Annotated in this window: 44 protein-coding genes and 5 pseudogenes (1 of these 49 running past the window's edge); 39 read left to right on the top strand and 10 right to left on the bottom strand. The window is 41.1% G+C overall.

The window, feature by feature from the left end:
- Together J582_RS14920 and J582_RS26025 are read right to left on the bottom strand one after the other, a co-directional pair.
- Positions 1-172, bottom strand: partial view of an aromatic amino acid transaminase gene (locus tag J582_RS14920; protein ID WP_000486246.1) — the start only. It extends 1,043 nt beyond the left edge of the window; the window shows 172 of its 1,215 coding nt (coding positions 1-172); it begins with the start codon at positions 170-172; its stop codon lies off the left edge, out of view.
- A gap of 335 nt (positions 173-507) precedes the next feature.
- Complete coding sequence (locus J582_RS26025) at positions 508-642, bottom strand: hypothetical protein (RefSeq protein ID WP_081405538.1); 135 nt, start codon at positions 640-642, stop codon at positions 508-510.
- A 45-nt stretch (positions 643-687) separates the two neighbouring features.
- Here J582_RS26025 and J582_RS14915 point away from each other — a divergent pair, with 45 nt between their 5' ends.
- From J582_RS14915 to J582_RS14880, 9 genes and pseudogenes are all read left to right on the top strand, one after another.
- Complete coding sequence (locus tag J582_RS14915; RefSeq protein ID WP_001153627.1) at positions 688-1,398, top strand: GntR family transcriptional regulator; 711 nt, start codon at positions 688-690, stop codon at positions 1,396-1,398.
- Positions 1,391-2,275 (top strand): methylisocitrate lyase, encoded by an 885-nt coding sequence (gene prpB / locus J582_RS14910; RefSeq protein WP_001118924.1) that lies wholly within the window; start codon positions 1,391-1,393, stop codon positions 2,273-2,275. Before J582_RS14915 ends, prpB begins: the two co-directional genes overlap by 8 nt.
- Positions 2,276-2,534: 259 nt before the next feature.
- A complete protein-coding gene (gene prpC, locus J582_RS14905) occupies positions 2,535-3,692 on the top strand; it encodes a 2-methylcitrate synthase (protein ID WP_032048175.1) in 1,158 nt (385 codons plus the stop codon).
- Positions 3,692-6,298 (top strand): Fe/S-dependent 2-methylisocitrate dehydratase AcnD, encoded by a 2,607-nt coding sequence (acnD, locus tag J582_RS14900; RefSeq protein WP_032048174.1) that lies wholly within the window; start codon positions 3,692-3,694, stop codon positions 6,296-6,298. The genes prpC and acnD overlap by 1 nt, the downstream gene beginning before the upstream one ends.
- Before the next feature lie 77 nt (positions 6,299-6,375).
- Positions 6,376-7,716 carry an AAA family ATPase gene (locus tag J582_RS14895; RefSeq protein ID WP_032048173.1) on the top strand — a complete coding sequence of 447 codons (1,341 nt, stop codon included), beginning with the start codon at positions 6,376-6,378 and terminating at the stop codon, positions 7,714-7,716.
- Positions 7,709-8,194, top strand: a complete 486-nt coding sequence (locus J582_RS14890; RefSeq protein ID WP_032048172.1) for a hypothetical protein — start codon at positions 7,709-7,711, stop codon at positions 8,192-8,194. Before J582_RS14895 ends, J582_RS14890 begins: the two co-directional genes overlap by 8 nt.
- A 454-nt stretch (positions 8,195-8,648) precedes the next feature.
- The gene (locus tag J582_RS27085) at positions 8,649-8,783 is read left to right on the top strand and encodes a zinc ribbon-containing protein (RefSeq protein ID WP_001983336.1); all 135 of its coding nucleotides are present in this window, start codon (positions 8,649-8,651) and stop codon (positions 8,781-8,783) included.
- A gap of 122 nt (positions 8,784-8,905) precedes the next feature.
- A pseudogene (locus J582_RS14885) lies at positions 8,906-9,109 on the top strand (DUF4126 domain-containing protein); the annotation flags it as partial.
- 456 nt (positions 9,110-9,565) lie between these two features.
- A complete protein-coding gene (locus tag J582_RS14880) occupies positions 9,566-10,075 on the top strand; it encodes a GNAT family N-acetyltransferase (RefSeq protein WP_032048170.1) in 510 nt (169 codons plus the stop codon).
- A gap of 364 nt (positions 10,076-10,439) precedes the next feature.
- On the opposite strand, the gene J582_RS26015 is transcribed toward J582_RS14880, so the two are convergent.
- Positions 10,440-10,724 carry a hypothetical protein gene (locus J582_RS26015; protein WP_032048411.1) on the bottom strand — a complete coding sequence of 95 codons (285 nt, stop codon included), beginning with the start codon at positions 10,722-10,724 and terminating at the stop codon, positions 10,440-10,442.
- Between the two features lie 667 nt (positions 10,725-11,391).
- Between J582_RS26015 and J582_RS14875 the strand changes: the two genes are divergently transcribed.
- The gene (locus tag J582_RS14875) at positions 11,392-12,621 is read left to right on the top strand and encodes a beta-ketoacyl synthase N-terminal-like domain-containing protein (RefSeq protein WP_032048169.1); all 1,230 of its coding nucleotides are present in this window, start codon (positions 11,392-11,394) and stop codon (positions 12,619-12,621) included.
- A gap of 97 nt (positions 12,622-12,718) precedes the next feature.
- Here J582_RS14875 and J582_RS14870 read toward each other — a convergent pair whose 3' ends face one another.
- A complete protein-coding gene (locus J582_RS14870) occupies positions 12,719-13,420 on the bottom strand; it encodes an SDR family NAD(P)-dependent oxidoreductase (protein ID WP_032048168.1) in 702 nt (233 codons plus the stop codon).
- A 670-nt stretch (positions 13,421-14,090) separates the two neighbouring features.
- On the opposite strand from J582_RS14870, the gene J582_RS14865 reads away from it, so the two are divergent.
- The 5 genes from J582_RS14865 to J582_RS14845 all read left to right on the top strand — a co-directional run bounded on the left by J582_RS14865 (position 14,091) and on the right by J582_RS14845 (position 17,049).
- Positions 14,091-14,594 (top strand): DUF2867 domain-containing protein, encoded by a 504-nt coding sequence (locus J582_RS14865; protein WP_032048167.1) that lies wholly within the window; start codon positions 14,091-14,093, stop codon positions 14,592-14,594.
- A gap of 80 nt (positions 14,595-14,674) precedes the next feature.
- A complete protein-coding gene (locus J582_RS14860; protein WP_032048166.1) occupies positions 14,675-15,376 on the top strand; it encodes a DUF1003 domain-containing protein in 702 nt (233 codons plus the stop codon).
- A gap of 110 nt (positions 15,377-15,486) precedes the next feature.
- The gene (locus tag J582_RS14855; RefSeq protein WP_006582347.1) at positions 15,487-16,152 is read left to right on the top strand and encodes an RluA family pseudouridine synthase; all 666 of its coding nucleotides are present in this window, start codon (positions 15,487-15,489) and stop codon (positions 16,150-16,152) included.
- A 111-nt stretch (positions 16,153-16,263) separates the two neighbouring features.
- A complete protein-coding gene (locus tag J582_RS14850; RefSeq protein ID WP_032048165.1) occupies positions 16,264-16,644 on the top strand; it encodes a ribonuclease E inhibitor RraB in 381 nt (126 codons plus the stop codon).
- Positions 16,645-16,668: 24 nt separating this feature from the next.
- Positions 16,669-17,049, top strand: a complete 381-nt coding sequence (locus J582_RS14845) for a nuclear transport factor 2 family protein (RefSeq protein ID WP_002050553.1) — start codon at positions 16,669-16,671, stop codon at positions 17,047-17,049.
- Positions 17,050-17,095: 46 nt separating this feature from the next.
- On the opposite strand, the gene J582_RS14840 is transcribed toward J582_RS14845, so the two are convergent.
- The gene (locus J582_RS14840) at positions 17,096-19,186 is read right to left on the bottom strand and encodes a TonB-dependent receptor (protein WP_032048163.1); all 2,091 of its coding nucleotides are present in this window, start codon (positions 19,184-19,186) and stop codon (positions 17,096-17,098) included.
- 74 nt (positions 19,187-19,260) lie between these two features.
- Between J582_RS14840 and J582_RS14835 the strand changes: the two are divergent.
- Positions 19,261-20,406 (top strand): annotated as a pseudogene (locus tag J582_RS14835) (DUF1624 domain-containing protein).
- A 40-nt stretch (positions 20,407-20,446) separates the two neighbouring features.
- Here J582_RS14835 and J582_RS14830 read toward each other — a convergent pair.
- The gene (locus J582_RS14830; protein WP_001247568.1) at positions 20,447-20,914 is read right to left on the bottom strand and encodes an Lrp/AsnC ligand binding domain-containing protein; all 468 of its coding nucleotides are present in this window, start codon (positions 20,912-20,914) and stop codon (positions 20,447-20,449) included.
- A 136-nt stretch (positions 20,915-21,050) separates the two neighbouring features.
- Between J582_RS14830 and J582_RS14825 the strand changes: the two genes are divergently transcribed.
- The 5 genes and pseudogenes from J582_RS14825 (at position 21,051) to J582_RS14810 (ending at position 27,214) form a co-directional block, all read left to right on the top strand.
- Positions 21,051-22,316 carry a D-amino acid dehydrogenase gene (locus J582_RS14825; protein ID WP_001263980.1) on the top strand — a complete coding sequence of 422 codons (1,266 nt, stop codon included), beginning with the start codon at positions 21,051-21,053 and terminating at the stop codon, positions 22,314-22,316.
- A gap of 21 nt (positions 22,317-22,337) precedes the next feature.
- Positions 22,338-23,441: pseudogene (gene alr / locus J582_RS0104750) on the top strand (alanine racemase).
- 10 nt (positions 23,442-23,451) lie between these two features.
- The gene (locus tag J582_RS14820) at positions 23,452-23,811 is read left to right on the top strand and encodes a RidA family protein (protein ID WP_000071347.1); all 360 of its coding nucleotides are present in this window, start codon (positions 23,452-23,454) and stop codon (positions 23,809-23,811) included.
- Between the two features lie 162 nt (positions 23,812-23,973).
- Complete coding sequence (locus J582_RS14815) at positions 23,974-25,413, top strand: amino acid permease (protein WP_002050482.1); 1,440 nt, start codon at positions 23,974-23,976, stop codon at positions 25,411-25,413.
- Positions 25,414-25,783: 370 nt separating this feature from the next.
- On the top strand, positions 25,784-27,214 hold the full coding sequence (locus J582_RS14810; protein WP_004711113.1) for an amino acid permease: 1,431 nt from the start codon (positions 25,784-25,786) through the stop codon (positions 27,212-27,214).
- Positions 27,215-27,274: 60 nt separating this feature from the next.
- Here J582_RS14810 and J582_RS14805 read toward each other — a convergent pair whose 3' ends face one another.
- Positions 27,275-28,156, bottom strand: coding sequence for a LysR family transcriptional regulator (locus tag J582_RS14805; protein WP_002050510.1), 882 nt, complete (start codon positions 28,154-28,156; stop codon positions 27,275-27,277).
- Positions 28,157-28,321: 165 nt separating this feature from the next.
- Between J582_RS14805 and J582_RS14800 the strand changes: the two genes are divergently transcribed.
- The 7 genes from J582_RS14800 (at position 28,322) to J582_RS14770 (ending at position 36,913) form a co-directional block, all read left to right on the top strand.
- Positions 28,322-29,839: a CoA-acylating methylmalonate-semialdehyde dehydrogenase gene (locus J582_RS14800; protein WP_016803523.1), complete on the top strand. Its 1,518-nt coding sequence runs from the start codon at positions 28,322-28,324 to the stop codon at positions 29,837-29,839.
- A gap of 11 nt (positions 29,840-29,850) precedes the next feature.
- Positions 29,851-30,741, top strand: coding sequence for a 3-hydroxyisobutyrate dehydrogenase (gene mmsB / locus J582_RS14795; RefSeq protein ID WP_002050555.1), 891 nt, complete (start codon positions 29,851-29,853; stop codon positions 30,739-30,741).
- Between the two features lie 81 nt (positions 30,742-30,822).
- On the top strand, positions 30,823-32,472 hold the full coding sequence (locus tag J582_RS14790; RefSeq protein ID WP_032048162.1) for an AMP-binding protein: 1,650 nt from the start codon (positions 30,823-30,825) through the stop codon (positions 32,470-32,472).
- 11 nt (positions 32,473-32,483) lie between these two features.
- Positions 32,484-33,611 (top strand): acyl-CoA dehydrogenase family protein, encoded by a 1,128-nt coding sequence (locus J582_RS14785; RefSeq protein WP_032048161.1) that lies wholly within the window; start codon positions 32,484-32,486, stop codon positions 33,609-33,611.
- Positions 33,612-33,632: 21 nt separating this feature from the next.
- Positions 33,633-34,406, top strand: a complete 774-nt coding sequence (locus J582_RS14780) for an enoyl-CoA hydratase (protein ID WP_022574362.1) — start codon at positions 33,633-33,635, stop codon at positions 34,404-34,406.
- Between the two features lie 12 nt (positions 34,407-34,418).
- Positions 34,419-35,444 carry an enoyl-CoA hydratase/isomerase family protein gene (locus J582_RS14775; RefSeq protein WP_032048160.1) on the top strand — a complete coding sequence of 342 codons (1,026 nt, stop codon included), beginning with the start codon at positions 34,419-34,421 and terminating at the stop codon, positions 35,442-35,444.
- Positions 35,445-35,563: 119 nt separating this feature from the next.
- Positions 35,564-36,913, top strand: a complete 1,350-nt coding sequence (locus tag J582_RS14770; RefSeq protein WP_032048159.1) for an MFS transporter — start codon at positions 35,564-35,566, stop codon at positions 36,911-36,913.
- Positions 36,914-37,012: 99 nt separating this feature from the next.
- Here J582_RS14770 and abaI read toward each other — a convergent pair whose 3' ends face one another.
- Together abaI and J582_RS14760 are read right to left on the bottom strand one after the other, a co-directional pair.
- Entirely contained in the window at positions 37,013-37,579 is a 567-nt protein-coding gene (gene abaI, locus J582_RS14765) for an acyl-homoserine-lactone synthase AbaI (protein ID WP_081400959.1), read from the bottom strand.
- Between the two features lie 63 nt (positions 37,580-37,642).
- Positions 37,643-38,059, bottom strand: coding sequence for a DUF4902 domain-containing protein (locus J582_RS14760; RefSeq protein ID WP_032048158.1), 417 nt, complete (start codon positions 38,057-38,059; stop codon positions 37,643-37,645).
- 818 nt (positions 38,060-38,877) lie between these two features.
- On the opposite strand from J582_RS14760, the gene abaR reads away from it, so the two are divergent.
- The 9 genes from abaR to J582_RS14715 all read left to right on the top strand — a co-directional run bounded on the left by abaR (position 38,878) and on the right by J582_RS14715 (position 55,915).
- Positions 38,878-39,594, top strand: coding sequence for a LuxR family transcriptional regulator AbaR (gene abaR, locus J582_RS14755; protein ID WP_032048157.1), 717 nt, complete (start codon positions 38,878-38,880; stop codon positions 39,592-39,594).
- A 681-nt stretch (positions 39,595-40,275) separates the two neighbouring features.
- Positions 40,276-42,165, top strand: coding sequence for a fatty acyl-AMP ligase (locus tag J582_RS14750; RefSeq protein WP_031982534.1), 1,890 nt, complete (start codon positions 40,276-40,278; stop codon positions 42,163-42,165).
- Between the two features lie 50 nt (positions 42,166-42,215).
- Positions 42,216-43,991, top strand: a complete 1,776-nt coding sequence (locus J582_RS14745; RefSeq protein ID WP_081404893.1) for an acyl-CoA dehydrogenase — start codon at positions 42,216-42,218, stop codon at positions 43,989-43,991.
- A complete protein-coding gene (locus tag J582_RS14740) occupies positions 43,988-44,248 on the top strand; it encodes an acyl carrier protein (protein ID WP_002054205.1) in 261 nt (86 codons plus the stop codon). Before J582_RS14745 ends, J582_RS14740 begins: the two co-directional genes overlap by 4 nt.
- The gene (locus tag J582_RS14735; RefSeq protein ID WP_032048156.1) at positions 44,245-48,204 is read left to right on the top strand and encodes a non-ribosomal peptide synthetase; all 3,960 of its coding nucleotides are present in this window, start codon (positions 44,245-44,247) and stop codon (positions 48,202-48,204) included. The genes J582_RS14740 and J582_RS14735 overlap by 4 nt, the downstream gene beginning before the upstream one ends.
- A 24-nt stretch (positions 48,205-48,228) precedes the next feature.
- A complete protein-coding gene (locus J582_RS14730) occupies positions 48,229-51,975 on the top strand; it encodes an outer membrane lipoprotein-sorting protein (RefSeq protein ID WP_032048155.1) in 3,747 nt (1,248 codons plus the stop codon).
- Positions 51,972-53,243: a hypothetical protein gene (locus tag J582_RS14725; RefSeq protein WP_031982539.1), complete on the top strand. Its 1,272-nt coding sequence runs from the start codon at positions 51,972-51,974 to the stop codon at positions 53,241-53,243. The genes J582_RS14730 and J582_RS14725 overlap by 4 nt, the downstream gene beginning before the upstream one ends.
- 52 nt (positions 53,244-53,295) lie before the next feature.
- Positions 53,296-55,161 carry an alpha/beta fold hydrolase gene (locus J582_RS14720; protein WP_032048154.1) on the top strand — a complete coding sequence of 622 codons (1,866 nt, stop codon included), beginning with the start codon at positions 53,296-53,298 and terminating at the stop codon, positions 55,159-55,161.
- The gene (locus tag J582_RS14715; protein ID WP_031982541.1) at positions 55,154-55,915 is read left to right on the top strand and encodes a 4'-phosphopantetheinyl transferase family protein; all 762 of its coding nucleotides are present in this window, start codon (positions 55,154-55,156) and stop codon (positions 55,913-55,915) included. Before J582_RS14720 ends, J582_RS14715 begins: the two co-directional genes overlap by 8 nt.
- Before the next feature lie 458 nt (positions 55,916-56,373).
- Here J582_RS14715 and J582_RS26000 read toward each other — a convergent pair.
- Positions 56,374-56,502: pseudogene (locus J582_RS26000) on the bottom strand (VF530 family DNA-binding protein); the annotation flags it as partial.
- A gap of 59 nt (positions 56,503-56,561) precedes the next feature.
- Between J582_RS26000 and J582_RS14710 the strand changes: the two are divergent.
- Both J582_RS14710 and J582_RS25995 read left to right on the top strand, forming a co-directional pair.
- Entirely contained in the window at positions 56,562-57,581 is a 1,020-nt protein-coding gene (locus J582_RS14710; protein ID WP_050674840.1) for an IS481 family transposase, read from the top strand.
- Positions 57,508-57,671: pseudogene (locus tag J582_RS25995) on the top strand (integrase core domain-containing protein); the annotation flags it as partial. The gene J582_RS14710 and the pseudogene J582_RS25995, both read left to right, overlap by 74 nt.

Genomic DNA, 57,671 nt, shown 5'->3' with positions numbered 1-57,671 from the left:
GCTCAATACGCTTTTGCGCCTCGATAATGGTTTCTAACTGAGGAACAATGCTGTCTTCGTTATAATAAAGACCAATACTCAAGTTTACTTTTTCAGAACGAGTATCAGCATTGAACTGTTCCATTAAAGAGAGAATTGGATCGCCTGCGTATGGGGGGATATGTTGAAACATCAAAAAAGTCCTTTCATTCAACAATATGCATAGTGCTGGGTTTTTTCTGTCTCGAAAAATACGCCACAACTATGTCGATGCTCAATAATGTATCAATAAAGCTACCGTGAAGCACCTGATAATTTCACTAATATCGATATTTTCTGGATGAAAATGATAAAAAGATTTAAAAGAAATTACGGTAAATAGAAACTAATTTCTAACTCATGCTTTCATTCAAGCAGATTGTCTACAATCTTACTGTAATACATTGGTTGTAGACTAAAGTTTGAAACAAAAGATTAGCGGTCGAAAAGCAACTAAAAAAGTATCATAAATCTATAGGTAAAATAATATTAAATATATGTTTTATAAAGACTAATTTGTAAGTGGTTTAATGGTTTAAATATAAGGTGAGGTAACAGGCCGAACGATAAAAATTGACCTGATGCGTTCTGAAAAGTGTCAACAATCACCTTGATTTTTTTCATTCATCCCGCTATAAAACTCATAATTGATTAAAAATTGTCGACAATATGCAAGATTTGACCTTCGCACCAGAGCCACTACAAAGTCAGGGAAGAACACTGACCGAGAATGTATTTAAGCAAATACAGACGGCGATTGTTTTAGGTCAAATTCCGGCAGGTAGCAAAATTTCTGAGCCTGAACTGGCGCGCACTTACGGCATTAGCCGTGGGCCTTTGCGTGAAGCAATTCATCGCCTTGAAGGGCAACGTTTAGTTGAGCGTACTGCACATGTGGGCGCGCGCGTGGTTTCGCTCTCACTGCAACAGTTTAAAGAGCTTTACCAGATTCGAGCGTCTTTAGAGGGTTTGGCCTGCAAACTTGCGGCACAGCATATTGATAAAAAGCAAATTTTGGCGCTACGTGATGTATTACGTATGCATGCTGAAGATGAAAATTTTAAAGCAGGTAAAGGATATTACTTGCAAGAAGGGCAGGACGATTTTCACTACTGCATTATCAAAAGTAGTGGCAATAAAACCCTAGAAAAAATGCTATGTGATGAGCTTTATCATCTCATCCGTATGTACCGAATTCAGTTTTCAAACACACCCGATCGACCAAGCAAAGCTTGGGACGAACATATCCGTATTTTAGATGCAATTGCAGAAGGCGATGGTGAACTTGCCGAGCTGCTCATGCATCGACATATCAATGCTTCTTACAAAATTATTGAGCAAACACTGCTACAAGCACAAGGAGAACATAACAATGGCTAAACAATCCGCAGGTCAGCTATTTCGCGATGCCGTAGCCCAAGAAAAGCCATTACAAGTGGTTGGAACCATCAATGCCAATCATGCACTTTTGGCAAAACGTGCAGGTTATAAAGCGATTTACTTATCAGGTGGTGGTGTAGCAGCTGGTTCTTTAGGTTTACCTGATTTGGGAATCAGTAACCTTGATGATGTGTTGACCGACGTACGCCGTATTACTGATGTATGTGATCTTCCATTATTGGTCGATGCGGACACAGGCTTTGGTGCTTCTGCATTTAACATTGCACGTACTACAAAATCACTGATCAAGTTTGGTGCTGCGGCAATGCACATTGAAGACCAAGTGGGCGCAAAACGTTGCGGTCACCGTCCGAACAAAGCCATTGTGACTCAAGAAGAAATGGTTGACCGTATTAAAGCAGCAGTTGATGCGCGTGGTGATGACAGCTTCGTGATTATGGCGCGTACCGATGCGTTAGCGGTTGAAGGCTTACAAGCTGCAATTGACCGTGCGGGTGCCTACATTGAGGCAGGTGCAGACATGTTGTTCCCTGAAGCAATTACCGAGCTTGATATGTACAAGCAATTTGCTCAGAAGACAGGCGTACCAATTTTGGCAAACATTACCGAGTTTGGTTCTACACCACTGTTTACCACTGAAGAGTTGGCATCTGCCGATGTAAGTCTTGCGCTTTATCCGCTTTCTGCTTTCCGTGCCATGAACAAGGCAGCCGAAACTGTGTATGAAACCTTACGTAAGGAAGGTACACAAAAGAACGTGGTTGATATTATGCAAACGCGTAAAGAGTTATATGAACGCATTAACTACTACGCGTTTGAAGACTACTTAGACAACGCATTTGCTAAAAAGAAATAAATAAGCCCTCTTTTAAAAGAAGGGGAAGCGATGGTCTTGGCTATCGTGAGGGCGGCATGGATGCCGCTACGTTGGATTGCGATATAGGGATATATCGTCAGGCCAACAAGGATTTTTGCTTACTTTTCATCCGTGAAAAGTAAGGCGAACGGCAGGTTAAACCAAAAATTGGATGAGAACTCGGCAAGACGCTGTCGCGTTTTCATCCAAGTAAAAATTGAACAAACAACAAATTCTGGTTGATATAAAGGATGATTCTATGAGCTCAAATGAAACAACAACAGGCTTCAAACCAAAAAAATCAGTTGCACTTAGCGGACAAGTTGCAGGCAACACAGCACTTTGTACCGTAGGACGTAGTGGTAACGACTTGCACTATCGTGGCTATGACATTCTTGACCTTGCAGCGGGTAGCGAGTTTGAAGAAGTTGCTCACTTGCTCGTACATGGCAAATTACCAAACAAAGCTGAACTCAAAGCATATAAAGCAAAATTAAAAGCACTTCGTGGCTTACCGGCAGCACTTAAAACTGCACTTGAGCAATTACCACCATCTGCACACCCAATGGACGTGATGCGTACTGGTGTTTCAGTACTAGGTTGCTTAACGCCAGAACATGAAGACCACAACGAAGCGGGCGCAAAAGAGATTGCTGATAAATTAATGGCAAGCTTGGGTTCAATGCTGCTCTATTGGTATCACTTCAGCAACAACGGTCGTCGCATTGAAGTTGAAACAGATGATGACTCAATTGCAGCGCATTTCTTACATTTACTTCATGGCGAAAAACCATGTGAAGAGTGGATTCAAGCGATGCATACATCACTTATTTTGTATGCTGAGCATGAGTTCAACGCATCTACATTTACGTCACGCGTGGTTGCAGGTACAGGTTCTGACATGTACTCGGCAATTACAGGCGGTATTGGTGCACTTCGCGGACCTAAGCACGGTGGTGCAAACGAAGTTGCATTCGTGATTCAACAACGTTACGACAACGCAGACGAAGCAGAAGCTGACATCCGTAAACGTGTTGAAAATAAAGAAGTCGTAATCGGATTTGGTCACCCTGTATATACAGTTTCTGACCCACGTAACGAAGTGATCAAGAAAGTGGCGCATGACTTAGCAGAAGCGCAAGAGAACACCAAAATGTACCTCATCGCTGAGCGTTTAGAAGCAGTAATGAAAGAAGTGAAAAACATGTTCCCGAACCTCGACTGGTTCAGTGCGGTGAGTTATCACTTAATGGGTGTTCCAACTGCAATGTTCACACCGTTATTCGTAATTGCGCGTACAGCAGGTTGGTCAGCACACGTAATTGAACAACGCCAAGACGGCAAAATTATTCGTCCAAGCGCGAACTACACAGGCCCTGAAAACCTCGAATTTAAACCATTGGCGGAGCGTGGTTAATGAACACAAAATACCGTAAACCGCTGGCAGGTACCCAGCTTGAATATTACGACGTGCGTCAAGCCGTTGAAGATATTCAGCCAGGCGCATACGAAAAACTGCCTTACACCTCTAAAGTACTTGCAGAGCAATTGGTACGCCGTGCCGATGCCGAGAACTTAACTGCTTATTTAACGCAGTTGATTGAACGCCGTCAGGACTTGGACTTTCCTTGGTATCCTGCGCGTGTGGTGTGTCATGATATTTTGGGTCAAACTGCTTTGGTTGACCTTGCAGGTTTGCGTGATGCGATTGCCGACAAAGGCGGTGACCCATCTAAAGTTAACCCAGTTGTGCCAACACAACTGATTGTTGACCACTCTTTAGCAGTGGAATACGGTGGTGCTGACCCAGACGCTTTTGCAAAAAACCGTGCTGTTGAAGACCGTCGTAACGAAGACCGTTTCCACTTTATTGAGTGGACTAAAACCGCATTTAAAAATGTCGATGTGATCCCTGCTGGGAACGGCATTATGCACCAGATTAACCTAGAGAAAATGTCTCCGGTCATTCAGGCGCGTGATGGCGTAGCATTCCCAGACACATGTGTCGGTACAGACTCACATACACCACATACAGACGCTTTGGGCGTAATTTCTGTGGGTGTTGGTGGTTTAGAAGCTGAAAACGTAATGTTGGGCCGTGCATCTTGGATGCGTCTGCCAGACATTATTGGTGTTGAATTGGTTGGTCAACGTCAGGCAGGCATTACTGCAACAGATATCGTGTTGGCTCTAACTGAATTCTTGCGTAAAGAGCGTGTGGTTGGTGCTTACCTTGAGTTCTTTGGTGAAGGCGCTGACAGCATGTCTGTGGGCGACCGTGCAACCATTTCGAACATGACACCAGAATATGGCGCTACGGCTGCGATGTTCTACATTGACCAAAACACAATCGACTACTTACGCCTAACAGGCCGTGAAGATGCTCAAGTGGCATTGGTTGAACAGTACGCAAAAGAAATCGGCCTTTGGGCATCTGAAATGACCAAAGCAGAGTACCCTCGTGTACTACGTTTTGATCTGTCGACAGTAACACGTAACATTGCTGGCCCATCAAACCCACATGCACGTGTTTCAACTGCGGACCTTAAAGAAAAAGGCATTGCAGGTGTAGTTGAAAACCGTTCTGATGGCTTAATGCCAGATGGCGCGATTATTATTGCTGCCATTACTTCGTGTACTAACACCTCTAACCCACGTAACACCGTGGCGGCAGGTTTGTTGGCACGTAAGGCAAATGAACTTGGCTTAACACGTAAACCGTGGGTGAAATCATCATTTGCACCAGGTTCAAAAGCGGCTGCACTTTACCTTGAAGAAGCAGGTGTTCTAAAAGACTTAGAGAAACTTGGTTTTGGTATTGTGGCTTACGCTTGTACAACGTGTAACGGTATGTCGGGTGCGTTAGATCCAGCTATCCAGCAAGAAATTATTGACCGTGACTTGTACGCAACCGCAGTACTCTCTGGTAATCGTAACTTCGATGGCCGTATCCATCCATATGCAAAACAAGCATTCTTGGCATCTCCACCGCTTGTTGTGGCATATGCAATTGCGGGTACGATCCGTTTTGACATCGAAAAAGATGCGTTAGGTCATGACAAAGAAGGTAACCCGATTTACCTCAAAGACATTTGGCCATCTGACGCTGAAATTGATGCCTTAGTTAAAGAAGCCGTGAAGCCTGAACAGTTCCGTAAAGTCTACATTCCAATGTTTGACTTGGGCGAAGTTGAACAAGCGAAAAGCCCACTTTACGACTGGCGTCCACAAAGTACTTACATCCGCCGTCCACCATATTGGGAAGGGGCGTTGGCTGCACCACGTACTTTGGCAAACATGCGTCCGCTTGCGATTTTGGGCGACAACATCACCACCGACCACTTGTCGCCTTCAAACGCGATTTTGATGGACTCGGCTGCGGGTGAATACCTTCACAAAATGGGCGTACCAGAAGAAGACTTTAACTCATACGCAACGCACCGTGGTGACCACTTGACTGCACAACGTGCAACATTTGCCAACCCGAAACTTTATAACGAAATGGTTCGCCGTTCAGACGGTACCATTAAGCAGGGTTCAAAAGCGCGTGTAGAGCCAGAAGGCGAAGTGATGCGCATGTGGGAAGCGATTGAAACCTACATGAACCGTAAGCAACCGTTAATCATTATTGCGGGTGCTGACTACGGTCAGGGTTCAAGCCGTGACTGGGCTGCAAAAGGTGTACGCCTTGCAGGTGTTGAAGCAATTGTGGCAGAAGGTTTTGAGCGTATTCACCGTACTAACTTGGTGGGTATGGGCGTGTTACCACTTGAGTTTAAACCGGGTGTAAACCGTAAGACTTTAAAACTAGATGGTACAGAGCTTTATAGCGTGATTGGTAATATTGCGCCGCGTTCGACTTTAACTTTAGTGATTGAACGTGCCACAGCGGATGGTAAAGAAGAGATTCTTGAAGTGCCTGTGACTTGCCGTTTAGATACAGAAGAAGAAGTTTCTGTATATGAAGCGGGCGGTGTATTACAGCGTTTTGCACAAGACTTTTTAGAAGGCCAAGTGGCTTGACAACGCTTTAACATTGTAAAAAAGTGAGGAAAGCTCTATCTTAGGACGGAGCTTTTTTTATTTGTTACCGTGAGATTATGCTAAAAGGTATTTGGATAGAAAACTTTAAAAGTTATCACACAGGACAACTTTTGCCTTTAGCGCCTTTAACATTAATGATAGGGGCGAATGCTTCTGGAAAATCAAATGCTATAGAGGCTTTTCGTTTTCTCAGTTGGTGTGTCGGTGGAGAAAAATTAACAACAATTCAAAATCGTATTAATGACTCTGAAAAGATCTTTAGAGGAGATGTTCGTGATTTATTCCATTTTAAGTCGAAAGAATTTACTTTAGGTGCGGATTTTTCTAAATTTTTTTCTGAGTTAAGGATTGAAATTACATCTAATGAACTAAATGAGCTAACTATAAAAGATGAGTGGCTGAAATTTACGAATTCACAAAAATATTTATATAAAATTGATACTTTTCCTCAAAACCTAAAAAAAAGGATAACCAAGGAAGACAAATTACTTAAAATTGAACTTTCTCCTACAACACCTAATCAAAGTCTTAAGGGTATATTTACTCAGTATGATAAAAATGCATCTAATCTGCAAAGAATAAAAAATTTATTGCAGTTAAGAGCCGATGATGAGGAGCGATTTGATGAGCGATTTCAACAAAGACTTCATGAATTACTATTTATCGAGAAAGTATTGTCTAGCACATATTTTTTTGATTTTGTACCCTCCCAGATGCGTCAAGAAAGCTTAGAAGAAATAAAGTTGCGACCAAATGGACAAAATTTATCAGGTGTATTGTATACACTATGGCAGAATGAAGAACATCAAAGAAATATTTTAGAGTTTATTAGAAATTTGCCTGAACAAGATTTTAAAACTCTAACATTTTATAAAGATCATAGGGAGCGTATTGAATTAGCTTTAGTTGAAAATTTCGCTAGTCAAGAACAGGAATGGAGTTGTGATGTTTTATCAGATGGAACTTTAAGAGTTTTAGGTATAGCTGCTGCCATTTTATCTGTGCCTGAAGATTCTACACTGGTGATTGAAGAGATAGATAATGGTATTCATCCATCCCGAGCTAAATCATTACTTAGCACAATGTTAGTTTTTGCTGAAAAACGTCATTTAAAGCTTTTACTTACAACGCATAATCCTGCACTCATGGATGCTCTACCAGATAAAGCCTTAGGTGATGTAGTTTTTGCATATCGGGATCCAAAACAGGGTGATAGCCGTTTAATTCGATTGAGTGATTTAGAGGATTATGAAGGTTTAGTTTCTCAAGGGTCATTAGGGGAGTTGGTCACAAAAGAAGTAGTTGATCGTTTTGTAAAAAATCCTATTTCTAGCGAAGCAAAAAAACAAAAAGCTTTAAATTGGTTGGAACAAATGCGCGGGATATCTCATGAGTAGCATTTGTTTGGTAGATACCAGTATCTTTCTTAATATTTTGAATGTTCCTAATCGCAATAACGAAAGGAATGAAATTTTAAAGCAATTTCAAGAATATATAGAATTAGGATGTAGCTTTATTATTCCGATGGCAACAGTCATTGAAACAGGTAACCATATTGCACAGAATGGTGATGGAAATACTCGGCGTGAAGTTGCACAATTTTTTGTTAATACTTTAGAAAAAACTTTTACAGGTGAAGCACCTTTTCGTATTTCTAAGTGGTTATCACAATCTGAAATTAAAGCATGGCTTGCAGAGTTTCCTAGTCATGCTCAACGGAATAAATCTTCAACTAGAACAACAGAGGGTACAAGCTTTGGTGATTTATCAATTATTAAAGAGTTTGAACAAAATTGTACAAAATTTCCAATGAGTGAGATTTTTATTTGGTCATTAGATGATGATTTAAAAGCCTACCATCAAACAAGTGCATAAAGCTTTCCATTTTAGACAATGCATGAGTAGAAATAGCTTACCTTTACATCACATCACATCACTTTAAAAAACCAATAACTATTGATTTCTAAAATCTCTTTAATCAAAAGATTGTATTAATGTGTAATTTCAAACACATAAAAAAGCCCGACATCCTGTCGGGCTTTTTCGTATTTGGTTGCTAGATATGACTCCTGTCGTATCTCACGATCCTGATGCATGAACCTATTATTGTTGTTTTATGTTCCGGAACATCCTGTTCCTGTATGAGTTCATATTAGAAAAAAAGCAGGGGACAGCCAATCCGCTAAATCCCTAAATCTGTGTAAGATAAATCGTACAAATAACATTTTTTGCATTTATGCCATCATCATCGGGCGAAATGGACAATTGACATTCACTTTAAGTGGGTTATATTCCTGTTTAATATATATACGATTATAGGAATGTAATCATGGTAACAGCTGGCGAAAAACCCGGAACAGGCTTCTATTTCTGTGCTCAGTGCGGTCATAGAGTGTTTTTAGAAATTAATACAGACCCTTTACCACCTTGCACGAAATGCTACTGCACACAATTTAAACGTTAAGAATGAAATAATATTTGCGCTCGCATTTAACAAAAAGCCCTGTCACCCGATGGGGCTTTTTGTTAATTTAAAAATAAGACTTACATAACAAGACCCGTGATGGGCATGAAAAGAAAACCGTTATGGAAACAATATTGGGTTTATGTATTGGTGTGGGCCTGAGCGCTGCCTGCGGTTTTCGCGTGTTTGTGCCGCTATTGGTCATGAGCATTGCCACTATGATGGGATGGTTTGAACCATCGAAAGGCTTTGAGTGGTTAGCTCTGCCATCGGTGTGTTTGGCCTTAGGTGTGGCAATAGTGGTGCTGATTGCAGTTATTTGGGTGGTGCGTTGGATTCGCCATAAAAAGCAAGAACAGGCGCATACCCCGCTATAGGTGTGTGCAAATATCAATTTTTAATAAGCATAAAAAAAGCCCGACATCCTGTCGGGCTTTCTTGTATTTGGTGATTAGATATGACTCCTGTCGTATCTCACGCTCCTGGTGCTTGAACGTATTATTGTTGTTTTATGTTCCGGAACATCCTGTTCCTGTATGACTTCATATTAGGAAAAAAGCAGAGTGTCGCCAATCCGCAAAAGCCTTAAAAGCTTGTAAGAAAAATCTTACATGAGTGAATGACTTCGGAAATCGGTTGTACTAGAGACATGCAAGCGGATAGGTAGGGCCTCTTTTATGAATAATCCTTTAGGGCTGTGAGAAGAAAAAGAGTTGTTATTGATAACATTATGTTATTTTTAAATTCTGCTTATAAAAAGAACAATTTTTCGGGAGAAATAAATGACCGTTATGTTGGTAAAACCTCATTTAAAGTTTAAAGAAAGCTATAACAACTATATTAATGAATTAGCAGATGAAGATCGCCACCCTTTAACAACAGAGTTTGACCATACAGATTTTGAAAGTTTTTTGAATAAACTAAGAGATTATGAAAAAGGGGAGTCCCTAGAAGAAGGGCATGTTCCTAACATTACATATTGGTTAGTAGAAGATAATGAAATTATTGGTGCATCTAACTTGCGCCTTAAACTCAATGAGCAGATTGAATATTGTGGTGGGCATATTGGTTTAGGTATTCGTCCCTCTAAACGTGGGCAGAATTTTGGCTCGAAATTGTTGGAACTTACAATTCAGGAAGCATGGAAATTAGGCTTAACAGAGTTACATATACATTGCTATAAATCTAATTTAGCTTCTGTAAAAACCATTCAAGCAAACAATGGCCGCCTTCATTCTGAAATTACTCTCGATCAAGTGGTTCAAAGATATGTGGTGTATAAAACTCTATAAGAATTTTCTTTTAGATTATTTTTAAATAAGCATAAAAAAGCCCAACATCCTGTTGGGCTTTTTCGTATTTGGGTACTAGATATGACTCCTGTCGTATCTCACGCTCCTGGTGCTTGAACGTATTATTGTTGTTTTATGTTCTGGAACATCCTGTTCCTGTATGAGTTCATAATAGGAAAAAAGCAGGGTGTCGCCAATCCGCAAAAACCTTAAAAGTTTGTAGGATAAAACGTACAAGAACGCCTTTTATTTATCTTATTTTGAATTCGTCTTTAGGCCTCTGCGCCACAATAGACTTTAATTTTTTGCGCTGATTTAAAGTAAAACCCCATTGCGACACAGAGATAAAGAGTTAAGCCAACGTTTAGCCCAGACTACTTTTGTCACACCGCTGTATAGTGCTTAAAAAAGTAGGGGCAAAGTCCCGTGGGAGAACAGGACTTTGCAAACTGACATGTTCTAGGCGCTGCATGAGCTTTGGGGAGTAGGTTTGTTCGAGTCGCTGGTAAATACATTCGCAACTGGTCTTGCTATGCCCACCCGATAGGCAAATTTTTTCAAATTCTTGCTGAGTGTGGAGGTTACAGCCTGAAATACCCAAGCTCACTAGAACAAAACTTAAAGCCAAAAAAGGTTTATAAATTGTCATATTGTTCTCATAATGATTTGTATCTATGAGTAGAATAAAAATATAATCTGTTTAAAAATTAAAATAATTTTTTAGGTAATAATTAATCCTCCCATGCATACAGGAAAATAAAATTTTAAAATAAAAATAATTTATAAATTTAAAAAATAGGGCGTAAAAAACCAAATTTTAAATCAATAAAATAGTTAAATAAGAGAGAAAATGAGTTTGAAAAATGGCATAGTCAACTCCTTAAAAAATGGAGTTCTACCACCAGATTACCGCGAATTAATTAGGGTGGTAGAACGAAAGGGGGTTGACAGACTGGACTCGTAGAACCAGCACGCGCGGGGCGTCCCCCTCCCGTCCTACCGCAAAGAAAGGGGACGCAAGGGTCTAACGAATTATAGTAGAACTACAATTCGCTACGAGTTACGGTCTGTCAAAACCGTCTGGCAATGTAGGCCAGCAACGGAATAATAATCGGTGATTTTAAATACGTCAATTTAATATTTAAAATATTTTTGATTTAATAATAAAAATAAATATGTTTTTAAAATAAAAATTTTATTATTAACTTTTTATTTATATTTGATGAGAAAAAATAATAAATATAGAAATATTTTGCCAGTTCCAAAAAAGAACTTGGTTGTTAAGATCTATTTTTGTCGTTTTTATAGAGATAAGAATGGAACGTGTTGTCATCACAGGTATGGGAATTAATTCTTGTATTGGAAATACATTAGAGAAAGTAACCGAGTCCTTAAAAGCAGGCCGCTCAGGCATTCGCTATAACGAAGTCTATGCAAAACTGAACTTTCGAAGTCATGTGAGCGCCACTGCCGAAATGAATTTTGAAAATATTGATCCTGAGCTAAAAAAACACATGGGCGTCTGCGCGATGTATGCCTATAACTCGGCACTCGATGCGCTACAACATGCCAAGCTTGAAGTAACTGACATTGCCAACAACCCAAAATATGGCGTGATTGGGGGAACAGGCGGCACCTCAACAGCGTCTATCATCGACATGCTGCATACCCTAAAAGAAAAAGGCGCAAGCGAAGTATCACCCGATTTAGCACCACGCTACCTCACCAGCACCATTAGCTCTAACTTATCACGCGCTTTCAATCTGAAAGGCGTATCTCAATCGGTTGCGAGTGCCTGTGCGACTTCAGCCGATGCAATCGGTTATGCATTTCACCTTATTGCCGCTGGCAAACAGGACTTGATGCTCGCTGGGGGCGGTGAAGAAGACCATTGGTCGCAAACCGCAATATTCGATGCGATGGGCGCCTTATGCTCTAAATATAACGATGCACCAGAAACCGCTTCACGCCCATATTCAAAAGATAACGATGGCTTTGTGATCGCTGGCGGCGGTGGCATGGTGGTTTTGGAGTCTTTAAGCCATGCCCAAAAACGCGGAGCAAAAATTTTAGCAGAAGTGGTTGGGTACGCTGCCAATAGTGATGGTGTTGATATGGTGGCTCCAAGTGGCGAGGGGGCGACTCGTTGCATCAAACTGGCACTCGCAGAAGCCAAGCAAAACGGCTCTGACACCATCGACTATATCAACACACATGGCACTTCAACGCCGGCAGGGGACATTCCCGAACTATTGGCCATAGAGCGAGCTTTTGGTGGCGAAGAAGTACCGCCACTGAGTTCGACCAAGTCGATGACTGGACATAGTTTGGGGGCCGCAGGGGTACACGAAGCCATTTATTCTATTTTAATGCTGCAAAATAACTTTATTGCGCCGAGTATTAATATTACCGAACTGCGCGAAGAAGCTAAAAAGTTCGATATTGTTCAAACAAGCCGAGAAACCGAACTAAAAACAATGATGAGTAATAGCTTTGGTTTTGGTGGCGTAAATACTTGTCTGGTTTTTAGAAAGTGGGAAGGGTAAGTTAAACTCGAAATATATATGGGCGTGAGAAAAAGAATAGATTCAAATAGTTAAGAAAAGCGTAATGGATTACGCTTTTTCTCTCATCAGACATAGTTTAAGCAGCTTGAATGGCTTCTCCACAAAGAGAAACAGTTTCTTGTTTATGTTGGTGTAGGTACCAGAACTGATCTGCAACTGTTTCTGGATGTACCGCGTAGGTTTTATCCTTCGCTTCTGGGGTTCCATCTACAAAACCATTCACAATGACTTGGCTCACATAAACATTTGAGTCAGCAAGACTATGAGCAAGTAAGTTGGTGGCCTTGTATTGAGCGGCAGCGGTGGTTGCTAACGATGAATATTCTTTGGCAACCAAGTCGATACCCACTGCATCGAAAGCAAAAATTCCGTTTGTCGATAAAATGCTACCGTGGTTCTTCTCTAAATCACCTAAGCAAGCTTGTACCGACGCAATATAGCTCGAAACACGAATATGAAAGCTTTTAGTAAGCTCTAGTGGAGGGGTTTTTAAGATATTGCTTTCAATATCATGGAAAGCATTCCAATGAATATTTTTAATCTCTCCTAATTGATCTTTAATGCGTTTAATTAGGTTTGGTATATCTTCAAGAACCGCTAAATCACATGTAAAAGCATAAGCTTCAATACCTTGTGCTTTAAGTTCTAAGATGGCTTTTTCAAGTTTTTCAGCATTACGCGCCACTAAACCGATTTTATAGCCTTCTTTACCAAACTTATGTGCCACGGCTTTGGAAATACCTGTTCCATAACCAAAAATTATAATATTTTTGTTCATTATAAAGTTCCAAAAAACCAATTATTTGGTTAGAAATAATTTATAATATGTTTTTATAATGTATTCAAGCGAAAAAATTAAATCTAAAAATAATGCAGAAAGAACAAGACAAAAATATGAAAAACAGAAAGAAGTTAGTTGGGTTTGAATACTTCGGATGATGTAGCTTTTATTAAAATTTCAAATTTATAAAAAACCTAGAGTAGTGTTTTCCGAATTGAAGAAATGTTTACTATCTATTTTCTAATAGGATCATAGAGTGATTTAATTGGTAAAATAAACCGAAAAATAGAAGTAAAGTGAAATTTAAATATAACTAATTATAGGTAAATGGGAATAAATTCTTTTAAATTTGTCTAATGGCGTAAAAATTCCCAAAAATATTAAAAATTCGCTTTTCTTAGAAAAACAATCCCGCAGGGTGCTGGCTAAACTATATCTCAAGGGTGTGATAGGGATCGAAAAGAGTAGCATGCACCAAAACGTATAACGTTAGTGTGTACTCACCCAAAAGGTCTCGATTCGGCTTAGGACGCTATAGATCAAAAGTTTATAGGCACAAGGTTATAACTTACAAAGTTATGATTGTTGAAGTAAACCATAGATGTTTTCCCTTGACACCCTAAAAAATTCTCTATAATAAAAACTATACTTTACAAGAATATAATTTATGAATAAGCCTTATCTTTCTGCTTTACCTAGCGACAGTCAAATCTCATCTCAATTGAACAATGCCTACTTCCACGACTCGTGGAGTATTGTGCTTGGTCAACCCGACCTGAATGTATTTGGGCAACTTATTAAACTGTTCCATCACACTCCAGAGTGGGTAGAGTGGAGCATGAATGTGCGTAATAAAATTACTTCAAAGATTGGGCTTAAAGACTTAGGAAGTTTTAAGCAAATTGATTCGAATAAAAAAGAAAATGAGTATGTCACAGGCGACCGAATTGGAATTTTCACCTTACGGCAACGTACCGAAAATGAGTTAGTTATGGGAGATGATGACAAGCATTTAAATGTGACTTTATCTATTTATAAGAATGAAAAGACTCAAGTACTGACGGTAACCACAGTGGTGCATATTAAAAATTGGCTTGGAAGACTCTACATGGTTCCGGTGATTCCTGCACATCGAAAAATAGTGCCAGCAACTTTACAAATATTGGGTTAAAGCATTATTTTTATTTACGATGTTGTCGCCTGAAATCATTTATATAATATCCTTATTATTATAATTGCGAGCTGAATAAGATGGAGAATAAAAACCAGTGTCGCCAATGCGCCGTATGCGGAAAGAATTTCCCGTTAAAAGATCTGGTTTCGGGTGAAGTCATTCGAAATGTGATTAGCGATGAAATTATCCAAGATCATCCAGATTGGAATTACTCAAGCTTTATTTGTCGAGCCGATCTGGCAGATTATCGAATTAAATACGTGCAATCATTATTACGCTCCGAAAAGGGCGAACTCTCTAATTTAGAAAATGAAGTGATTGGCAGTATGCAACGCCATGAATTAATTAGCCGAAATACAGAGTCAGATTTTGATCAAAAGTGGACGTTTGGAGAAAAATTAGCAGATAAAATCGCGTCATTTGGTGGTAGCTGGGCTTTTCTCATTTGTTTTGCTTTATTTTTAACTGGGTGGATTGTCTTAAATACGGTTGTGATGGTGGTCCGTCCCGTTGACCCTTATCCTTTTATTTTGCTGAATTTAGTGCTGTCATGTTTAGCCGCAATTCAGGCACCTATTATTATGATGAGTCAAAATCGTCAAGAAGCCAAAGACCGTTTGCGCTCTCAACATGACTATCAAATTAATTTAAAAGCTGAGCTTGAGATTCGCCATTTGCATGAAAAAATGGATCATCTTTTATCGCATCAGTGGGAAAGGCTTGCACATATTCAAGAAATTCAGCTCGATCTTTTAGCTGAAATGAATAAAAAGCGATAAAGATTTTTCGAGTTTCACGTGGAACATGATGATAGCTTATAGATTGTTTTGCGGTAGGTCTGAAATTTCTTTATGATTTGCCGCCATGCTCCATTGCTGTTTCTACGACCATGCCTTTAAACGACAACTTTGTTTACGCTCCACCACAAGATCCGCTTTCCATTCTATTTGAAGATGACGATTTGATTGTGGTTGATAAACCCGCGGGTTTGTTGTCGGTCATGGGCCGGTTACCTGAGCATCATGACAGTGCTTATTTAAGGGTGCTGGAAAAGTTCCCTTTGGCTAAAGTGACGCATCGTTTAGATATGGCAACCTCGGGTTTACTTATGTTTGCCAAGCACCGTGATGCAGAAGTCGCGGTAAGTAAAATGTTCCAGGCCAGAACAGTCAAAAAGCATTATATTGCTTTGGTGCAAGGCCAAGTCGCACAAGAGGGTAGTGTTGAAGTTCCACTCATTACCGACTGGGAAAATCGCCCAAGACAAATTGTACATTTTGAATTAGGCAAACATGCCAAAACCTTATTTCAACCTCTCACCTATGATGAAAACACTGATCAAACTCGGGTGTTACTTGAACCAGTCACAGGGCGTTCACATCAGCTACGTGTACACATGATGCACATTGGCCATCCGATTATGGGCGACAAGCTGTATCACCCTGAACCTAAACGTTTTCATTTAAGCCGTATGGCCTTACATGCTGCGTATTTGGCTTTTCAACATCCATTGAAAGGAACCGATGTCGTGATTGAGTCGCAAGTGCCTTTTTAAAAAATTAAAATTTGATGCAATTCGCAACTGAATACATATCCAAACTGCAATAAAAGTCGGTTATTCTTGATGTCGAATAATACAAATTAGAGCAACAACAAGGACAATCTAATGGATCGCGACTACGAACAATTTCCCGATGACGATAACGGCAATGTACTTTGGCAAATGGTTGAAGATGGGGATGACTTAACAGAGCTGCATGAAATTGAATTTTCAATTGCTTTTCATGATCAAAAAAATGCAGAGCAATGTGCACTTTATTTACTTTACCAAGAACAAAAAGTTTCTCTTTTCCAAGATGACTCTGTTGAGCCGAATGAATGGGTAATTACCATCTTTGTTAATATGGAACCTGAGTATTCAGATATTGTTGACTTGGAACAATGGTTTGCCAGCATCGCTGAAAAATTTCAGGGTGAATATGATGGTTGGGGCTGCATGGCCTATGTCTTCGAAGAAGAGAGTGAGGAAGATGACCTGTTACAGTAAGGTCTAAAATAGTAGGAGATAATCATGAGCTTATCTCAGAAACAAATTGCGGTACGGTTTCTAGAACTTGCCGCAGCAGGCGAAGTCGATGAAGCCTATAGCAATTACACTGCGCCTAATTTCAAGCATCACAATCCTTATTATGCGGGTGATGCGACTTCTTTGAAGGAAGGGATGCGTGAAAGCGCGGCTGAAAATCCCAATAAAGTCTTTAATGTTCAACATGTCATTGAAGATGGGACTTTGGTCGCCGTGCATTCGAAACTTGAAATGCAAATGAATGACAAAGCCACCATTTTGGCTGTGGTTCATATTTGCCGTTTTGAAAATGGAAAAATTGCGGAGCTTTGGGATATCGGGCAAATACAGCCCGAACAGCTTGTAAATGAAAATGGCATGTTCTAATAAAAAAGCCCGAAAATAATTCGGGCTTTTTTATTTTATAGATAAATTAAAACTTCCACTGTGCCGAAATTGAAGCATTCAATGGTTCACCCGGCTGAACCCATAAATCGCTATAGCTTGAGACATAGTAGGTTTTATCAAATAGGTTGTTTACGTTCAGTTGATAGCGTAAGCGGTCAGATGGAGCATAGTAAGCATTTAAGTTTACGAGGGTATAGCTTGGTAAATTAAAGCCATTATCAAGGTTATGTCCACTGCGTTCACCCACATAGGTAAGGTTGGCACCTACACCTGCTTTTGTTGAGCCTTCTTGTAGAAACTCATAATTGGTACTTACAGCACCTTGGTGTTTTGGAACATTACTTAGACGTGCACCTTTTGCCAAGTCTTGGTCTTTTTCAATTTGAGCATCAGTATAACTGTAGTTGGCATTGACAAACCAGCGGTCAGTGATTTGGCTATTTAAATCAAACTCAATTCCTTTACTGCTCACTTCGCCTGCTGCGGTTTGAAAGTTACTGTCGATTGGGTCTGTTGTGAGTACATTTCGTTTTTTCATTTTAAACAGAGCGAGACTCAGCACACTTTGGTCATTCACTTTATATTTGGTGCCGACCTCATAGCTTTCGCCTTTTTCAGGAGCAAAAGTCTGACCACTTCGGTTCATACCACTATTCATGGCAAATGAGCGGCCATAGTTTGTATAAAATGCCCACTGGTCAGAGGCTTTAAAATTTACTCCGAAACGTGGACTATTCTGGTGAAGCGTCTGGTTGCTTTCAGTCTGACTCAGGTGATTTTTAAAGTCTTGTTCGACCTGATCAAAACGGTTGCCAAATAGCACACTCCACTCGTCATTAAAAAAGATCTGATCTTGTACATTAAGCGCAAAGTAACGCTGCTGTTCCTTTGTATTGGTAAATGGTGCTAGGTTTGGTAAATATTTGCCATATTCAGGTTGGTAAATATCAATTGTGTTTGGTGAGCTTGTGCTGTGATTACGACGAAGCTGGTTTTGTTTGTAGTCGAGTTGACCAAGTTCGGTTGAAAGTAAAATTTCATGGCGAGCCCAAGACGTATCAAGCTTGCCAAGTAACTCTGTCTGAGCCAGCACATCTTCGCTTGTATAATCACGATAGCGACGTTGACGCTCTAAAGTACGTCCATCGGCTTGTATACGACGAGGTTCGGTTGCAAAGCCGACCATTTTAGCGTCTTTATAGCTAACCGCACTATTTAGCTTCCAGTCAGGGTTAAATTCGTGACTCAGACGTAATTGGTAAAAGTAATCTTTTATTTTCAAATCGCCATCGTCAGGTTCACCTGTAAAGGTTTTCGGGTCCATCACAAACTGATGATTGACTGTGCTTACACCACGGTCAAAGGTTCCTTTATGCTCTGTAAATTCACTGTCGAAGTCGAGTTGCGTTTGGTCTGAAATTTTCCATGTGAGCTGTGGTGAAAAGAACCAGCGTTCACTGCTGACATGATCACGAAAGCTTTGATTATCTTCGTGAGCCACTGCTACACGATAAGCCAGTTCATCGTTTATAGGCGCCGTGTGTTCCAGACTAATTCGATATTGTTCTTGGGTATTGGCACGTAGGTTAAGTTCACTTTCGCTTTCCCACTGGGGTTTTTTACTGTTGAGGTTAAGCAAACCTCCTGTTTCGCCGCGACCATATAGCGCAGCCATAGGCCCTTTTAAAAACTCTAAAGATTCAATATTTACGGCATCTTTTGGAGCGCTAATCCCTCGGTTGACACTCAAACCGTTACGGATCATAGAGGCACCTAAATTGGGATCAGTACTAAAACCACGGAAAGAGTAGTTATCCCAAAAGCCGCCACCAAAACTATTTTGATGAAAAACCCCACTCACCAAGCTTAATGCGTCATCAATCCGTTGAACGTCTTGTTGTTCCATCATTTGTTTTGAAACATAAGCACGGTTAAAAGGGACATCTAAAACATCGTGAGAAAATTTAGTCGCCGAGCTATTTTGGCTCACACCTTCTTGGGTACTTTCAGCCTGAACGCGTATGGTCTCAAGTACCGTTGACGTTTCTTCTGCCCAAGTGAATGTCGATATAAATGATAGACCCAACGAAGACAACAATCCTAATTTGTGTTGCATAAATAATCAGCCATAAAAGACAAAAGAACTATAATGTAATAGTATAACGTTACATTATTTTATTGATTACCGCTATGCCTATAGAAAAAAATATTGAACGTTTACAGTCGATTGATGCATTGCGTGGTTTGGTTATCCTCATTATGTTGCTCGACCATGTAAGAGAAACTTTCTATTTACATAAACAGGTTACCGATCCAATGGACGTAACAGTAACAGAACCAGCATTATTTGGCAGTCGATTATTGGCACATATTTGCGCTCCGGTTTTTGTACTTTTAACCGGTATTTCTGCATTTTTATTTCAATCAAAAAAACAAGATTTACAGCAAACACGTGCTTTTTTATTAAAGCGCGGCTTATTTTTAATTGTATTAGAGCTTACCCTTGTGAATTTTGCATGGACAGCGACTTTTCCACCCGAAGTCATTTATTTACAGGTGATTTGGACGATTGGTATTAGCATGGTGGTCTTGGCTTGCTGTGTCGGTTTGCCTTTGCCAGTCCTTGCTGGTGTAGCGTTGGTGATTATTTTTGGACACAACTTATTAGATTCTATGCACTTCTCACAAGACATCCTACAAAATATATGGTTCGTTTTACACGAACGTGGCTGGCTTGAGTTTGCGGGCATTAAGCTTCGTACAAGCTATCCGGTTTTACCTTGGATTGGGGTAATTTTATTGGGCTATGTATTAGGCCAGTTGTTTAGTTCAAAATATACAGCAAAGCAAAGAGGCCTCGCTTTACTTAGTCTAGGTTTCGCAAGTATTGGGTTGTTTGTTTTACTACGTTTGATCAATGTTTATGGTGACCAGCCGTGGCAGCATTTTGAGTCATTACAACTAAGCCTCATGAGCTTTTTTAACCTCACCAAGTATCCGCCGTCTTTATTGTTTATTTTGCTAAATGTTGGGATCGGACTAATTGTACTGACCGCTTTTGAACGTATGCAGCAATACTCATTTCTAAAACCATTGGTCGTGTTTGGCTCGGTGCCGATGTTCTTTTATTTACTGCATTTATATGTGCTGAAACTGATGTATGTGTTTGCGCTAAGTATGTGAGGAGCAAACTATGGGGGTTATTTGTCGGTCGGCCATGTATGGATGCTGTGGCTAATCACGATTGTACTGTCTTTTGCACTCTATCCAGCGGTTAAGTGGTTCTCGAAGTTCAAGCATCAAAACAAGCATATTTCGATTTTAAAATATTTCTAATTTTCAAAAGGTAAGTAAAGCGAGTTCAAGAATGCTCGCTTTACTTACTTACATCTAAATATAGGGTTTCTTTCACTTCTTCCATGACCACATAACTGTGTGAAGATGCAGAAGCGGGGAGTTTCTTTAATAGATCTCCTAATAAGCGGCGGTATGCACTCATTTCTTTTAAACGCGCTTTTACAAGGTAGTCAAATTCACCTGAAATGAGGTGGCATTCAAGCACTTCAGGAATCTCAACTAAATCTCTAGCCACCTGATCAAAAACGTCACCAGATTTGGCAGATAACTTAATTTCTAAAAAGACCAGCAGATTGCGGTCTACGTAGGCGGGGTTTAGCCGGGCGTAATAACCCATGATAATGCCATCGCGTTCAAGGCGTTTTACACGCTCTGAACAGGGGGTGGTAGAGAGGTTGACTCTCGATGCCAATTCACTAATCGCAATTCGTCCTTCACGCTGCAAAATGTCCAGAATCATGCGATCTATACGATCTAACGGGCGCATAGATATTTCCTCTTTTTTTAACATTCTCGCGAGAAAAACATAAAATTACCTAGATTATAGCCTGAAAAACAGTGAAATAAACTATTGAAGCAGAAATATACTAGTGAAATAAACTGGTGTGCGTGAGGGAATGGAAATGCGCGTAATTGTTTTAGGTAGCGGCGTTATTGGAGTGGCAAGTGCCTATTATTTAGCTCGTCAAGGAGCTGAGGTTACTGTTCTCGATCGCCAGTCAGGTCCTGCTGAAGAAACTAGCTTTGGTAATGCAGGCCAAATTTCGCCTGGGTATTCGACCCCTTGGGCAGCACCAGGAATTCCTTTTAAAGCTGTGAAATGGATGTTCCAACACCATGCACCGCTTGCGATTAATTTAGATGGCAGCATGTGGCAATTACAGTGGATGGCGCAAATGCTGAAAAACTGTAATCCACAAAGTTATGCTGTCAACAAAGAACGTATGATGCGTGTGGCTGAATACAGCCGTGACTGCTTACGTGAACTCAGAAAAGACACGGGTATTCACTACGAAAACCGCGCTAAAGGTACGTTGCAGCTATTCCGTAAAGAAGCACAAATGGAAGCGGTTCAACGCGACATTAGTGTGCTTGAAGAATGCGGCGTAAGCTACGAGTTATTAAATGGTAACGAGCTTGGTCGTGTAGAACCAGCTTTAGCAAATGCACAAGATAAACTCGTTGGTGGTTTACACTTACCAAATGATGAAACGGGTGACTGTTATTTATTTACCAATGCCTTAGCTCAAATTGCTAAAGAGTTGGGTGTTAACTTCCAGTTTAATCAGAACGTAGAAAAATTGATTGTTGAAGGCGACCAAATTAAGGGCGTTCAAGTTAATGGTAAAGTTTTAACAGCAGATCGTTATGTCCTAGCGTTTGGTAGCTATTCACGTGATTTCTTGAAACCACTTGATCTACAGTTACCTGTATATCCTGTAAAAGGTTACTCGTTGACGATTCCTATTGTTGACCCAGCTTTTGCTCCGCAATCTACAGTGCTTGATGAAACCTATAAAATCGCGATTACTCGTTTTGACCAACGTATTCGTGTAGGTGGAATGGCAGAGTTAAGCGGTTTCAATTTGGGTCTAAACGAAGACCGCCGTGCAACCTTGCAAATGGTGACTCAAGACTTGTTCCCGGGCGGCGATATGGCACAGGCGTCTTTCTGGACAGGTTTACGCCCAATGACACCAGACAGTACTCCAATTATTGGTGCGACTCGCTTTAAAAATCTGTTCTTGAATACAGGTCACGGTACTTTAGGTTGGACCATGGCGTGTGGTTCAGGAAAATTAATCAGTGACATCGTATTGAATCATAAGACGGATATCAGTACCGATGGCCTTTCAATTCAGCGTTATTCACACGCGCACGCAGCTTAACGGACGTTAGGAAAGTAAATCATGCCTCGTCCTATTACCGCAGTGATCCACCGTCAAGCTTTACAAAATAACTTGGCGGTGGTGCGCAAGGCTATGCCAAACAGTAAGGTCTTTGCCGTTGTAAAAGCCAATGCTTATGGACACGGAATTGAACGTGTTTATGAAGCATTTAAAGCAGCAGATGGCTTTGCCTTACTTGATCTTGATGAAGCAAAACGAATTCGTGCTCTAGGTTGGACAGGTCCAATTTTATTGCTCGAAGGAGTTTTCTCTCCTCAAGATTTATTTGATTGTGTGTAGTATCAGCTTAGTTTCACCGTTCATAGTGAAGCGCAAATCGAGTGGGTAGAAAAGCATCCTTATCCGGCTCAATTTGATATTTTCTTGAAAATGAACAGTGGTATGAACCGTCTTGGTTTTAAACCACAACACTATGTTCAAGCTTGGGAACGTTTAAATAACTTGGCAAATGTGTCCAAGATTACGCACATGACGCATTTTTCAGATGCAGATGGTGAGCGTTTCGGTCAGCAGGGTATTGATTATCAAATTACTGCCTTTGAAGAAATTGTAAAAGATTTACCGGGTGAAAGATCGGTAAGCAATAGTGCAGCAATTTTGCGTTATCAAGACCAGCTCAAATCAGATTATGCCCGCAGTGGCATCATGCTCTATGGCAGCTCGCCAGATTACCCAACGCATAGTATTGCAGATTGGGGCTTGCAGCCGACCATGAGCTTACGCAGTGAAATTATTTCCGTTCAGCATTTAGAGCCGAATGAAAGCGTAGGTTATGGCTCAAACTTTGTCGCAGAGCAACCCATGACGATTGGGATTGTGGCTTGCGGCTATGCCGATGGTTATCAACGTATTTCGCCAACAGGGACTCCAGTTTTAGTGGACTCAGTACGCACGCGTACAGTTGGCCGCGTCAGTATGGATATGTTGGCAGTCGATTTAACGGGTATTGAGAGTGCCCAAGTCGGCAGTGAAGTGGTGCTCTGGGGGCAATCAAGTACAGGCGTCATTTTACCTATAGATGATGTCGCAGTTTCATCCGGTACGGTGGGTTATGAACTGATGTGTGCTGTCACCGCCCGTGTTCAATTTATTAATCAGGTATAAGGAAATCCGAATGTCTAATTCAGATATACAAAAGATCAACACCAACGAAGTCATGAGCGCCGTGACTGTTTTTAACAAAGTGGTTTATCTGTCAGGTCAGGTGCCTAAAAATACCGAGCAAGACGTGGCAGGCCAAACTCGTGAAATTCTTGCCACGATTGATGAACTTTTGGCATTAGCCAATACCGATAAATCTCGCTTGCTTTCTGCGCAGCTCTATTTGAAAAATCTTTCTGACTTTTCAACCGTAAATGCAATTTGGGTTGACTGGTTAAAAGGGTGTGTTGCTCCATCGCGTGCCACAATTCAGGCCGATTTGGTCAATCCGGATTGGCTCATTGAAATTGCCGTGACGGCAGCACAAAAGTAATTCGTTTTTACTCCAAAAATGATGATGTATCTAACAGAAGGAAGATAGATACGGTTTATCCAGTCATTTTTTGGTGAACAGATTCAGTGACCTATGGCATACGGTTCAATTTTCGCCATAGGTTGCTGATCTTAACAAAGGAATTCAAAAAGGAATTTTAATATGACAACGGCTCGTCATTCAGATACGGAAAATTCTCCTGATCATCTGCAACGAAAACTGTCTAACCGTCATTTACAACTGATTGCTATTGGCGGTGCAATTGGAACTGGCCTATTTATGGGCTCAGGTAAAACCATCTCCCTCGCAGGTCCTTCAATTCTCTTTATTTATATGATTATTGGAGGTATGTTCTTTTTCTTAATGCGTGCAATGGGTGAACTACTCCTTGCAAATCTGCATTACAAATCTTTTGTTGATATGGCTCATGACCTGATTGGTCCTTGGGCCGGTTACTATTTGGGTTGGACCTATTGGTTAGGTTGGGTGCTAGTCGGTATTGCGGACCTTTCAGCAGTCATTAACTATTTGAGTTTCTGGTTGCCAGATGGTGCAAGTTTCTCTCCAATACAGCAGGCTATGATTAGTGCTGGCTGTGTATTGTTTGTGATGGGTCTTAACCTCCTTACAGTACGTCTATTTGGTGAAATTGAGTTTTGGTTTGCCCTTATTAAGATTCTGGCAATTATTGGCCTGATCGGGGTAGGTGGCTATATGATTTTCAGCCATTTCCAAGCTCCGCAAGGCGCTGTTGCCAGCATTAGTAATGTCTGGTCACATGGCGGTTTATTTCCGAAAGGTACAGAAGGCTTTTTGGCAGGATTCCAGATTGCCGTTTTTGCTTTTGTCGGTGTTGAGTTGGTTGGTACGACAGCTGCTGAAACCAAAGACCCGCAGAAGAACTTACCAAAAGCAATTAACGCGATTCCGGTACGTATTATCCTCTTCTACGTGCTAGCACTATTTATTGTGATGTCAGTAACCCCATGGGACCACATTCGTGCCGATAAAAGCCCCTTTGTTGAGTTATTCTTAAATGCGGGTATCCCAGTTTCTGCCATCATCATGAACTTGGTGGTGCTGTCTTCAGTCATGTCTTCAATGAACAGCGGCGTGTTTTCAACCAGTCGTATGTTGTTCGGTTTATCAAAAGATGGTCAGGCACCGGGTGCTTTTGGTCGTTTATCAAAACGTGCAGTGCCGTCAAATGGTTTGATTTTCTCTTGTACTTTCATTATGGGTGGGGCAGTGCTTCAGTACTTTGTTCCAAACACCATGGAGGCATTTACGTTGGCAAGTTCACTTTGTGTGATTCTATTCATTAGTGTTTGGAGTCTTATTATGGTGTGCTATTTACGCTATCGTAAATTACGTCCTGAATTACATGAAAAATCGACATTTAAAATGCCGGGTGGCATTTTGATGAGTTATGTTGTTTTGGCATTTATGCTTTTTACTTTAGTCATATTGGCATTAGAGCCAGATACTTTGAAAGCTTTATATGTCAGTCCGGTATGGTTAGTTATTTTAGGTGTTACCTATCATGTGTTGTATAAACCACGCATGAAAAAGCTAGGACGTGAACTCGTTAACGATCATTAAGTTTTATTAAAAAGCCAATCAATCATGATTGGCTTTTTTTATTTTCATCAGTTTTTTTATCGGAATAATATTGTTTATTTTTGAATCAATAGCACAGTTTTGAGGGGGGGAGTAAAGCGACATCTAGCATTATCACATGCTAAACTCCGGCTAATCTGGTGAATCGAGATTGGATAATTAAAATTGCCGTGAAGGCAGTACATAAATAATGCAACTTAAAAAATAGGGACAAAAGATAGATCAATTAAGGAAAAAATATACTTGAACATCTTGTCCTGAGGTATAGACTCAGCAACCCACGATATACGGTTCGTTTTCTCCCTATAGGTTGCTGATTTAAATTAAGCAAAATATAAAAAGGACTTCTAATATGACAATGGTTCATCATTCAGATGAGGCAGGCTCCCCTGATCATTTACAACGGAAATTAAGTAATCGCCACTTACAGCTCATTGCAATTGGCGGCGCAATTGGTACCGGTCTATTTATGGGCTCGGGCAAAACCATCTCTCTCGCAGGACCTTCAATTCTTGTAATCTACATGTTAATTGGTGGAATGTTCTTCTTCCTTATGCGCGCATTGGGTGAATTACTACTTGCTAATTTACATTACAAGTCATTTGTCGACATGGCGTATGACTTGATTGGTCCGTGGGCTGGCTACTATATAGGTTGGACCTATTGGTTAGGCTGGGTATTGGTCGGTATTGCCGATCTTTCTGCGGTTATTAACTATTTAAGTTTCTGGTTACCCGAAGGCGCCAGTTTTTCACCCATGCAACAAGCGATGATTAGTGCGGGCTGTGTACTATTCGTCTTAAGCCTTAACCTTCTTACAGTGAAGTTGTTTGGTGAGGTTGAGTTCTGGTTTGCGCTTATTAAGATTTTAGCCATTATCGGTTTGATTGGTGTGGGCGGCTACATGATTTTAACCCACTTCCAAGCTCCTCATGGTGACGTGGTAAGCATCAGTAACGTCTGGTCACATGGTGGTATATTTCCAAAAGGTGTGAGCGGGTTTTTGGCAGGTTTCCAGATCGCCGTATTTGCCTTTATTGGTGTTGAGCTGATTGGTACAACTGCTGCTGAAACGAAAGATCCAGAAAAGAACCTACCAAAAGCAATTAACGCGATTCCGGTACGTATTATCCTGTTTTATGTGTTAGCACTTTTTGTGGTGATGTCTGTAACACCTTGGGATCATATTCGTGCCGATAAAAGCCCGTTTGTTGAGTTGTTCTTAAATGCAGGTATTCCTATTTCTGCAATTATTATGAACTTGGTTGTTCTATCGTCGGTCATGTCTTCAATGAACAGCGGTGTGTTTTCAACAAGCCGTATGTTGTTCGGCTTATCAAAAGATGGTCAAGCGCCGGGTATATTAGGACGTTTATCGAAACGTGCCGTACCTTCAAATGGTTTAATCTTCTCATGTATTTTCATTATGGGTGGGGCAGTGCTTCAGTACTTTGTTCCAAACACAATGGAAGCATTTACTCTGGCAAGTTCACTCTGTGTAATCTTGTTCATTAGCGTGTGGATTTTGATCATGGCGTGCTATTTACGTTATCGTAAAACTCGTCCTGAACTTCACGCTGCATCAACCTTTAAAATGCCGGGCGGCGTATTAATGGCGTATGCGGTTATTGCCTTTTTCTTGTTTACTTTAGTGATTTTGGCATTAGAGCCAGATACATTAAAAGCGCTCTACGTCAGTCCAGTATGGGTGGTGGTTTTAGGTGTGACTTACTATGCATTCTATAAGCCGCGCATGAAAAAATTAGGCCGAGAAATCTTTTAATTATCCTTTCTCGATTTACCAAAAAGCCAATCATCATTGATTGGCTTTTTTATTAAAAGATTAATCGACCAGCAAATGTTGATATTTATCAGCTTGTTTACGTAAGTAATCCCAGACCAGTTTAATGCGCGGCTCATGCTGTAAATCAACGAAGGTCAGCATCCAGAAGGTATGGGTAAAACGAACTTGTTGCTCTAATACCTCTTCGAGCTCAGGTTTGTCATCTGCTAAAAACTTCGGCAAAATTGCAAGCCCTGCGCCTGCACTGACCGCAATTTGTTGGGCTAAAATGCTGCTACTGCGAAAGTTAGCATTCAGCTTTAAAGGTAAACGCTCTAGACAATACAGCTCTGGGCTATACACCAGATCATCAATATAATTTACAAAGCGATGCTGGGTTAAATCTTCTAAACCACGAATTGGTGGATTTTGTGCTAGATAGCTCTGGCTGCCATAAATTTTTAAGCAGTAGTCTGATAAGCGCGTAATGATATAAGGGCCCGAGGTTGGGCGTTCAATGGATACCACAATATCTGCTTCACGATGCGAAAGCTTAATCATTTTTGGCACGGGTATTAGATCGATGGTAAGCAGTGGATACTGAATAGAGAACTCAGCCAGTAAGCGGGCTAAAAATGCAGTTCCAAAGCCCTCAGGTGTGCCAATTCGCACACGTCCTTGTAAAGGTTGATGCGGTTTTTCAATTTGTAAGAAAGCTTGTTCCATTTGCTCAACTCGAGGGACAAGTGCCATCCCTTCGAGAGTTAACTCATAGCCCGTTGCTTCACGCTTAAATAGCGTCGTACCTAAAGCAAGTTCTAGAGCCTGAATCCGTCTAGCTACCGTACTGTGCTCGACACCAATAATACGTGCAGCATTGGTTAGAGTTTTAGTGCGTGCTAAAACCAGAAAAAACTGTAGATGATCCCAATCCACTTTCATTTTTGTTATTGTCCCTGTGCATATTTGCACAACAATCGTGCATGAATTTGCGTTGGTGGTCAAAGATTTCTTTGTTAGTCTCAAATAAAACCTGAATAAAGAAAATACATAGAAAAGTATTTTCTAATAACTGAACACAATAAAAATATGACCTACGGAGAGGTTATGAACACAATCCAGAAAATCGAATTGGACACCGCTAAATTACTTATTAACGGACAGTTTATCGAATCTAAAACCCAAGAATGGCAAGACATTATTAACCCTGCAACTCAGGAAGTGATTGGCCGCGTGCCTTTTGCAACGGTTGAAGAAGTCGACGCTGCTATTCAAGCTGCACAAGATGCTTTTGCTTCGTGGCGCCAGACTCCAATTCAGGCGCGTATGCGCATCATGCTTAAGCTACAAGACTTGATTCGTGCCAACATGAAAGAAATAGCACAAGTATTGACGGCTGAACAAGGTAAAACCTTGGCAGATGCCGAAGGCGATATTCAACGTGGTCTAGAAGTGGTTGAACATGCCTGTTCAGTTGGTACTTTGCAAATGGGTGAATATGTTGAAGGTGTAGCACGTGGTGTAGATACGTATACCTTGCAACAACCTTTGGGTGTTTGTGCGGGTATTACGCCGTTTAATTTCCCTGCCATGATTCCTCTTTGGATGTTCCCAATGGCAATTGTGTGTGGCAACACTTTCGTTTTAAAACCATCAGAACAAGATCCGTTATCAACTATGATGCTGGTTGAGCTTGCGATTCAAGCAGGTATTCCAGCAGGTGTGCTGAACGTTGTGCATGGTGGCAAAGAAGTGGTTGACCGTTTGTGTACCCATAAAGACATTAAAGCGATTTCATTTGTAGGTTCAACTGCGGTTGGAACACATGTTTATAACCTTGCAGGGCAACATGGTAAACGTGTGCAAGCCATGATGGGCGCAAAAAACCATGTGGTTGTTATGCCAGATGCCAATAAAGAACAAACGCTAAATGCCTTAGTGGGCGCGGCGTTTGGTGCTGCTGGGCAACGTTGTATGGCATTGTCGGTTGCAGTGATGGTTGGCGACAGTAAACAGTGGATTCAAGAGTTAGTTGAAAAAGCGAAAACTCTAAAAGTAAATGCAGGTCATGAACCAAATACTGACATTGGTCCAGTGATTTCAAAACGTGCCAAAGCGCGTGTAATTGACTTGATTAATAGCGGTGTTGAGCAAGGGGCAGAACTTCTACTCGATGGTCGCAATGTTCAAGTACAAGGTTATGAGTCAGGTAACTTTGTGGGTGCTACGATTTTTAGTGGCGTAAATACCGATATGCGTATTTATAAAGAAGAAATCTTTGGTCCAGTACTTTCAATTATTTGTGTTGATACACTCGATGAAGCAATAGCTCTTATCAATGCCAATCCATTTGGTAACGGTGTAGGCCTATTCACACAAAGTGGTGCTATTGCACGTACTTTCCAAAACCTCATTGATATTGGCCAAGTCGGTATCAACATTCCAATTCCTGTACCTGTTCCGTTCTTTAGTTTTACCGGCTCAAGAGGCTCAAAACTTGGCGACTTGGGACCATACGGCAAACAGGCTGTCCAGTTTTATACCCAAACCAAAACTATTACCAGTCGCTGGTTTGAAGATAGCCATGAAGTTGGCGGTGTAAATACAACCATTAGTTTACGTTAAGGGGATCACGGATGAATATCGCCTTTATCGGTCTAGGGAATATGGGCGGCAGAATGGCCCAAAACCTATTAAAAGCCGGACTCAAAGTTTATGGTTACGACCTCAGTGAAGTTGCTATACAGCACTTCGCCGAGGCAGGTGGCATAGTCTGCGATAGCCCCCAGAATGCAGCTAAACAAGCAGATGTGGTCATTACCATGTTGCCTGCCGCAAAGCATGTTAAAGAGGTTTACTTGGGTGAAAATGGTGTCTTGGAAGTGCTAAAAGCAGGTAGCTTATGCATTGATAGCAGCACCATTGACCCGCAAACTATTAAGGACATTGCTGCTGTTGCACATAGCAAAAATATTAAAATTTGTGATGCACCAGTTTCTGGCGGGACCATTGGTGCTCAAGCAGGAACCTTAACCTTTATGGTGGGTGCCGATGAGCAAACCTTTAACGAAGTAAAACCTGTGCTCAGCCACATGGGTAAAAATATTGTGCATTGTGGTGATGTCGGCGCAGGTCAAATTGCCAAAATCTGCAATAACCTGATTTTAGGTATTTCAATGGCTGCAGTAGCCGAAGGCATGGCACTCGGTGTGAAGCTAGGCATCGACCCACAAGCATTGGCAGGGGTAATTAACACCTCAAGCGGTCGTTGCTGGAGTTCGGATGTATGTAACCCATGGCCGCATATTAATGAAAATGCGCCCGCATCTCGAGGTTACCAAGACGGTTTTGCAACTCAGCTAATGCTAAAAGATTTAGGACTCGCTGTAGAAGCTGCAGGCCAAGTCAAACAGCCTGTTGTATTAGGTGGCATGGTGCAACAGCTTTATCAGCAAATGTGCATGCGTGGTAATGCCAATCTCGACTTTTCGAGCATTATTCAGCAATACCTGCCACAAGAGGCATAACGGTAAAGCCAAAGGATGGCTTTAAACCAATAAATCAAACCCTGTCGTGAATAACAACAAATCCGGACTGAGGGAAAAGATATGATGGATTATCAAAATGCTGTACAGGCTTTCGATTTGGAAAGCACTGCTAAACAGATGTTGTCAGGTTCACTCGATGCACTGAACGCTTGTTATGAATGCTGTGATCGACATGCAGATGGCGACAAGATCGCGCTGTACTGGCAAGGAAAAGACGGTCGCAAAGAGCAATATACCTTCCGTGAGCTAAAAGAGTGGTCGAGTCAATTTGCTAACTTTTTAAAAGCTCAAGGTGTAAAAGCAGGCGACCGTATTTCAGGCTTATTGCCAAGAACACCTGAACTGATTGTAACCATTTTGGCGGCTTGGCGAATTGGTGCTGTGTACCAGCCTTTATTTACTGCCTTTGGCCCAAAAGCGATTGAGCACCGTATTCAGCTTGCACAAAGCAAGTTGGTGGTGACCGATATGGGTAACCGTAGCAAGCTCGACGAAATTGAAAAGTGTCCTGCAATTATGACGGTGGCCGATGCTCAAGGTACTGCGCTTAAAGCAGGGGATTTTAATTTTTGGAATGAAGTGAAACAGCAGTCCGATCAATGTGATCTGGTAATGCGTAACATTCAAGATCCTTTCTTGCTCATGTTTACTTCAGGCACAACAGGGCCTGCTAAACCCTTGGAAGTGCCATTAAAAGCACTGATTGCTTTTGGACGATATATGCAAGATGCCATTGGTTTAACCGAAGAAGATTCATTCTGGAATATTGCCGACCCGGGGTGGGCGTATGGTTTGTACTATGCGATTACTGGACCGTTATTTTTAGGCCATGCCACTTTGTTCTATGAAGGTGGTTTTAGTACAGATAGCCTATGCCAAATTGTGAAAGATTATAAAGTTAACAACTTGGCAGGTGCACCAACAGCTTACCGTATGATGATGGCAGCAGATCCGGCACAAATGGCACCATTAAAAGGCCAATTTCGTGTGGTGAGTAGTGCAGGTGAACCGCTCAACCCGGAAGTGATTCGTTGGTTTAAACAAGTCCTTGATGCTCCAATTTATGACCATTACGGACAAACCGAAGTCGGCATGGTGGTGTGTAATCATCATGGTTTAAAACATGAAATTCATGCTGGCTCAGCAGGTTTCCCAAGTCCGGGTTATCGTGTTGCGATTGTTAATGAACAAGGTGAAGAACTTCCGCCAGACACACCGGGAATTTTAGCAGTCGATATTAGCCAGTCTCCAATGATGTGGTTTGGTGGCTATAAAGAAAGCCGAAAATCGCCTTTCGTCGGTCATTACTACTTAACGGGTGATACTGCCGAACTTCATGCCGATGGCAGTATGAGTTTTGTCGGCCGTAGCGATGATGTAATCACCACATCAGGCTATCGTATTGGGCCTTTTGACGTAGAAAGCGCACTGCTTGAACATGATGCTGTGATTGAAGCCGCAGTAATAGGCGTGCCTGATCCAGATCGTACTGAAGTCGTTAAGGCTTTTGTAATTTTAGCTGCGGGCGTACAACCTTCAGATGCGCTTGCTGAAGAACTCAGCCAGTTTGTTAAAAGACGACTTTCTGCACATGCTTACCCACGATTAGTTGAATTTGTGAGTGAATTACCTAAAACTCCAAGTGGCAAAATTCAGCGCTTTTTATTGCGTAATCAAGAAATTGCTAAACAACAAGCTAAAGCAGGGTAAAGGAAATAATAATGCAATTTACCGAAGAACAATTACTCATTCGTGATATGGCGAAAAGTTTCGCCCAAGAACAAATCAAGCCTAATGCCAGTGATTGGGATCGAGACGGGACTTTCCCAAAAGATACTCTGACTCAAATGGGACAACTCGGTTTTATGGGAATGCTTGTTTCAGAGGAATGGGGTGGTTCAGATACGGGTAACTTAGCCTATGTACTGGCACTCGAGGAAGTTGCGGCAGCAGATGGGGCAACCTCGACCATCATGAGTGTACATAACTCGGTTGGTTGTGTGCCTATTTTAAAATTTGGGACCGACGAGCAAAAAGAGCGCTTTTTAAAGCCTTTGGCACAAGGTGAAATGATTGGAGCTTTTGCCTTAACCGAACCGCATACTGGCTCAGATGCAGCAGCCATCAAAACCCGTGCGGTGAAAGATGGCGACGATTACATTTTAAATGGTGCCAAGCAATTTATTACCTCGGGTAATAACGCCGGCGTCATTATCGTGTTTGCCGTGACCGATCCGAGCGCAGGTAAAAAGGGCATTAGTGCATTTTTAGTCCCTCGCGAAACACCGGGTTATGAAGTGATTCGTGTTGAAGAAAAACTGGGTCTGCATGCTTCAGATACGTGTCAGATTGCTCTGACAGATGTACGCATCCATAAAAGTCTCATGCTAGGTAAAGAAGGTGAGGGTCTGAAAATTGCTCTTGCCAATTTAGAAGGTGGGCGTATTGGTATTGCTGCACAAGCAGTCGGTCTAGCACGTGCGGCACTCGAAGAAGCAACTCTTTATGCCAAAGAGCGTATTACTTTTGGAAAACCAATTTTTGAGCATCAAACCATCGCATTTCGCCTTGCCAGTATGGCAACCGAAATTGAAGCAGCGAGACAACTCGTTCACTACGCTGCGCGTTTAAAAGAAGCAGGCCAACCGTGTCTAAACGAAGCCTCAATGGCCAAGTTATTTGCTTCAGAAATGACGGAACGTGTGTGCTCAAGTGCCTTACAAGTGTTTGGTGGCTATGGCTATCTCAGAGACTTCCCAATTGAGCGTATTTATCGTGATGCGCGTATTTGTCAAATTTACGAAGGCACAAGTGATATCCAACGTTTAGTCATCGCACGTAGTCTATAAAACCAGAACAAGGAATAAATAATGCAGTGGCAAAGTATTTTATTAGAAAAGCGTAATGGGGTTGGATTGATTACCTTAAATCGCCCTCAAGCGCTCAATGCTTTAAACAGTGAATTAATTAGTGAAATTAATCAGGCATTAGATCAACTCGAAAAAGACCGCGAAATTGGCTGCATCGTATTAGCTGGCTCTGAAAAAGCTTTTGCCGCAGGGGCCGACATTAAAGAAATGGCTGATTTGGCATTTCCTGATATTTATTTAGATGATTTTTTTCATCTTGCAGACCGTATTGCACAGCGCCGTAAACCTTTAATTGCTGCGGTGAGTGGCTATGCATTGGGTGGTGGCTGTGAGCTGGCGCTTATGTGTGACTTTATTTATTGTGCTGACAACGCCAAGTTTGGTTTACCCGAAGTCACTTTAGGGGTAATTCCGGGTATTGGTGGGACACAGCGTTTAACCCATGCCATTGGTAAAGCTAAGGCAATGGAAATGTGCCTTACCGCTCGTCAAATGGGCGCAGTAGAGGCAGAGCAAAGCGGTTTGGTTGCACGTGTGTTTAGTAAAGAAGAATTACTTGAACAAACCTTGCAAGCCGCTGAAAAAATCGCAACGCGGTCTTTAACTGCAAACATGATGCTCAAAGAAACCATTAACCGAGCTTTTGAAGTGAATCTTACCGAAGGTTTACGTTTTGAACGCCGCATGTTCCACTCCATTTTTGCAACTGCGGACCAAAAAGAAGGCATGCAAGCATTTGTTGAAAAACGGCAGGCAAATTTTAAAAATCAGTAAGAGATCAATAAAATGAATACAGAAAATCACTTAATGATTGAGCGACAAGGTAAGCTCGGCGTGATTACCTTAGACCGTGTGACTCATCTCAATGCATTGTCGCTAGATATGATTGAAGGGCTTGGTGCCCAATTGGAACTGTGGCGAAATGATGTTGCTGTTCAGGCGATCTTGATCAAATCAAATAGCCCAAAAGCCTTCTGTGCAGGGGGCGATATTCGCTATCTCTACGACAGTTATAAAAATGGCACGGCTGATTACAAAGGCTATTTTAGTGCCGAATATAAAATGCTCAATACACTGCGCGAATATGAAAAGCCAATCATCGTTGTGCTTGATGGCTATGTATTAGGCGGTGGTTTTGGCTTGGCTCAGGCGTGTCACATTGTGGTAAGCAGCGAAAAGTCCAGATTTGCTATGCCTGAAACAGCGATTGGTTTTTTCCCGGACGTTGGCGCAACTCATTTCCTGTCTCGCCTTGATGATATTGGCGTTTATATGGCAATTACGGGTGAGCAGATTAGTAGTAGCGATGCGCTCTATCTCGACTTAATTGACTACCATGTACCAAGCGATCAGTTACAAGCTTTACAAGACGCTCTCGTTGAAGCGCCAAGTTTAAGCAAAGAGGGAATTGAACGCATCACTACCCGATTTATTACTCGGCCTGTCGAAAGTGAGCTTAAACAACTTGCCGAAGGCATCCGTAAACACTTCGGATATCAGCATTTAGATGAGATTGAGCAAAGCCTTGAAAATGAACAGGATGAAAGCTTAAAGGCTTGGGCGAGTAAGATGCTTGGTATTTTGCAGCAGCGTTCATTTATTGCCAAACAAACCAGCTTGAAACTGCAATATTTAGGGCGCGGCCTTTCACTACAGCAGTGTATGCAGCTTGAGCGTGATTTACAGGATATCTGGTTTGAGCATGGTGACTTTATTGAGGGCGTTCGTGCACTGATTGTCGATAAAGATAAACAACCACGTTGGCAAGAACGTAATCCGGAGTTAGAGCAAATTTTAGAAAAACTAAGCTAACCCATTTTAAAAACACACAAAAAGCTTAAGGAGATCAAGCGAGACCTGAACATGCTTATGGTCAGGACAGGTCATAAGCATAAAAAGACAAAACAAGAAAATCTAAAAAGGACATTAAGATGCAAACAATACATGGAAACGGTTCACATCCTAAAAAGTCGTCACATCGATTAGCAGGCATCTCTAGCATGGTTGGCACCACGATTGAGTGGTATGACTTTTTTGTTTATGGCGCAGCAGCAGCGCTCATTTTTAACAAGTTATTTTTCCCTAATCTGGACCCACTTACAGGTGTGCTTGCAGCATTTGCAACCTATGCCGTTGGGTTTATTGGGCGGCCTTTAGGCGGTTTGGTCTTTGGTCATTTCGGGGACAAGATTGGTCGTAAGTCAATGTTGCTGCTAACGCTGATGCTCATGGGAATTCCAACCGTACTGATTGGCCTCTTACCAACTTATGAATCAATTGGATATTGGGCTGCAATTGGCTTGGTGATCTTACGATTTATTCAAGGTATGGCCATGGGCGGTGAGTGGGGCGGTGCCGTGCTTATGGCCGTTGAACATGCACCCGAAGGTGGTAAAGGGTTTTGGGGAAGTTTGCCACAGGCGAGTACAGGTGGTGGCTTAATGCTAGCCTCAATCGCACTAGGACTGGTGTCGTTATTACCTGAGCAAGCACTGTTTAGCTGGGGCTGGCGTTTACCATTTCTTGCCAGCATTATTTTACTGGCAGTGGGCTGGTATATTCGTGTAAAAGTGCCTGAGTCACCAGATTTTGAAAAAGTAAAACAGCAGTCTGAAGAAGTCAAAGTTCCTGCCTTTCAGGTTTTTAAAAACCATCCAAAACAACTTATCACCATTATTTTGGCGAGAGCTGCTGAAAATGCATGGTTTTATATTGCGTCAACATTTACGCTAGCTTATACCACTGCACAACTTGGTATTCCCCGCCAAGATATTTTATTTGCCACCATTTGTGGTGCAGCCGTGATTTTATTTATGACGCCGTTATGCGGACATTTGTCCGATAAAGTCGGTCAACGCAATATGTTTATGTTTGGCTTATGCGTATTAGCACTTTACTGCTATCCATTTTTTAGCATGCTCAATACCAAAGATCCGGTACTGGTCTGGACGGCAATTATTTTGGCAATTGGTGTAGTGTTTCCAATTATGTATGCGCCACAAGCTCAGCTTTTTGCGCGTCAATTTCCTGCTGAAATTCGTTATAGCGGTATCTCGATTTCAGTACAGTTGGCAGGTGTTTTGGGTGGTGGTTTAGCCCCTATGATTGCCACCAAGCTGCTCAGTATTGGGCAAGGTAACCCATATTTAATTATGCTTTATATTGGAAGTATGGCTGTCGTTGCAATTATATCGACATCATTTATGCCGCGTGATGGAAACCCTAAAACGGATGAAACTTATTATAAAAAGACAAACTTAAATTTAAAAAACCAAGATTGATTGATACGTGTTATTTATTCTTCGCAATAAGCGTATTTCTTGATTATAAAAAAACTAGGTTAACTCATGTCCGAGAGACAAGAGTTAACCTTTAAACCATTACACATCAATTAAACAGGCAAACATAGAATAGCCATCAATCGTCATTGGTGGGCCTGCACGATGGGCGCGAAAACCAGCAGCACGTAATAAACGCTCTACACCCAGAGGAGAGGTCGTAATAAGTTGTTTGGCCCCTTGTTCTCTTGCAAAGTTAATCGCTTCTTGCAGAATTGCAATAGAAACTGGCGATGACACTGCTTGACTTGCTGTTGTAGGCGGATTTGAAAAATCTACGGCTGAAAATCTTGATAATTCCCAAATTTCTGGGGAACACGGGAGAGGTATTCCATTCAGTAATTGAGGAAATATTTCACCAAGTAAATATGGTTGAGTCGTAGGTAGTAATCTGGCACAGCCAATAATATTAGAGTCTCTATCTTGAGCGACCACATAAGCTGTATCGACTTTATCAAATTGATCGAGTTCTTCATTATGTGGGCAGTTTAACTCCCATCCTAAATGCTCAACAAATACCTTATAACGGTAACTTTTAAATTTACTATATAAGCCTTCTGAAAAATTGTTTTGAAATCCAGCAATAATATTCACTACAAGTGCTTCCACTTATTTTTGATGTGACTTTACTGAACAGCTGGAAAGGCGGTAACTGTAAAAATTTACAGGTTTCTAAGAGAAATTCAGATTTACTTTAGACTTGATTAAGCTTGTATTGATTTGAGCATAAATGAACTGTTCCCAGAACAAAGTATCTATCTTCCTTTTGATTAATGTTTCAGTGCTATCAAATCCAATATCTGTACCAGATATATCAACAATCATAATATTGCTTCTAGGCAGACCAGTTCGTTTTAAAGTAACAAAACCGTTTTGTTCAACGAATTCCCAGTCCCATCCTGTACTTAAAGCAGGAGTTTTTAATGTCGCCCATTCAGTAAAACCATAATAAACAATTTGAGATTCTTCAATTTGGGCTGATTCAACGATAGATACAACGTGTTGAAAAGGGTAATTCATGAGTTGGTTCTCATTCATACGAATAAAACCATCTGTCGAAATTGAAAAATGAGGGGTAATGTTGGCCATGCTACCTGTTCAAGTACCCTGAAATAGAAATCTTTTGATAAATACCATAAATTATTGCCAATTAAATACTGTTATGTTTAACAGGTTAAATATAATTTGATGCCCTATATCGTTAAGCTATTCTTATTGGAAGATTATTCAAGTATTAAGGTTGGCTAAAGTAAAAAATGATTATCTTGTAGTTATAATATAAAAAATGCTTTTGACAATGCTCAATTGACTTACTTTTTTTAGCTTTTTTAGGTGGCTTTTATACTTGTTATTAAAACAATAGTTTTAACTAAAATAAGCCACCATGTAATTATTTGATTTGCTAAATAATTATTTATTTTTTTAGTTTGTATATATAATGATTGGTAAAATTATATTTCTTGGATCATTGTTGAAATGTATTATTTAATTAAATTAATAAAATATAATTTTAAGATTAAATAATGAGCATTGTTTTTTTATTTTAAAAACTATGTTTTTTGGAATAAAATGCATCCTGTAAAATTTAATTTTTTCAAGCATAATCTGTATATTGAATATAACAACCTTAAAGGCTTTCAGAAATTTAGTTTATCTGAATAATTTACAACCATTTGGGCTTAAAAGTGTTGTTAATTGGATGATGAGTTCAAAATCTGCAATTGAGAAAGTAATAAAAGAAGATGAAGTAGTGGAAATATTTTAACAGCCTCATAATCTTTTAGATTTTTGTAGAGTTCTATTGAAATAAAGGTAAAAAAATAGCCCTACGCTTCAATTTAATTATTTGGATTCACAAGAGATAACTGAACAAAAAATAATTTCTGAATGGAGCCTAATGAGAGCAAATGGAAAGTTGGCAAGAGGATTTATTATCAGCATTTTTGGTCGTAAAAAATGAAGATGAATTGTTTGAAGTAGTCAAATCTACAGCGTCAAAGCTTGGATTTGATTATTGTGCTTATGGTATGCAGTCACCGCTATCTATTGCTGAACCAAAAACAATTATGTTGAATAATTATCCTCAGGCATGGCAAAAGCTCTATATAGAACAACGTTACGTGAAGGTAGACCCTACTGTGCAGCATTGTATGGTATCACTTCAACCTCTTGTCTGGTCGAGTCAAAATGCAAAAACACAAGAAGAAAAAGATTTCTGGGAAGAGGCGCGTTCTTATGGTTTAAATGTCGGTTGGGCTCAGTCAAGTCGTGATTTTATTGGGACGAGAGGGATGTTAACACTAGCAAGATCCACCGATCAATTATCAGAAAAAGAGCAAAAAGCACAATATACAAATATGTATTGGTTGACTCAAACAGTGCATTCCAGCATTGCTAAAATTGTCAATGATGTAGAGTTCTCTCAGTTCAACCTTTATTTAACGAACCGAGAAAAAGAAGCTTTACGTTGGACAGCAGAGGGTAAAACCTCAGCAGAGATTGCCCAGATTATTGGGGTTACTGAAAGAACTGTAAATTTTCATCTTTGTAACTCGATGCAAAAATTAAATGTAAATAATAAAATTTCAGCAGCTATTCGAGCAGTAATGCTGGGACTTTTGTAAAAAGATATATAAAGAATATAGAGTATTATAAAATAAATAGTTATATGATATTTATTTAAGTATTTTATAACATGTGTTTTAAATTTTTTATTTTAAAAAGTTAATCTATGAATTTAAAATAATGAGTAAGTTTATTATTTTTAAATAAAATTATTTATAGTTTATTATAATAATGTATAAATTAAATTTTAATTATCTGAAATAAAATTAAATAGGCGGTATTAATAATTTAATCTTAAAAGTAAAATTATACGAGAGTTGATATTATTTGATAATTTATCTTTAAAAGAACTATAAATTATATCTCATATAGAAACTAAAAAATTAAAACAAACGCAGCAGAAGAAAAACTGAGTAATGATCTGAAGATTAAAAAATTTTACTTAAGAGTATCTAAAAGTAGATCAAAGAATGGTCGCTTTTTTAATTATTTAAAAGTTCTTAAACTATATAACTGAATAAAAAATAATTTTTAAAAATATTTTAGCTTCTTATTTTTCAATAAGTAACATCTAACCTGTAAACCCTTACAGGTGTAATAAAGGACACTTGTGCATAAAATATAATGTGAATTTATATTTTAAAGAAAAAGTATATTCATTTTTATTAAAACCCCCAACTAGAAATTAATTTCTGAATCAGCAGGTTTTAAGGGTTAATTATAATTAATCGGAGTAAGTTATGGCTGTAATGTGTACGGATAATATCATTGCAACTTTGGAATCCCACGCGAACCTAAATGGGGGTAAGACTGCTTTTGAGTATTTGGGACGCCAATCTGGTGGGATTCAATCTCTAACGTATGCAGATCTGAATAAGCGAGTTCAACACCAAGCTCAGATATTAATGAACCTTGTAGACAGTGGTGATCGTGCAGTCTTGCTGTTCGAACCGGGGCTAGACTTTATCGTATCGTTCTTTGCTTGTCTGAAAGCTAAAATTATCGCAGTACCAGTTAGCTTGCCGTTTAATCGTAATGGTTTTTCTAATATTTTGAATATTATGAATGACTGTGAGCCAAAAATCGTGCTCACAACAAAAAAGATTCTTGAGTTATCCGGCCTAATTACATTAAAAGCTCAAAATGAAAGTTTAATACTACATGCTGTTGATACGGAATTTCAGCGTGACTTGGCGGAAAAGGATTTTCCTTATATTGATGCAGATGATGTTTGTTTCCTTCAATACACTTCAGGATCGACCGGTTGGCCTAAAGGTGTAATTGTCACCCACAAAAATATTATGGCAAATGAAGCCATGATTACGGAAGCTTTTTGTACACAACCTGATGATATCGGCCTTACATGGTTGCCTGTTTATCATGATATGGGATTGATCGGCTCGGTTTTGCAGAGCGTGTATGTGGGGCTAACTTGTTATGTAATGTCGCCTCTGGACTTCATACGTAAACCGCTTAAATGGCTACAATTTATTAGTGAAAAAGGCGTCACGATCAGTGGTGGTCCAAACTTTGCGTATGAATTGTGTTTGCATCGTATTTCAGATGAAGACGCAGCAACGCTTGATCTGAGCCGCGTACGTGTACTATTTAACGGTGCAGAACCAATCAAAGCGCATGTCATGCAGCGTTTCATGGAGAAGTTCAATACTCAGTCCAAACTGAAACTAGATACTTTCTTGCCATGCTATGGCTTGGCGGAAGTGACGCTCTTAGTCAGTGGTGTGACTGGCCCTCTCAATGCAATTTCTCTTGATCGTGATAAGTTGAATGCCCACTTGGTACAAACCAGTCAGGATCAGACCGCGGTGCAAGTGGTGAGCTGTGGCAAGATCTCGGCGCACATTGATTGCCGCATAGTTAATCCGCATACCCATAAAGAAGTAGCAGCTCATGAAGTTGGTGAAATCTGGCTAGCAGGAGAGAGTGTCACAGCAGGCTACTGGCAGAAACCTGAGATCAATCAGGAAACCTTTGAAGCAACGATCCTTGATGAAGCAGGTCAGCCAAGTAAAGAATATTACTTAAGAACGGGTGATATGGGCTTTATCAAAGATGGAGACCTGTATGTAACTGGCCGTCTTAAGGATGTAATTATTATCCGTGGCAAAAACTATTACCCACAAGATATCGAATGCTCTGTTGAAATGGCACATCCTGCTGTTCGTAAAGGCTGTGTTGCAGCAGTAAATTTTGCTGATTCTGAGGGGGTTACGGTTGTACTTGAGATTAAGAAAAAGTCATTAAACAAGACTCTTAATTTTGAAACCATCAGAACTCAAGTTAAAGAACAAGTGGCGGCTGATATTGGCTTACCTGTAGACGGTGTCTATTTACTGCATCAAGGCCGAATAAATAAGACCACTAGCGGCAAAATTAGAAGAAGAAAAATTAAAGAACAGATCGAGCGAGGTCAGCTGGTCTGTTTGACCCATCCAAACCGTAGAACGGTGATTGCTCGAAATTATATCAAGAACAGTTTAGAAGTCATCCGTGATCGTGAGCAGCGGGGGCAGTTGATTCGTTATAGCTCCAATCTACTCAACTCAATGATCAAGGAACGTGAAGTGCGCACGCTGATTTTTAATCGTCTGAAAAGTGCTTTGTTTTAACCCTTACCCTTTAATCATTTGAGTGAAAATTCATGTCACTTACTTCCAATTTGCGGCAGTTTCAATCTGCTGCTCGTCTGGAGCAAATTTTAGGCTCCGTACATGATACCAACAATGATTTTTCTTGGTCCGCTGCCATCGAGCGTGATGAAAAGGAACAGTATCCTCAGCGTGCTGTTGATTTTCTGAATGCGGTGGGCATGAACCGTTTCTATGTACCTTCAGAACTCGGGGGGCGCATGGAAATTGGTGAAGAGTTGTTATATCTGCATCGCGTGTTGGCACGACGTGATCTAACCATCAATTCGACCTATAGCACGAATGCTTGGTCTGTGATCGTATGGATCGGTGGTAATGCGAATCAATGTCAAAACATCGCTAACCGAATTTTAAGTGGTGCTGCGCCAGCACTAGCTTATAGTGAAAAAGCACATGGTGCAGATCTGTTATCTAGTGAAGTGACTGCACAATCTGGTGAAAGCAAGTATGTCTTAAATGGTGAAAAATGGTCGATCAATCGCGCCACTTTAGGTGACTCTTTAAGTCTGATTGCTAAAACATCGAATGATCGTGGACCGCGTAGTTTGAGTGCATTCTGGCTCGATAAGCGTCAAATGGCTTCGAAAGGAACGTATAGCCTGAACCGTCTGCCAACAGTGGGTATGCGTGGTCTAGATATTAGCGGTATTGGTTTTAATAATGCTGAAATTCACAAAGACGCTCTAATCGGTGAAGAAGGCCAGGGCTTGGAGCTTGGTCTCAAGACGCTACAGGTAACACGTGCATATTGCAGTAGTTTCTCGCTCGGAGCGGGTGACACGATGCTACGTATCGCGACCGAATTTGCTATTGAGCGCGAGTTATATAACAAGAAAGTGATAAACATTCCGCTAGTGCGTGAGCAACTCGCCACCGCCTATGCTTATCTTTTAGCGGCTGAGGTGTTATCACTCGTTGGTGCGCGTGGATTACATGTTTGTATCAATCAATTCAGTACATGGTCACCAATCGTCAAGGTCGTAGTACCTGAGTATGTAGAGTCGCTTGCCAAGATCACTTCTTCAGTGCTTGGCTCACGTTTTTTCTTAAGAAATGCATATGCTGATGGAATGTACCAAAAAGCATTCAGAGACCATCTGATTGTTAGTGTATTTGATGGTAGCAGTACCGTCTGTCTAGACAGCCTGAGTTTTCAGCTCAAGTCTGCCAATAAAGGTCGTAGTAAAAAAGCCGATCAACTCAATCAAGCCGAAGCTAAAGCACGCTATCGCCAGTTGTATGACTTGCAGGTAGAGACAGGGGCTATTGATTTTCGTGAGCTTGAGATTTTTAACCGAGATGGTGACTTGGTAATGGAGTCGCTCGGGACAATCATCGAAATGCTCAACAATACCGATGTCACAGCAGGATTGTCTGCCCAAACGCTTTCTACACTAAGTGAGCGAGCAAATCAGTTGCTTGTTGAACAGCGCTCATTGGATCAAAAAATTCAGGATTACTTTTCAAACTCTGAGCAAAGCAACGAATTTGAAACGCTGCGCTTTAGCCTTGCCCGTGGTTACGCCGAGCTGTTTGCCCGCATTGCTGTGCTGGGTTTCTGGGTTTTCAACCGTCATGGTTTAAGGCCTGCTTTGCAGGATGGTGCATGGCTGATCATTTTCTTAAATACCGCTGAAGGAGAGACATCTCCTCCTATGGCATCAGTACGTGAAAGCACATTGGCAGATTTGCTAGACCGAATTTCAACTAACCATATGTTATCTGTTATCGATTTTGCATTGGCACCGCGCGATGCCAAACCAGTTAAAGAGGAGATTACCCCATGAATAAGGATAAAGCTTACTGGAGCGCGATCATTCGTACACTAGTAGCCAAAGAAATGCGTGTAGAGCCTGAGACGATTGATCCAGAGCAAAAATTTACCAGTTATGGTCTTGATTCGATCGTTGCTTTGTCTGTCTCTGGGGATTTAGAAGATCTGACAAAACTGGAGCTTGAGCCGACATTACTATGGGATTACCCAACAATTAATACATTAGCCGAATATCTTGTTTCTGAGTTGCAACAGGGAGTTGCTTCATGAATAACATTGCACACCTAGAGCCAAAAATTCTGTCACGTCACGCGATTTCTGCAGAGCAGCTTGGTATTTGGTATATCCAACGTTTTGAGCCAACTTGCAGTGCCTACAATATGGTGGTGGCCTTTGATGTAAAGGTCAATCAACCATTAGGCAACAAACCGATGGAGATTTTGGAAGCGGTGATGGATGATTACCCGCTATTGCGTGTAAGCATGCCTGCCAATGAACAGGGGATTGAGCAACTTATCTGGGATCGCGTGTATCCTAATATTATTTTCACTGATGCTCGACATGTTGAAGCTTCTGATTTGACGCAATTGGTTGAACAAGATACCAAGCAACCATTTGACCTGACTCAACCACCATTGTGGCGTATTCATTGTTATGAACGTGGTCAGAATCATTATGTGGTTGCAGTTGTGATTCATCATGCCTTAATGGATTTCTGGTCAATTGGTCTGTTGCTGCGTGATGTCTGCAAGCGCTTTGGACTAATTACAGAGTCAAATGCGGTAGACGGAATTGAGTTCGCACAGTATGCGGATAAGCAGAAGAACAATGCGACCGACGATGCTGATGAAAGCCTACTTTTCTGGAAAAATGCGTTACAGCACGCACCACATGTGCATAGTATTCCGCTTGATTACCCACGTCCAGCTGTGCAGCAACATAAAGGTAGCTCGGTGATTTTCCGTGTGCCTGAGTCAGTATCATCTGGGCTTGTGAGCTTGGCGAAAGATTATGAGATCACATTGTTTGGTCTTGTACTATCTGGCTTTTATATCCTACTGAACAAACTATCAAATGAAAATAATCTAGTTATTGCCACAGCAGTAGCAGGTAGGCTTGAGCGTTCTTTGCGTAATGCGCTTGGGCAATTTGTCAATACAATAGCTCTTCATGTAGACATTGATGCTGATCAAACCTTACGCCAATTTACGCAACAGGTCCAAGAACAATTAAAACAAAGCCTAAAACATCAAAAAGTTGCCTTTTCTAGAGTAGTTGAGGCTGTCTTACCAAAGCGCGATGGCAGTATTAACCCATTGGCTCAGGTGGGAATGTTCTGGGAACGTCTAGGCGGCATGGATGAGTTTAAGGAACTACTCTTACCAATCCAGAATCCAGCTACATTAGTTGGTCAAGACCTGACTTTGGGAAGCTTTCCGGTTCGCCAGCAAGAAGGTCAATTAGACATTATGCTGGAAATGGGGGGTGAATATCAGGGTGAACTGGTTGGTGTACTGAAATACAATTCCGAAATATTCTCTGCAGAGTCGGCAGAGAATATGGTGCAACTGCTGCAAATCATACTATCGGAGATGGTGACCCATCCTGAGCGTAAGCTCATTGAGTTAGATATTGCTCCTAGTTATGCGAATAACATCCAGCTAGGCTATCTACATGGTCAGGTTACGGACTATTCTAAGCATGATTTATTGGCAATGATTCTGAAGCAGATTGACGAGCGTGGTGACAACTATGCTACGACCTGCAGAGATCATGCTGTCAGCTATCATGAGTTAGGTCAGCATATCGCTGGTATCGCTGAATATTTGCGTGCACACAATATTACCAATGGTGATCGTGTAGGTCTGATGTTAGACCGTACTACGCTATTGCCTGCTGCAATCCTCGGAATTTGGGCGGCAGGAGCAGCATATGTGCCATTAGATCCTAGTTTCCCAAGAGAACGTCTGCATAACATCGTAGAAGACGCTGAACCTAAAGTCATCTTGACTCAAGCTGAGTTAATGGATGCTGTTAATGTTTCTGTGCCTCGTTTAGATATTAATCAAGCTGATGTTGTACCCCTTGAGCAAGTGCGTGAGACACTTGCCTTTGGTGATACCGCTTATGTGATGTACACCTCAGGTTCGACAGGGAAGCCTAAAGGCGTGCGTATTGGGCATCCTTCAATGGCTAATTTCTTGCTGTCTGTGAATGATAGGCTGCAAGCAACGCCAGATATGCAGTTATTGGCGATTACAACTTATGCCTTTGATATTTCAGTTGTTGAGCTATTGATTCCGTTGATGTACGGCGGTGTGGTACACGTCTGCCCACGTGAGGTATCGCTAGATGGTAACTTGCTGGTGGACTATATGCAGGCGAAGTCGATCAATATTATGCAGGCAACACCAGCCTCTTGGAAAATGCTTTTAGATAGCGACTGGAACGGTATTCCGGGTATGACTGCAATTAGTGGCGGCGAGGCACTCGATCCTATACTTGCAGAAAAACTTTTGGGCAAAGTAAGTTGTCTCTGGAATATCTATGGTCCGACCGAAACTACGGTATGGTCGAGTGCAGCTCATATCACCGATTCAAAATTGATTGATTTAGGTCAGCCAATGGCGAACACCCAGCTTTATGTTCTTGATGAACAACAGCGGTTGGTCCCACGCGGTGTTATGGGAGAGCTCTGGATTGGAGGCGATGGCCTAGCAATTGATTACTGGCAACGACCTGATTTGACAGATGCACAATTCAGAACCTTGCCATCTCTACCAAATGCCGGTCGACTTTATCGTACTGGAGATAAAGTCTGTTTGCGTATGGATGGGCGTTTGACCCATCACGGACGTCTGGACTTCCAAGTCAAGATCCGTGGATTCCGTATTGAACTGGGTGAAATCGAGAATGTTCTCAAACAGATCGATTGTATTACAGATGCAGTAGTGTTGGTTAAGACCACTGCCGACAACGATCAGAAACTGGTGGCCTATGTGACAGGGTCTGAGATTGATATGGCAGGTTTGAAAAAGACCCTGCAAATCCATCTCCCAGCTTATATGGTGCCAAGTACGTTTATCCGTTTGGATGAATTTCCAATGACGGGTAGTAACAAAATAGATCGTAAGGCGTTCCCTGAGCCAGTGTTTGAGCAGAGCAATGATTATGTTGCACCACGAGATTCGATCGAAATCGAGCTATGTACGACCTTTGAGCAGATTTTGTCAGTTAAGCGAGTGGGTATACATGATGATTTCTTTGAGTTAGGCGGGCATTCATTACTTGCGGTGAAGCTTGTCAATCATCTCAAGAAGGTATTTGGTACCGAATTATCAGTTGCCTTACTAGCACAGTACTCCACTGTAGAAAGTTTAGGCGAGATCATCCGTGAAAATAAAGAAATCAAACCTTCCATCGTAATCGAATTACGTCGTGGAACCTATGAACAACCGTTGTGGCTGTTCCATCCGATTGGTGGTAGTACTTTCTGTTATATGGAGCTTTCGCGTCATCTCAATCCGAATCGTACTTTACGTGCTATTCAGTCTCCAGGATTGATTGAAGCAGATGCCGCTGAAGTAGCCATTGAAGAAATGGCGACACTCTATATTGCTGAAATGCAAAAGATGCAGCCTCAGGGGCCTTATTTCCTCGGTGGATGGTGCTTTGGTGGTGCGATTGCATACGAGATCAGTCGTCAGTTGCGTCAAATGGGGCAGCAGGTCACAGGGATTGTCATGATCGATACTCGTGCTCCAATTCCAGAAAATGTACCTGAAGATGCCGATGATGCCATGCTCTTGTCTTGGTTTGCTCGTGATTTAGCTGTCCCTTATGGGAAAAAGTTGACGATCCCAGCGCAATACTTGCGCGAATTAAGTTCAGATCACATGTTTGATCATGTGCTTAAAGAAGCTAAAGCTATCAATGTTATACCTTTGGATGCTAATCCATCAGATTTCCGACTTTACTTTGACACTTATTTGGCTAATGGCGTCGCACTCCAGACCTATTTCCCAGAACCTGAAGATTTTCCGATCCTCTTGGTCAAGGCTAAAGATGAGATGGAAGATTTCGGGGAAAGCCTCGGTTGGGATCAACTGATCAAAGATACGCTTACACAAGTGGATCTGCCTGGTGACCATTCATCGATTATGTTCGCTGAGAACGGGGCGGCTGTGGCCCAGACAATTGATCAGATGTATCCAGTTCCTGCATAAAAAATATAAGAAGGTAGAACCACTATGGTGACCATAGAACATGCTTTCCTCATACCAGGCGATATTGATAAGGTCTTTAAATATCTTGCCAACCCGGGTCATGATGCAAGCTGGCAATTGTCATGTAAGCATTCTGAGCTACTAGATAATACTCCGCGTGTGGGCAGTAGGTATGAAATCGGTTTGACCTTTGCGGGTCGTGAGTTGGCCTTTAAAGGTGAAATTACACATCTGGTACCCAACGAATTATATGCCTTTCAAGTGCTAGAAGGACCTTTTCTTTATACGGGTACTTACCACTTTAAACCGCATCCAGAAGGTACATGGATTGAGTGGCTTTTTGTGGCAGAACCTGGCGGCTTTTTTGGTGTCTTTCCCGATGCACTGCTAAAAAAGATGGTTCTTGCCCAGTTCAAGAAAGATCTTATTAATCTCCAAGCACTGGCCAAAAAGGGTGGAACCTATGAGGCAGTGAGTCAGCAAGCACAGGAGATCGAAGAACCGTCGCAAGAGATCGAAAAACTATCGCAGGAGATCGAGAAGCCATCACAAGAGATTGAAGAGCCAGCACAAGAGGCCGATAAAAAATCACACGAGATCGAAACACCACTTCAAAAGACTCATCCAGTGATGGAAAAATATGCGCGTTGGATTCTCAGCCATCGCCGTATTGTGCTGACCGTAGTCATACTTTTAACGATTGTCTTGGCATATCTCGCATCGGGCGTAAAAATTATTATTGATCCGGGCGCACTTGCACCTAATGGGCATCCTTATATCACCTCGACCAAACTGATCGAAAAGAAATTCGGTTCCAAGTATATGGTCGTGATCGGCATTACACCGAAACAAGGTGATATTTATCAGCCGCAAGTATTAGAAAAAGTTAAACATATTACCGAAGAAGTTGACAATGCACCTGGCGTAGTTCGTTCTACGATGATGAGTCTGGCTGCACGCCAAGCCAAAGGAATCATGGCTAATTCGGAAGGGTTTGATGCCAAGAAATTATTGCCGACCAGTTCTGTAACTCAAGACGATATCGATCATTTGAAAAAAATGTTGGCAATGAACCCAACCTATATGAATTCAGTCGTATCTAAAGATCAAAGAACTGCTGCAATTTTGCTTGAGCTTGAGGAAAGCCCGGAAGGCTTCCAGAAGATGATGGCTCCAATCAACAAAATTGTAGAGAGCGAACAATCCAAAGATATGACCATCAGTGTTGGTGGCAATCCCGTCTATCTCGATAAAGCTGAAGATTATTCTAAGCGTATCAATATCTTGTTCCCAATTGCTGTGTTGGTGATCGGTTTATTGCACTTTGAAGCATTTCGCAGTAAGCAGGGGTTGATCTTGCCACTCGTTACAGCTTTGCTGTCTGTGGCATGGGGTATGGGCATGATGGGCCTATTTAAACAGCCGATGGATATTTTTAACTCGCCTACACCAATTTTGATTTTGGCCATCGCAGCAGGTCATGCCGTACAGTTGTTAAAGCGGTACTACGAAGACTTTGACCGTTTGCTTGCTCAAGGGATGGAGCCTAAAGCTGCCAATAGTGAAGCTGTTGTTCAATCTCTGGTCCGTGTGGGTCCGGTTATGATATTGGCTGGCGGAATTGCAGCAGCCGGGTTCTTCTCTCTGTTAACTTTCAATATTCCGACTATTCGTTCATTCGGTATTTTTACTGGGATCGGGATCATTAGTACACTCGTAATTGAGATGACTTTTATTCCGGCACTGCGCTCGATGTTGCCACCACCTTCTGCTACGAAGGTCAAACGTAAAGGTCTACCGATATGGGATTGGATTCCAAACCGTATTGGTGATGCTATTTTGTCAGTTCGTCCGCGAATGATGTTAATGACTGCGATTGCGGTAGTAGGTGTCTTACTTGCTATCGGCACCAGCCGTATTGTAGTAGATAACGATAGTCGAAATTTCTTCTCGCGTGACCTACCAATGCAGCAAGACGACAGATTTTTGAATCAGTCTCTTGGTGGAACAAATAGCCTTTACATTATGGTCGATACTAAAGTTCGTGATGGTATCGAAAACCCTGAAATTCTCAAAGCAATTGATAATACAGAAAAGTTCGCGAATTCAATTCCAGAGGTCGGTAAAACAATCTCTATTGTGGACTATATCAAACGAATGAATCAGGCCATGAATGCCGATCAGCCACAGGCATTTCAGGTTCCTGCAACCAAAGATGTTGTTGCTCAGTATTTACTGTTGTATTCAATGTCTGGTGAGCCGACAGATTTTGATTCTTACATTGATACCACTCAGCGCTATGCCAAGATTACGATTCTGATGAAAACAGGTAGTAATCATCGCATTACAGAAATCCTTGAATCTCTAAAAACTTATATGGCAGGTCAATTCGGTGATAAAGCTGTAGTAAGTTTTGGTGGTGACGTGACTCAGACTATTGCTTTAACTGAAACAATGGTTCACGGCAAACTCATGAATATTCTACAAATTTCATTTGCTGTCTTCTTTATTTCAGCGTTGGTCTTCCGCTCACTTTCAGCTGGGCTGATCGTTCTGACACCTCTTTTATTCTCAATTCTTGCGATCTTTGGGGTAATGGGTTGGCTCAATATTCCCCTCAATATTCCAAACTCTCTCATCTCGGCCATGGCTGTTGGTATCGGTGCGGATTACGCCATCTACTTCCTCTATCGCTTGCGTGAAATCTTGCGTGAAGAAGGCGGAGATATCAAAGATGCTGTTCGTAAAACCTTAAGTACAGCTGGTAAGGCTTCTCTTTTCGTCGCGACTGCGGTTGCTGGTGGTTATGGTGTACTGTCCTTATCACAGGGCTTCCATGTACATCAATGGCTAGCGCTGTTTATTGTGATTGCGATGCTTTTCAGTGTATTTGCAACCTTAATTATGGTACCTACAATGATTTTGATGCTAAAACCACGTTTTATCTTTTCTTCAAATAAGAAGAGCATTCCTGTTGCACAAACTGTCGTGACAAGCCTTTTGTTGGGTACGGCACTTACTTTTTCACTACCTAAAACATCACATGCAGATGAGGCTCAAGACATTGTTAATCGTAGTGATGATGCCTCTAAGTTCTTGTCTTCAACTGCTAGCGCCAAATTTATTCTGACGTCTAAAAATGGTGAGCAACGTGTACGTATGACTAAAAATATGACCAAGCTTGCTGGAAATACTCAGAACAATATGCGTTTGACTGAGTTCATCTCGCCAGCGGATGTCCAAGGAACCACGACACTGTTGATTGAAAATGCAAAAGGCAGTGATAGCATGTTTGTCTATTTGCCTGCATTGAAAAAAGTACGTCGACTAGCATCAGCGAATAAGGGCGATGCTTTTATTGGTACCGATTTTAGTTATGGTGATGTACTTGGCTATAAGCTCAGTGACTGGAAGTACACGAAACTGGCAGATGGCAAATTTAATGGTAAAGATTGCTACATGATTGAAGCAACGCCAATCAATAATACGGTGAAGAATGACTTTGGTTATAGCAAACGTCGCATGTGCATACTCAAAGACAACTTTGTTACAGCAACTATCGACATTTGGGATACCGCAGGTAAGCCGTTAAAGCACATTGAGTTCACCGATATCCGTCCTTACGGCAAAGTGAAACCAAGATGGCAGGCCATGAAATCTATGGCGAAAAACTTGCAAACTCAACATATGACGCAAGTGATCGTCAATGATTTTGCCGCAGAAAAAACTTTATCCGATAAGCTTTTCTCACCGCAGAGCCTTGAAAAATGACGCAAGGTGCCTATTGGGTATTTGCATGCTGTAGTAGCTTTATGCTACTGCAACATGCTTATGCAGATGACAGCGAAATTAGTTTTATAAGCCAGAACTCGGCCAGACTCGATGTGTGGTCATCAGATCGTGATTTAAGTTCGTTAAAAAATATTGGACAAGCAAGTTTCTGGTCCAATGGTACGCTCAAGTTTAACCCAGCGTTTAAGATCCATTACGATATAAATATTGGAGACGAAACGGACCATACTGTAAATCCAGATCAGGTGAGTAAGGTGAATCGCAACTTACGTGAGTTGTATGCATCTTATAACTGGGATCAAACGTTTTATTTCGACTTTGGTCGCCAGATTGTGGTCTGGGGGAGAGCTGATGGGATTAACCCAACGGATAATCTATCACCTCGTGACTATACGCGTTTAGTACCAGATGAGACAGATCAGCGTCTTGGAAATGATGCACTCAAATTGACGTATATTCCTGAATCTGGAACTAATAAATGGACGGCATTATGGTATCCGCGTAGCCGTTCAGATGTGATTCCATTGCGTCAGATTGCTGGTGTTCAGTATGACATAGACCGTAAGAGCCGTCCTGCGTTTGCAGTGCGTTGGGATTATTCCGTAGATGGTCTAGATGTAGGTGCATCGTATTTTTCAGGTTTAGATCACATGCCTGATCTGTCATTGCAGTCGTTATCTCCAACAGGAGCAACGTTACAATTGAAAAATAATCCTATGTCTGTCTATGGGATTGATTTCAGTTATAACCGTAACGATATCGTGTGGCGTGGTGAAGCTGCATATACAAAGACTGACTCGGATGGCAGCGAAGATCTTACGCATAAGAAAAATAATTTAACCGTGGTCATGGGACCAGAATGGTCATTAAAAAATACTACGCTAAGCTTAATGGGTGTGTACAAACATACAGAGGACGTAAGGTCTGCCGATAGCTTGACAGATCCATTATTAAGAGAAGTTTACCGTTATCAGCAAACAATTAGTGATCAATATCAGCAAAATCAGTATGGAGCTATGCTGCGCTATGCACTTAACCTGCTGAATGATAATTTAAAATTAGAAGTAACAGGGTTCTATTTTTCGCCCAAACCGAATGAGTTACTAAGAGTACGTATTAATTACAACCTCAATGATCACTGGCAGCTGAATGCAGGTGGCGATCGCTTCTGGGGCAGAAATGATACTGTGTTTGGACAATTTAGAGATAACAGTCTGGTATATGCCCAGATTCGATATAATTTTTAAGATAATCCGCTTCAAGTAATACTGGAGCTCGCAATCCCTAATAAGGTGATTTATGGATAATTTAAATAAAGCAAAAAAAGATAATTTTTCACGGAAAACTATATTAGTAACAGGTGCAGCTGGTTTTATTGGAAGCAGATTAATTGTTGAACTTTTACGTGAAGGTCATCAAGTAATCGCTGCACTGCGTAATGCTCCAACCAAGAAAGAAAAACTATTAGATTTCATTGCAACAGAAGGGCTGATTGATCCCTCTATTTCTTTTGTTGAATATGATTTAAGCCGTGATTTTAAGCTGGACTCTCTATTAGCGGATACTCAAACGAAGATTCATGTTATTTATCATCTGGCTGCATCATTTAATTGGGGAATTAGTAAAGCTGATGCTCAACTTACCAATGTAAAATCAGGCCTTGCCTTGATTGAGTGGGCGGCAACATTAAAACAGCTTGAGCGATTCATCTGGATTGGTGGATATCGCATGGTTTCTCCACCGCAAGGTTCACCTGATGATTTATATCGTAAATACGGCGGTTATGAGGCTTCGAAACTTTTAGGTCATCAGGCTTTCATTGAGGCTTGTAAGCGTTTAAATGTGCCATGGACTGCAATACATCCTGCTACAGTTATTGATGGTTTTTATCGTTATGGCGATATGCAATATATTGGTATTGCAGAAATGATTGGTAAGTTATATCAGGGACGACTGATGGCACTGCCTGGTGGCCGTGACACATTCTTACCACTTTGTAATATGCAATATATTGTAAGCTTCCTAATCCGCACCATGTTTTATCCTGAAACCATTGCTCAGGAGTATATGCTGCTCGATCCTGCGACGCCGAAATTTCATCACCTGATCCATCTGGCTGCCGAGTATTTAGGAGTGAGTACACCACATTTGCAACTCCCTAAAATTCTACTCGAGAAATTACCTGAAGTATTGCTTGATAGCTCCAAAGAGCAACTTGCTTTCATTTCTAATGAAAACTATCAAGTCGCTGAAACAGAGATGATGGCAACGAAGATGGGGATTGCTGATCTAATCAATACTACTCCTTATTTCTCTCACTGGATTGATCGTCTGGTACTCACACGTTTTGGTCATATGCAAGTAGCTACACCGAGTCGTTTCAGCTATCAGAGTCGATATTGGACAGAAACCTATATTAAACAGTCGCTTGGTTCAGAAAAAGCTTCTGCATTATTTTTACATGGAATCCCATTTGATAGTGCATGCTGGTCTCCAATCATCAATAGAATTACATATGATCAGGTCGCTATGATGGACCTACCGGGACTTGGGCGTTCGGGTAGTTATGAGATAATGGAAGATAACAACCAACAATTTATTGATGTTGCTTCAAAGCTTTTAGCACCAAATAGTGTTGTGATTGCTCACTCGTTAGGGTGTCTTTTCGCATTGAATCTTGCAAAGAAATATCCAGATAAAGTTGCTCGCCTTATCCTGATATCACCTTATTTTGTTCAGGCGCGGGCTGCTAAAATATTCCAAATACAGGCCATCTCTAATTTAATTTTCCGTTTTGTGCCGAAAGATATCATTGCTAAAGATCTGCATCCAGATGGACAAAAAAATCCGTCAGTGGGCTATGCGATGGATTCATTATGCCGTGTGCCAGTATCTAAGCATATTAGCGAGTATATGCATCTCGTTAATTTGCCACAGCAACGAGCCGCTCAAACTACTCTGCTCAATGAGCTTCGGTCTAAAGTCGAGATTATTATTGGAGAGAAAAATCCAATTGTTACCCCAATAAGTCCTGATATTCCGGTACATATCATCGCTGGTGCAGGTCATAATCCACACATTACCCATGTAGAAGCGGTTTATGATTACCTCACACCAGTTCTAACAAAGTATATCAGTACTACAGCACAACTTAGTGATGTCTGATATACCCCAAGTGCAGGTTTATATTTGCCCAGTTTCACGGGTACCAGATAATCATCTCATATTGAGTCATTATCTCAGCTTTCTCAATGCCGCAGAAAAGTTGAGATATGATCAATATCTTCCTCAGGCAGCGCGTCTTTTCTTAATTTCTCGTGTCTTAACGAAGTCTGTTCTAGCAGATAAGCTGGGTATTTCAGCCCATCAAGTCAATATTCAGTTACAACCGAACGGCAAACCTTTTGTACAAGGTAGTAAGACGATTTATTTTAATCTTAGTCATTCAGCGGACGTTATTGTCCTTGCTGTGACTGAAGAAGGGGAAATCGGTGTTGATGTTGAACGAGTGAATCGAGAGTTCCAATGGAAGCGGGTTGATAGCGTTTTAGACCTAAGTGAAATAGAGTGGATTCAGGAAAATGAACCGATTGACCCATTCAGCGTATATCAGCGGTTTTTTCAAATATGGACCTTGAAAGAAGCCTATATTAAATGTACTGGTCAAGGAATGAGTAGCCATTTAAAGAAGCTTAATTTCCATGTCTTTTCTGAATATATAAAGTTTTTTGATGCAACCAAGGATACTCAAAACATAGAACAATATCATTTTCAAAGCTATATTTATGATTGCAATTTTATCTTTTCCATATGTTTACAGCAGAGCCACCATATAGAACGCTTTAATATGGACTGTTTCCAATTATTGCCGTGTATATCTATGCATCCAATGAAGCCGACACCTTGTAGATATAACTAAATTAAATGGATATAACTGGCAATTTAAAAAGGTGAATCGGGTAGAAGCTAGAAAGTCTTTCGTTGGACTTGAACCGGTTTCTTCTCAGTAAGTTATGCTGTGAATTGATAAAGTAAAAAAATAAGGATCGATAAAAAGAAAAAAGCCCCAGTCTTTTGACTAGGGCTTTTAAAATTTGGAGCGGGAAACGAGACTCGAACTCGCGACCCCAACCTTGGCAAGAGTCACCGACATAAAATACACTAAATAACACAATTGGTACGTTAATAAACTCTATATATAACAGTTATATAGAGTTTTTATTTTGTGTGACGTAATTTAAGATGGGGTGGGGTACTTTTATTTTTGGTCACTAATTTATTGTGATAATCAACAATAATAACCAACATACATATGCTTAATCTAAAGGTATTTTACTGACTGGTATAATTTTATGATGAGAGGGGTGTTGCCTGAGGCTACGGTTTCTGTTTGGCCTTTTGGCGTAAGACGTACAAATATAAGCTTTCTACTTTTTCACGTGCCCATGGTATGGTACGCAAGAATCGTAATGATGATTTAACACTTGGGTCTATGCAAAAACATCTAGGTGTTTAGTCCCAGATTTTAATGGTGCAATATTCTCAGATAAATGGAAGGAAGCACTATGGGACAAGTTCTACACAGCAGCGCCACAACGACACAGGCAGTGCGTCGAGCAATACAAAATAGTCAAGAGAGCTTAAGAACGCTAGCCAAGCGTTACGGCATCAATCAAAAGACCGTCGCAAAATGGAAGAAACGTACTTCAGTAGATGATCTTACAACCGGCCCAAAGAATTCTCGCTCAAGCGTGTTATCGCCTGAAGATGAGGCGGCAATTGTTGCTTTTCGAAAACGCACTTTGTTGCCGCTAGACGATTGCCTTTATGCATTGCAGCCGAGTATTCCTTATCTGACACGCTCGTCGTTACACCGCTGCTTACAGCGGCATGGTATTTCACGACTGCCTGAGGTACAAGGTGATCGCCCTGTCAGGAAGCGCTTCAAGAGCTACCCCATTGGTTACTTTCATATCGACATCGCTGAGATGCAAACAGCACAGGGTAAGCTTTATCTCTTCGTTGCCATTGATCGCACTTCCAAGTTTGCGTTCACTGAATTGCATACTAAAGCCAGTAAGATGGCAGCCGCGGAGTTCATGCGCAATCTGGTTAAGGCTGTGCCCTATAGAATCCATACGGTGCTAACAGATAACGGCATCCAGTTCACGAACCGCACCTGTGATCGCTACGCCTCTGAGCACATCTTTGATCGGGTTTGTACTGAATGTGGCATTGAACATCGTCTTACCAAGGTTAAGCATCCATGGACCAATGGACAGGTCGAGAGGATGAACCGAACGATTAAAGAAGCTACTGTCAAACGGTTCCATTACGACGATCACACTCAGCTATGCATTCACCTTGCTGATTTTATTGCTGCATACAACTTCGGCCGCAGACTCAAAACACTCAGGGGCCTGACTCCCTACGAATTCATCTGCAAACAGTGGACAGATGAACCTGAACTTTTTAAAATTGATCCGATCCATCAAATGCCGGGACTAAACATATTTAAAAGCAGATTGGCAAGGTTTAGCAGATGTACAACTTGCGACACTAAACTGGGTAGATTGGTTCAATAAAAAGCGTGTACACAGTGCACTGGGTTATGTGTCGCCTTTTGAGTTTGAAGCAATGTACTATGATAAGATTAATCCGTTAGGTCAGGTGGC

The sequence above is a fragment of the Acinetobacter sp. 1566109 genome, from assembly GCF_000582255.1.
GTDB classification, from domain to species: Bacteria; Pseudomonadota; Gammaproteobacteria; order Pseudomonadales; family Moraxellaceae; genus Acinetobacter; species Acinetobacter nosocomialis.
The sequence above is the reverse complement of the archived record's forward strand: the minus strand, read 5'-3'. Positions and strand labels throughout refer to the sequence as shown.

Excerpts from the sequence above, each read along its gene's own strand:
- J582_RS14720 (WP_032048154.1), top strand. The coding sequence starts at position 53,296 with ATGGATAATTTAAATAAAGCAAAAAAAGATAATTTTTCACGGAAAACT.
- J582_RS14730 (WP_032048155.1), top strand. The coding sequence starts at position 48,229 with ATGGTGACCATAGAACATGCTTTCCTCATACCAGGCGATATTGATAAG.
- J582_RS14830 (WP_001247568.1), bottom strand. The coding sequence starts at position 20,914 with ATGCGCCCGTTAGATCGTATAGATCGCATGATTCTGGACATTTTGCAG.
- J582_RS14790 (WP_032048162.1), top strand. The coding sequence starts at position 30,823 with ATGATGGATTATCAAAATGCTGTACAGGCTTTCGATTTGGAAAGCACT.
- J582_RS14895 (WP_032048173.1), top strand. The coding sequence starts at position 6,376 with ATGCTAAAAGGTATTTGGATAGAAAACTTTAAAAGTTATCACACAGGA.
- J582_RS14825 (WP_001263980.1), top strand. The coding sequence starts at position 21,051 with ATGCGCGTAATTGTTTTAGGTAGCGGCGTTATTGGAGTGGCAAGTGCC.
- J582_RS14750 (WP_031982534.1), top strand. The coding sequence starts at position 40,276 with ATGGCTGTAATGTGTACGGATAATATCATTGCAACTTTGGAATCCCAC.
- J582_RS14865 (WP_032048167.1), top strand. The coding sequence starts at position 14,091 with ATGAATAAGCCTTATCTTTCTGCTTTACCTAGCGACAGTCAAATCTCA.
- J582_RS14810 (WP_004711113.1), top strand. The coding sequence starts at position 25,784 with ATGACAATGGTTCATCATTCAGATGAGGCAGGCTCCCCTGATCATTTA.
- J582_RS14775 (WP_032048160.1), top strand. The coding sequence starts at position 34,419 with ATGAATACAGAAAATCACTTAATGATTGAGCGACAAGGTAAGCTCGGC.
- J582_RS14875 (WP_032048169.1), top strand. The coding sequence starts at position 11,392 with ATGGAACGTGTTGTCATCACAGGTATGGGAATTAATTCTTGTATTGGA.
- J582_RS14820 (WP_000071347.1), top strand. The coding sequence starts at position 23,452 with ATGTCTAATTCAGATATACAAAAGATCAACACCAACGAAGTCATGAGC.
- J582_RS14785 (WP_032048161.1), top strand. The coding sequence starts at position 32,484 with ATGCAATTTACCGAAGAACAATTACTCATTCGTGATATGGCGAAAAGT.
- J582_RS14735 (WP_032048156.1), top strand. The coding sequence starts at position 44,245 with ATGAATAACATTGCACACCTAGAGCCAAAAATTCTGTCACGTCACGCG.
- J582_RS14855 (WP_006582347.1), top strand. The coding sequence starts at position 15,487 with ATGCCTTTAAACGACAACTTTGTTTACGCTCCACCACAAGATCCGCTT.
- J582_RS14870 (WP_032048168.1), bottom strand. The coding sequence starts at position 13,420 with ATGAACAAAAATATTATAATTTTTGGTTATGGAACAGGTATTTCCAAA.
- acnD (WP_032048174.1), top strand. The coding sequence starts at position 3,692 with ATGAACACAAAATACCGTAAACCGCTGGCAGGTACCCAGCTTGAATAT.
- mmsB (WP_002050555.1), top strand. The coding sequence starts at position 29,851 with ATGAATATCGCCTTTATCGGTCTAGGGAATATGGGCGGCAGAATGGCC.
- J582_RS14740 (WP_002054205.1), top strand. The coding sequence starts at position 43,988 with ATGAATAAGGATAAAGCTTACTGGAGCGCGATCATTCGTACACTAGTA.
- J582_RS14715 (WP_031982541.1), top strand. The coding sequence starts at position 55,154 with ATGTCTGATATACCCCAAGTGCAGGTTTATATTTGCCCAGTTTCACGG.
- prpB (WP_001118924.1), top strand. The coding sequence starts at position 1,391 with ATGGCTAAACAATCCGCAGGTCAGCTATTTCGCGATGCCGTAGCCCAA.
- J582_RS14880 (WP_032048170.1), top strand. The coding sequence starts at position 9,566 with ATGACCGTTATGTTGGTAAAACCTCATTTAAAGTTTAAAGAAAGCTAT.
- J582_RS14850 (WP_032048165.1), top strand. The coding sequence starts at position 16,264 with ATGGATCGCGACTACGAACAATTTCCCGATGACGATAACGGCAATGTA.
- J582_RS14770 (WP_032048159.1), top strand. The coding sequence starts at position 35,564 with ATGCAAACAATACATGGAAACGGTTCACATCCTAAAAAGTCGTCACAT.
- J582_RS14815 (WP_002050482.1), top strand. The coding sequence starts at position 23,974 with ATGACAACGGCTCGTCATTCAGATACGGAAAATTCTCCTGATCATCTG.
- J582_RS14915 (WP_001153627.1), top strand. The coding sequence starts at position 688 with ATGCAAGATTTGACCTTCGCACCAGAGCCACTACAAAGTCAGGGAAGA.
- J582_RS14805 (WP_002050510.1), bottom strand. The coding sequence starts at position 28,156 with ATGAAAGTGGATTGGGATCATCTACAGTTTTTTCTGGTTTTAGCACGC.
- J582_RS26015 (WP_032048411.1), bottom strand. The coding sequence starts at position 10,724 with ATGACAATTTATAAACCTTTTTTGGCTTTAAGTTTTGTTCTAGTGAGC.
- J582_RS14780 (WP_022574362.1), top strand. The coding sequence starts at position 33,633 with ATGCAGTGGCAAAGTATTTTATTAGAAAAGCGTAATGGGGTTGGATTG.
- J582_RS14860 (WP_032048166.1), top strand. The coding sequence starts at position 14,675 with ATGGAGAATAAAAACCAGTGTCGCCAATGCGCCGTATGCGGAAAGAAT.
- J582_RS14725 (WP_031982539.1), top strand. The coding sequence starts at position 51,972 with ATGACGCAAGGTGCCTATTGGGTATTTGCATGCTGTAGTAGCTTTATG.
- abaR (WP_032048157.1), top strand. The coding sequence starts at position 38,878 with ATGGAAAGTTGGCAAGAGGATTTATTATCAGCATTTTTGGTCGTAAAA.
- J582_RS14845 (WP_002050553.1), top strand. The coding sequence starts at position 16,669 with ATGAGCTTATCTCAGAAACAAATTGCGGTACGGTTTCTAGAACTTGCC.
- J582_RS26025 (WP_081405538.1), bottom strand. The coding sequence starts at position 642 with ATGAAAAAAATCAAGGTGATTGTTGACACTTTTCAGAACGCATCAGGT.
- J582_RS14840 (WP_032048163.1), bottom strand. The coding sequence starts at position 19,186 with ATGCAACACAAATTAGGATTGTTGTCTTCGTTGGGTCTATCATTTATA.
- J582_RS27085 (WP_001983336.1), top strand. The coding sequence starts at position 8,649 with ATGGTAACAGCTGGCGAAAAACCCGGAACAGGCTTCTATTTCTGTGCT.
- prpC (WP_032048175.1), top strand. The coding sequence starts at position 2,535 with ATGAGCTCAAATGAAACAACAACAGGCTTCAAACCAAAAAAATCAGTT.
- J582_RS14710 (WP_050674840.1), top strand. The coding sequence starts at position 56,562 with ATGGGACAAGTTCTACACAGCAGCGCCACAACGACACAGGCAGTGCGT.
- J582_RS14760 (WP_032048158.1), bottom strand. The coding sequence starts at position 38,059 with ATGGCCAACATTACCCCTCATTTTTCAATTTCGACAGATGGTTTTATT.
- J582_RS14890 (WP_032048172.1), top strand. The coding sequence starts at position 7,709 with ATGAGTAGCATTTGTTTGGTAGATACCAGTATCTTTCTTAATATTTTG.
- J582_RS14800 (WP_016803523.1), top strand. The coding sequence starts at position 28,322 with ATGAACACAATCCAGAAAATCGAATTGGACACCGCTAAATTACTTATT.